Here is a 56431-nt window from a genome sequence, read left to right as displayed (position 1 = left end):
GGCGACGCGCGGATCGAGCCGTACCACCCGGGGCCGATCGGGCCGCCGCACAAGGCGGTGGTCACCGAGATCGAGGAGCGCGGTGACGACCTGCTGCTGCTCACGCTGTTCGACGCGGCGCGGTACCCCGCAGCCGACGTCCGCAGGCTCCGTGACACCGTCCTCGCGCGGATCATCGCGTACGCCGAGGGCGGCGACCCGGAGCTGCGCCTGGCCTCCTGACCGCTCAGGCCCGGACCTGTGCCTGCCGAAAACCACATCCATGCAGCTCAAGCGGAATGTGAGTACTCGCGCAGGACTCCACCGAGCCGACCTCGCCGGCGTCGCAGCTGCCGAAGATTCATTCGTCCAGGTCAGGGCGCATGCTGGTGCTCCCAGGGGGCGCTACCGGGTCGACTATGCCGGCGAACGTCGAGCCGGGTGATCCGGGGGCTCGGTCGGCGCACTGGCCGGGCAGCGATCGAAGCGGAGCAGTCTGGCGGAGGGCTCGGTGCGGCCGATGATGACCGGTGTAGGACATCCCGAACTCGCGCAGGGCATACAGCAGGTGGCGCTGGTTCCAGATCAACGTGCGGTCCAGCAGTTCGCGCCTACAGGTCTGGATCCAGCGCTCCGTGATCGCGTTCATTCGGGTTATCCGGATACCAGTCGTGACGACCCTGATCCCGGCATCGGCCAGCACTTCGAAGGCCGCGACGAACTTCGCGTCGCGGCCGCGGATGAGGAATCCGACGGTGCTGCCCGCCTTCTGCAGGTCCGTGACGAGGTTCCGGCCGAACCGGACAACCCACTGCCCCGCGGGATGCGCGGTGACCTCGAGGATCTCACCCGCCGGGTGGCATGCTGGATGATGGCCGAGACGTACAGCCGTGCCCCGGTCAAGGTGCGGACCTCGAAGAAGTCGCACGCCAGCAGGGCGTCCGCCTGGCTGCGCAGAAAGCCGGCCCGGGCGGTGTGCTGGCGTTCAGGCGACGGATCGATGCCGTGAACCTTGACCTCCCACACGGTGGAGGCGGCGACCACGGTACCGGGCGCGGCCAGCTCGCTGTGGATACGCCGGTACCCCCAGGAGGGATTCTCCCGAGCCAGGCGCAGCACCAGCAAGCAGATGGAGGAGATGGTGCGCGGATGCCCTCGCCGCCGGGGCGTGCAGGTCACGGCGTGGCGGCGTCTGAGCAGGTCGCGATGCCAACGCAGGATGGTCTCCGGGCGCACCAGCAGTGTGAGGTGCCGGAACCTGTCTCTCGACAGGCGGCAGAACAACCCGGCGAGCAGAAGCGGTCGCTTGGAGTGAAGGCCGGCTTGGCCACCTGGCGCCGCAGGATCGTCAGCTGGCGCCACAGCACCAGGACCTCGATCTCCTTGTCGCGATCACTCTTCGGCAGCAGCCGCAGGAACGCGAAGATGACCGTCGCGGTGAGGTAGACCAAGCGCAGCAGCACGACGAATCATCATGCCGCAGCGGCGTAGGCTCCGTGACTCCAAGGCACGGAGCACGTGATCATCAATCAACGCCTTGACCTGCACGGATGAATTTTCGGCACCCGCAGCGGTACACCACCACCCGCGAGCTTCTCCCTCTGCCTCAGGGAGGGTGCATCATCGACACTCCCGGTATTCGCGGTGTCGGTCTGGGGGGTGCCGATACCGGCATCCCCCATGTCTTTTCGGAGATCGAAAAATTGGCCGAGGAGTGTCGCTTCCACGACTGCGCACTCGATTCCGAACCGGGCTGTGCCGTTCTGTCCGCCGTCGAAAACGGCACACTGGAAGAACGCGACCGGCCGGCTACCGCAAACTGCAGCGGGAAAACCAGCACATCCTCGCCCGCACCGACGCCCGGCTGCGAGCCGAGCTTCGCCGTACCTGGAACGAGCGGGGCGCGGTTGCCAGGATGCGGATGGCGGCCAAGCGTGGTCCCGGGGACGAGGGAGTGCACTGACCGGCCTATGGCTTTGGTGGTGGCGGGCCGGTGAACCAGGTCGGTCACCATCGTCCGCACGCCGTTTCCAGGTGGAATCATCTCCGTGCTCCGCGATCCGGCAAGGCCGTTCAATACGGTGTCGGAAGATGGAACTGCTGGAGCAGCGTGTGGGGCACCTCGCAGTCGAGCACCCGCGCCAGGGAAACCCCGGACCGCAGTGCCCGCGCGCAGGCTTCCATCGTAATCGCCGTGCCGCCGCTCGGCCTGGAGGGCGACACGATCCGGCTCTCCGGCGTGAGCCATCCTGCGTCATATGCGGTGCCCTCAGCCGGGTCGGTCAGTAGAATCAGCGCCTCTGCCTGTAATCCGGCCGCTATAAGGGAGGCAGTGGTATCCCCGTCGACGAGGTGGGCGAGACCGTCCATGCCGCGTACACAATTCGAGATCACGGGGATCCGGCCGTCATTAAGCAGTGTGCGGAAGAGCCGGTCCTCTATCTCCCCGACCGTCCCGGTGGATGCGAGCACGATGTGCCCGTCTTCGCCTCTCACACCGACAGCTAGAGGACCGTAGGTGTTCAGCAACTGAACGAGGTCACGCTGTGCCAGTCCCGCGGCGGCCGTCCGGACCACGTCCGCGGGACAGCGGACGGAGGACCGCATCGCGTGGAGCTGTATACCGACGTGCGGTCCGCTGCCGTGCACAACGACTGGTTTGAGTCCGGCGTGCCGAAGGAAAACGACATCCTGGGTGAACGCCCTCTTCAGTCCTTCGTCAGCCAGAGTCGGGTCGGCCACCTTGATGACCACGATCCTGCCGTGGAACCGTTTCAGCCATGGTAACGCCTCGACGAGAACCTGTGCTTTGGCGAGTGCGTCTCGCACCGCGGTCACGGCCTCACCAGTTCTTCCTGCCGGTCGGCGGCCTCCCCGGTCAGTCGTGGACACGCTGGTAGAGCACACCCTCGCCCCAGATCCGATCCACTTCGCCCCATGCCATCGCGGACTCCACGTTCGGAAAGAAACCGCGGCCGTTGAGGTTGGCGCTGGTGTTGCACAGCGCCGGCACCCCGCTGAGCCAGTGGTACTCCGCCAGGACCGCGGCGAGAAACGGATCGTCGCCCTGACATACTGTCTGGAGTCTGGCGATTCCGTCAAGGCGGGTGACCGCGGGGATGCGGCTAACCCATTCAGCCCGGACATCGTGGTCAAAGAGCATGTACGGATCCGGGGTCCCCGGCGCGAAGATCGCCGGAGCCTCATCGACGAGACAGATAGGGGCAAATGGACGGTGCGGCTCACGGCCCTTGATCTGGTTGAGCCTGTCCTTCATGCCGACTGAGGTCGGAGCAGCCAGAATGCTGCGTCCACCGAGAGCCCTCGGCCCGAGCTCAGCCCGACCGTGGAAGACGATCACGGGCTCTCCGGATTCGTGCAGGAGGCGAGCGAGTTGGGCTGGAGTGCATTCGACCGCCGACCAGCCGTCCTTCATCCGTGTGGTGGACGGCAGGGCTGGCCCGAGGCGGGCATGCCACTCGATCGGCTGGAACCCTGCATGCTGAATCATGGCCAGAGCCGCCCCACCGATCGCCGACCCGAAGTCATTGGGAAACGGCGGCACCCACACATCACGGAATATCGGGAGAGAGCGCAATGCGCTGTTCCACAGCCGTTCATCGGCTCATAACGCGGTCACCGCGGGCGATGCCGCTGTCGGTCTTACGGAGCCGGCCCAGCCATTAGCGGGACACGTGATCGGTGGCGTGGCTTTCCTTGCGGTCGCCGCTGTCGTCGATCACCAGCACCCCGCCCGGGTGCGGCGCAACCACCGGATCGGCACGCAGCAACGTCAGTCGTCGTTCGTTGACGGCCTCGGGGTCCCACACCGATTCCGACAGGAAGTACTGCATCCGCTGCACCGCCGGGTCGTTGATCCCTGTCGTGGGTTCGGCCCCGGCCAGGCAGGTCAGCGTCTTGTTGCGCTCGCGCGGCAGCAGCAGCCCGGCCAGATACTCGCGCAACCCGCACCGCTGCCCCACATGCGAGAACAGATCATCAAAACGCGCCGCGTAGTCCTCTGATGGACCAGGAGCCGCCGGAGCCTGCACACGAGTGGTCATCACATCCCCCGAAACACTCGAACGAGCGTTAATCAGGTGATACCCGGCAGCTGCTTTATCCAACAGACCACCAGTACGTTTCACGGCGAGACCAAAAGAATCAAGATCTACGGATGTAGTACCCGTCGCTGCCGTCCATAGCGAAACGGGAGTGCAGAGCAAGCAAGCCCGGTAGCCGGCGGCGCCTGCAGCCATCACATGCTTTTCGACCCCGTCGGTAATCGAAACTGCGGACGCTCGACGCACCAGCGGAAACGACTTTCGAGGCGGCTTGGCCCTCTAATCGATCGATAAGATGATGAGCGAGGGCTTGATCAGGATCAAGCTCTGTGATAAGAAAGTAAGGATGTGGGGCGCCTTGATCTCCCTGTTGTCATGCAACTATTTTTCGCTACCTCTTTCAGTTGGCTCTCTAGGTGTCGATATCAGCTTGCGGAACCGGATGATAATCATGCGGCAGAAAAATCATCTTTCGTGCTCACCATGCTGTCGGCCTCCTGGCGCGGCGGCAGAAAATTTCCAGATGGGGAGCACGCAGCAGTCGGCGACCCACTTAAATATGAGACGGTCAACTTCAGCCTGATCGAAAATTGAAGCCCGGTGCACCCGCTATACGACCGTCCAGGGAAATCCGGTCTGGGTGCTCTGATGACCGAAGGCGAACGGTTACCTTCGGAGGAACGCCACAGAAGCGAGTCATTCCTGGCCTGGGCCCCAGTGTCCGGCCCCCGCTACTGGATGAAAGGTACGTGGATGACGTTGTCCACGTACCTGAGTTGGAGGCCCTTCGAAGCTGCCACCGGATGGTCGCCGTAGGCTTCCTATTCGAAGGATCAACGGGCACGGCGGTCGCCGGGGCGATATCCTGGCTAGCCGATCAGGACCCCGATGACCGGCTTGTCGATATGGCCATATCTCCAGATCTCGGCGAGCGACATCTGGAATCGGTATTCCATGAAAAGTGGGTGAACGAAAATTTCGGTGCTTGCCGATCCGAATGACATTTCCCTTGGCCTGGGCCTCCGGTGACCCCATAACCACTTCCTTTGAAGGGTCCTGGAACATGATTTAGAAGGGATTAAGTTGATAAACATCGTCCCCACTTCTCCCTTGCCCGATCCGGTCGGCTCAGAACGTGACTTGTTCAGCATTAGAGATCTCGAGCCGGCCGGGTCTGGCATTTGGTCGATCGTGTGCCCTGTTTAAGGATGATTCGGCAAATGTGCGCCCGTTGGTCGGAAAGTGTTCGGAACACTTTTCACCAAGACATCCACCCGTACCCGCACCGCTTTCTCCATGGCAGTGATGAAGCTGGGCGGCGATCTCATCGGATTCGGCCCGAACGACCTACAGACGAACACCGGAGAGCCCTGGGAGGATACGGCGCGGGTGCTTGGATGCATGCTGGACGGCCTGTTCGCCCGCACTGCGGGGCCGCTGGCGGACCTTTGCGTTTTCGCGCGCCTCTTCAGCCCTGTCGTCAACGCGATGTTGGAGGAAGAATATCCTACGCAAGGAATCTGCGACCTGGCTCCCATCCCTGCCGGCTGAAGGCGCCCCGGCCGGGAATTCTTTCGCTCTGGCCACTGGCGCAGGAAGGGGAACATCACCCTGGACGCACTCGGGCGTGGCCTTGGTGGGCGCGGGAGCTTTCCCCGAACTGGCCGGCTCCCTGGTCGGGATTAATGTTCTAAGCTGATCATGTCAACCTCCGCCGACCTTGGCAATATAACAGTAAGGAAAGCCTGCAATGAGGATTTGGAACCGGTATATAAACTCTCCGTGCATTTCGCCTCGGAGGGAATGCTTCGCCGACGGGATATTTTCGAGTTTGCCGACTCGATTGCAGACTTCTGGGTCGCCACCGATGGGCAGGATTTGATCGCCTGCGTTGGGCGGCACATAGAGGAATCGGATGCCGGCCCTTACGCAGTCTGTTACAATTTCTGCGTCCGTAGCTCCCATCAAGGCAGAGGGATCGGCGGTTTCCTTCTCGAAGCAGTACTGGACGACGCGCGTCGGCATGGCGCGCGGTCCGTTTACGCGGCTTCGACGCGCACGGGTGACTGGTTCATTAGGCGTGGTTTCGCACTGACGAAAACAGGACAGGCGCCAGCGGAATGGATATCGCAACTCGATCCTACTCGCGGGGCGGCGATCTACATGCGGTCACTGCGCTGAACGCTACTGATCTTGAAATGCTGAGGTCACGTCGAAGACGGGCCGATCGCCGACTGCGCTTTCCTGGGTTTGTACACCGGAGGTATGAGGTATCCGGACAGAGGGGGACTGTCGTCCCAGGCGCGGGTGCAGCATGAGCAGGTGCGCTTTCGGGCGGCGGAGATGTTCGCCGGGGGAATGACCGCACCGCAGGTGGCCCGATGGCTGGGGGTGACCCCAGAGGCACGATGGAGCGTCGTTCATGCTCGCCTAAATCGCCGACGCCGAGGCTGCCGCCAAAGAACTCATACGCTACCAAGACGACTTATGCGAGGTTGGCTATCGCGTCGAGCCCGACGTAGGCGGTGATCAGGGGCTGCGGGTGTGAGGTGCCGTCTGCCCCGTTGGTCCACTGGGCGACGTGACTGTCAGCGAGGACAGGCGAGCAGTGGAGGCGGCCTTGAACAGGTATTCGGCCTGTGACGGACCGTAACGCGTGCAAGGCCGCCAGCGGCTGCCCAGGTGCTGGAGGCGCCGTGAGCCTTTCGATCATCGGCGGAGCCTCTGTCCTGCGGGTACAAAGCGGGGCCACGAACCGGCGTTGGCCGTGCCGGTGCCTGCCACGCCGGACGAGCGGGGGGCTGGTGCGGTCGCGGGTGGCGGGGTGCGTTGGGTTTCGGTCGCTTCTGGTCGCCGGTGGGCCGAGGTGTCTGGAGTGTGGGCGGAAACACTGGCCCCGAGTGCCGGTCCCTGGGCACGGTCAAAATCAGTCACGGGAGAAAACGGCGACGTCCGGGACTCGGATGCATGAGTCCCGGACGTCGCCGTTTTCAGTCGCCGTTATCGGCCGCTCGGGTAGCCGAGTTTCCTCAAGTCGGGCTCCTGCCAGCCGGTCTGGGGAATGTCTCCCCTATATGGCGGCGTGATAATCGGCGGGACGAACGTCTCCTTGATCGTGCGGGCGTTCACCCAGCGGATCAGGTTGAAGATCGAACCGGCCTTGTCGTTGGTGCCCGAGGCGCGGGCGCCGCCGAAGGGCTGCTGGCCGACGACGGCCCCGGTGGGCTTGTCGTTGATGTAGAAGTTGCCCGCCGCGAAGCGCAGCCGCTCCGACGCCGAGGCGATCGCGTAGCGGTCCTGGGCGATGATCGAGCCGGTCAGCGCGTACGGCGAGACGCTCTCCATCTGGTCGAGCACCGCGTCGAAGTCCGCGTCGTCGTAGACGTGCACGCCGAGGATCGGCCCGAAGTACTCCTTGGTGAAGATCTCGTCGGTCGGGTCGGCCGACTCCAGGATGGTCGGCTTGACGAAGTAGCCGGTGGAGTCGTCGTAGGAGCCGGTCAGCACGTTGATCGAGTCGAGCCCGCGGGCCCGGTCGATCGCGGCCTTGTGCTTGGCGAACGCCCGCTCGTCGATGACCGCGCCCATGAAGGTCGACAGGTCGGCGGCCACGTCGCCGATGGTCAGCGACTCGGCGGTGCCGACGAGGTCGTCACGGATGAGCGACCAGACCGAGCGCGGCACGTAGGCGCGGGACGCCGCCGAGCACTTCTGCCCCTGGTACTCGAACGCGCCGCGGACCAGCGCGGTGGTCAGCGCCGCCGGGTCGGCCGAGGGGTGGGCCAGTACGAAGTCCTTGCCGCCGGTCTCGCCGACCAGGCGCGGGTAGCCCCGGTAGGAGCCGATGTTGGCGCCCACCGTGGACCACAGGTGCTGGAAGGTCGGGGTGGAGCCGGTGAAGTGGATGCCGGCCAGCTCCGGATGGGTCGTCGCGACCTCGGAGACGGCGGCGCCGTTGCCGGTCACCATGTTGATGACGCCCGGCGGGAGCCCGGCCTCCTCCAGCAGGCGCATCGTGAAGTGCGCGGCGAACTGCTGGGTGGGGGAGGGCTTCCAGACGACGACGTTGCCCATCAGGGCCGCCGACGAGGGCAGGTTGCCGGCGATGGCGGTGAAGTTGAACGGCGTGATCGCCAGGACGAAGCCCTCTAGCGGGCGGTACTCCATCCGGTTCCACACGCCCGGCGACGACACCGGCTGGTCGCTGTAGAGCTGGCGCGCGTAGGCCACGTTGAAGCGCAGGAAGTCGATCAGCTCGCAGGCCGAGTCGATCTCCGCCTGCTGCGCCGACTTCGACTGGCCCAGGATCGTGGCGCCGTTCAGCGTCTGCCGGTACGGCCCGGCGAGCAGGTCGGCGGCCTTGAGGAAGATCGCGGCCCGCTCCTCGAAGGACAGCGCCCGCCACGCCGGAGCGGCCTTCAGCGCGGAGTCGATCGCGGCCCGCACGTCGTCGGCGGTGGCGTCAGCCGTACGGCCGAGCACGGAGGCGTGGTTGTGCGGCTGGACCACGTCGATGGAGGCGCCGCCGCCCATCCGCTGCTCGCCGCCGATCGTCATGGTGAGGTCGAGCTGGGCTCCGGCCAGTTCCTTGACGCGGTTCTCGAGCGTGGCGCGCTCGGCGCTGCCGGGGGCGTAGCCGAGGGTCGGCTCGTTGGCCGGGGCCGGGACGTTGAAGATGGCATCCATCACTTGCCTCCAAGGGCACGAAGAAAGAAGGCGATGTTCGCCGGACGCTCGGCGAGGCGGCGCATGAAGTAGCCGTACCAGTCGTCGCCGTAGGGGATGTAGACACGCATGGTGTGACCGGCGCCGACCAGCGCCTGCTGCTTGTCGGTACGGATCCCGTAGAGCATCTGGTACTCGTACTCGCCCAGGGAGCGGCCGAAGCGGTCGGCGAGCGTCTCGGTGATCGAGATCAGCCGGTCGTCGTGCGTCCCCACCATGGGGTAGCCCCGTCCCGCCATGAGGATCCGCAGGCAACGGACGTAGGCCTTGTCGACCTCGCTCTTGCTCTGGTGGGCCACCGAGGCGGGCTCGGCGTAGGCGCCCTTGACCAGACGGACCCGCGAACCCTCGTGTGACAGGTCGCGGCAGTCGTCCTCGGTGCGGAACAGGTAGGCCTGGAGGGCGACGCCGGCGGAGGGGAAGTCCTCGCGCACCGCCCGCAGGACGCCCAGGGTGGAGTCGACCGTGGTGTGGTCCTCCATGTCGAAGGTCACGTTCGCTCCGGCCGCCCGGGCGGCCTCGGCGATGTGCCGGGCGTTCTCCAGGGCGATCTTGTCCCCGTCGGCGCCGAGCGCCTGCCCGACCGCGGAGAGCTTCACCGACACCTCGGCGCGGTCGCCGAGCTCCAGCTCGCGCAGCGCGCCGAGCAGGACGATGTAGGCGTCGGCGGTCTGGGCGGCGGCCTCGGCGTCCCGGGTCTCCTCGCCCAGATGGTCGATGGTGACGGCCAGACCGGCGTCGGTCAGCCGGTGGACGCTCGCGACCGCGTCCTGGGTGGTCTCGCCCGCGACGAAGCGGTCGACGACCTTGCGTGTCAGCGGAACGCCGGACACCGCGCGTCGGACGAGCGGCACCCGCGATCCGGCGAGAAGAAGGGAACCGAGCATGTATTCAGACTAAAACCCCAGCTCAAATATGCCTCATGTGCATCTGCCACGACCGGCGGAACCTCTGTTCATACAGATGTACAACAATGGGAGGGTGCTTCAGGAGACAGTCGACGAGATCGCCGCCAGGCTGGGTGCTTCCGCGACCCTGGAGGACCGCTCGTTCCAGCTCCTGGCCTACGCCGCGCAGAGCGGCGACATCGACGAGGTGCGGCAGGAGTCGATCCTGCGCCGCCGCGCGACGGAGGAGGTGCGAGCCTACTTCGAGGGGTACGGCATCGCGACCGCGCCCGGCCCGGTCCGCATCCCCGAGGACGCCGAGCTGGGCGTCCTGGCCCGGGTGTGCGTGCCGCTGCGGCACCACGGGGTGACCTACGGCTACCTGTGGCTGCTGGACGACGGCACGCTCGGCGGTGACGCGCTCGCCTCGGTGTCGGACCTGGTCGCCCGGGTCGCCGCCGTGCTCGCCCAGGAGACCCGCCGCCGCCAGGATCTGGGCAGGAACCTGCGGGAGCTGTTCTCCTCCGACGCCGACGAGCGCTCCTGGGCGCTGGCCCGGCTGAACGTGCCCGGCCCGGTGACGGCGATCGCCGTCCGGAGCTCGCTGGACCGGGTGGCCGCGCTCTGGACGCTGCCGCGCGGCGTGCTCGCCGACCCCGGGCTCCTCGTGCAGGGGGAGTCGCTGGTCGCCCTGCTCGCCCCGGCGGGCCAGGCCTGGGAGCTGGCCCGCCGGGTCCAGGGCATGTACGGCACGGCCGCCGGGGTCGGCGACGCCCGGGCCGATCCCGCGCAGGCCTGGCGGAGCTGGCGGGAGGCCGTGCAGGCGCTCAACGTGGCCGGCAAGGTGCCCGCGCTCGCCCCCGTCGCGGCCTGGTCCGACCTCGGCGTCTACCGGACGCTCGCCCGCCTGTCACCGGCCGAGCTGCGCGAGCTGGCAGAGGAGACCGCCGGGCTGGCCGACGACCGGGAGCTGGCGAGGACCGTGGAGGGCTACCTCGACCGCGCCGGTCACGTCCAGGCGGCCGCCGCGGCGCTCGGTGTGCACCGCCAGACGCTCTACTACCGGCTGGGCAAGGCCGAGCGGCTCACCGGCCGCGACCTGGCCGACGGCGAGGACCGGCTGCTGGTCCATCTCAGCCTCAAGGCGGCCCGCCTGCTCTGGGGAGTGCCCACGTCTCAGGAGTAGCCCACGTCTCAGGCGCCGCCCGTGCTCGGCCGGGTCCACCGGCTCGCCGCCAGGCTCCAGCCGGGCGAGCTGGGTGCGGAGGATCTCCGCCTTCCCCTTGAAAGCGGACAAAAAACTGGGGCCCCCGGCACGGGGACCCCAGAATGCGTCGTGGTCAGTGCTGCGTCGCGAGCGCGTTCTCGTAGACCTGGACGAGCTCCTGGCTGATCCGCTCCCAGGAGTAGCGGGAGCGGGCGCGGTCGGCGCCGGCGAAACCGAGCGCCGTACGCCGGGTCGGGTCGGCGAGCAGTTCCCGGATGAGGCGGGAGGTCTGCGCGGGACGGTCCGCCGGCACCAGCAGGCCGGTCACCCCGTCCACGACGGAGTCGAGGTGGGCGCCCACCGCCGAGGCGATGACGGGCACGCCGCACGCCATGGCCTCCAGCGCGACGATGCCGGTGGCGGTCTCCTGCGGCAGCGAGATGACCAGGTCGGCGCTGCGCATCAGCTTGGGCACCGAGGTGTGCGGGACCTGGCCGAGCATGGTGACCCGGTCCTCCACGCCGACCTCCTTGGCCAGCAGCATGACGCGGTGCGCGTCGGCGTCGTGCGTCAGCCCCGCCGCGTCCGGGCCGCCGGCGATGAGCAGCTCGGCGTCGGGGATGCCCTCCAGGGCGCGGATGGCGGTGAAGACGCCCTTGTCCTGGGCCAGCGGCCCGACGTGGAGCAGGCGGGGCCGGGTGCCCCGGGCCGCGGCCGGGCCCTGACGCCGGAAGCGCTCGACGTCGACGCCGCAGGGGATCACGGAGATGTTGCGGCGCGGCACGCCCAGCCGGATCAGCGTGGACTCCTCGTCCCCGCATCCGGCGATCACCGCGCTGGCCCGGCGGCCGATCGCGCGCTGCACCCGGACCTTCTTGGCGTCGCGGCTGTGCTCGCTGCTGAAGCTCTGGGTGAACGGCACGCCCAGGCCGTCGGCCCCGGCGATGGCGGCCAGGCCACCGGTCCAGGAGTGCGCGTGGATGACGTCCGGGCGGTCCTGCCCCCAGCGGCGCATGAGCTGGTCGCCGAGGTCGGGCAGGTAGGGGAGGACCCTGTCCTCGGGAAGGTCCTCCGCGGGACCGGCGGCCAGGTTCTCCAGCGTGACGCCCTGGAAAACGCGGACCCGGGGCTTGTCGGCGTCGGAGTGCCTGCGGGTGTAGATCGTGACCTTGTGCTCCCGGCCCAGCTCGCGGGCGATGGCCAGAAGATGGGCGCGCTGTGCGGCGAGGTCGGACTGGCTCTGGGAGGCGGAGAGAGCGTCGGAGGAGACGAATGCAATGTTCACGGCACACCTCTGGGAGGAGATAGGCATGGAAAGCCTGTAATTCCTTCAGGGGTGCCTGCGTCTTAGGCACACGTCTGTATGAGAGAAACCATACCCGGATTCACGCCGACGGCAAACCTTAGTATTTCCTGCTCTGCCGCAACTCCTCGGCGCGTGCGCTGGGCACGTGGAGCTGGACCGTGCATCCGTCCAGGTCATCATGGATGTCCAGCCGGTCGCACAGCTGCCGGGCGACCCACAGCCCGTCACCCGGCCGGTCCGTGGGGCCCGGCGGGAGGAACCCGGCGACCGGGTTGGCGATGCGGCCGCCCGGACGGTGGAGATGACAGGTGATCGCGCCGAACCGCTCCCACAACCGGACGGTGACGGGCAGCTCCAGCTGGTCGGCGACCTTGCCCGCCGCGACGGCGAGCAGGCTCGCCCGGTCCGGGCTCAGCCCCAGCAGGGACGCCTGGCCGGTGACGAACTCGCGCAGCGCGTGGAACGTCGCCGCGGTGACGGCGGCCGCGTCCCGCGGGGGCTCCAGGACCGGGGCGGAGTCGCACTCGCGGATGAAGTCCACCGGATCGGTGTACTCCGAGCAGGCCAGCGGTGTGCGGCCGTCCGCCGACGTCGTCGGATGGGTGCGCCGGGCGGCCGTCACCACCTCCGGGTCCAGGACGCGCGCGTCGTAGGGGCAGATCATCCACACGTTGGTGCCGCTCAGCAGCAGGTTGAGAGCCGACTCCATGCGCTGCCAGGCCCGGACCTCGCGAGCCGCCCGGCCGGTCCACACCGGCTCGGCGATGACCCGGACGTGCCCGTCACCCCGGGCCTCGACGCCGCGCCGCCGCCAGTAGCGGTGGAAGGCCGTGACGCGCTCCACCGTCCGGCGGCCCAGAAAGCCGCTCTCCGCGTAGTCGACCAGGCGGCCGTCCTGACCCAGGGCGTCCCCGAGCAGCTCCAGGTTGGCCGAGGTCGTCACGGCCATCACGGGGTCGCCCTTGGCCAGCCCGTCCCGGACGAACGGCAGCGCCATCGCCAGGAAGCGCTGATCGGAGTCGTAGACCGCGGCCTGGTGGATGGGGGTCACCGGAGAGCGCCCCCGTTCCGGCGCACGCCGCGGGAACGCCGATACAGGGCTGGTGTCATTCGACGTCCCCACTTCGCTGGACACGTGCACAGGCCTCCGCCGGGCACGGGCACATCTCGCGTGACGGACCGCCGGGCCGTTCACATGGCGAGACGGCCAAGCTATACGACGCGCAGGGCGAGTATCACGATCTCGTCCCATACTCGTCCGCCGGAGAACGCGTGCCGGTCCTCCTCCACGGTTTTGACCACCGTGGCGGGAGACTGCGCCACGCAGCGCGCCAGCACGTCGGCCAGGCGGTTCTCGCCGTACGGCTCGCCCTGCTCGTTCTGCGAGGCGACCAGCCCGTCGGAGTAGAAGACCAGGCTCTGGCCCGGGGTCAGTGTGAGCTCCTCGCTGAACATCTCGGCCTCGGAGGCGATGCCCAGCGGCACGCCGCCGCCCGCGGTGAACCGGACCCCGCCGTCGGGCTGCAGGAGCGCGGCCGGGTGGTGGCCCGCGCTGGCCAGCCTGATCTTGCGGGCCCGGACGAACCCCGCCACCGCCATCACGAACAGACCGCTGTTCTGCGCGGTCAGCGCGTGGTTCAGCTTGCGCAGCGCCTCACCCGGATCGGACTCCCAGACGCTGAGCACGCGCAGCCCGTTACGGACCATGGCACTGACCGACGCGGCCTCCTCGCCCTTGCCGGCGGCGCCGCCGAGGGCGAACCCCCACCCGTCCCGCACGGGGAAGACGTCGTAGAACTCGGCCCCGACCGGGCTGGAGCCCGCGTGGTAGATCGCCGCCGCCTCGAACCCGGGGATGTCCGGCAGGCTCCGGGGCACCACGCTGGTACGCAGCGCGTCGGCGGCCTGGGAGCGTGTCTGGAAGCTGCGCCTGGCCCGCAGGGCGAGCCCGAGATGGACGCCGATCTCCTCCATCAGCCCCAGGTCGGCCAGGGAGAACGGCTCCCGGTCGCGCAGCCGTACGAGAGTGAGGGCGCCCAGCGCGCCGGCCTCGCCCTGGATCGGCACGATCAGCAGCGAGGCGGCGCCCATGACCCGCAGCAGCGGAGGGCCGCCGGGGACCTCGCCGAGCAGCGTCTCCTCCTCCAGCATCTCGTGGACCACGCCCGAGCCGCCGGTCAGCACGTGGGCGACGGCCGGCGCGGCCAGCGGGCTCATCCCCTCGATCAGGCGGACCAGCTCGGTCACCGGCTTGTTGCTCGGGCCCAGCACGCAGGCACGCCGGGGCGCGCCGTCACGGACCACGTCGGCGATCACCCAGTCGGCGCTCTCGGCCGCCAGCAGCCGTGCGGCACGGGTGACGGTCACCGGCTGGCGCAGGCTCTCCTCGTCGAGGAGCAGGCGGGTCATCGTGGACAGCAGCTCCTGACGGCGCGCGGCGGCCATCACCAGGGAGGCGTCCGAGCGGTCGACCGGTCCCCGGGGCGCCCCGGCCACCTGAGCCTCCAGCGGGAGGATCACGATGGCGGTCATCTCCTGCGGCTCGCCCGGCATCGTCAGCCGGGTGACGGCGAGCTGCACCGTGTGCGCGCGGCCCTGGTGGGCCAGCCGCGTCTGGAACGTCGCGGTCTGACCGCCCTGCTGCACCGCGGTCAGATGCGAGCGGAACGCCGCCCGCCGGGAGACGTCGACGAGCAGCGGGAACGAGCGCCCGATCAGATACCCGGCCGGGCTGCCCAGCATCTGGGAGGTCTCCGCGCTGATGCGCCGGACCACCCCTGAGGCGTCCAGCACCACCACGGGGACGGGGAAGGTGCGGAACACCTGCCGCAGCAGTTTGAGCTCCCGCTGCGACCCGCTCTCCCGCTCGCCGGACCGCTTGGGCGCCTTGCGCAGCTCGCGCAGGGACGCCTCCAGCAGCTCGCGGGCGGTGTCGAGCTCCGCGAGCGCGGCGTCAAGTGTGGACCGGGGGTCGGCGGGGTAGGCGGACCTGGCCTCGCGCAGGGAGGAGACCCTGGTGGTGAGCGCGTTGAGCGCCTGCTCCAGGGCCTGAAGGCCAATGGCGTCGGTCAATGTTCGTCCTCGTCGGCGGCCGGGATGGGGCTGGCCCCGTCGTAGACGGTACGCCACCCGGTGGATCGGATCGATGCACGGTCAGATAGTGATTAAGTTAGCGAAGCCAGGAAGGGGTTACGTGACATGGAGATGGTCACTCCCGTTCTCGCCCGGGATCTCGCGGCTCTCGGCAGGGTGAGCGAGGAGACCTCGAGCGAGAGCGTACTGCGCGGGCTCACCGCCACACTCGCGGGCGACGTGCCCGGCTGCGCGGGCGGTTCGGCCGAGCTGTGGCGAGAGGAGCGGATGGTCGTCTCCGCCTCGCACAGCGAGCTCATCGTGCTCGTCGACAGCGAGGGCGACCTGGGGGAGGGGCCCTCCTCGGAGGCCCGCGCCACCGGCCGCCACGTGATCGTCCAGGACGTGCTGCGCGAATCCCGCTGGCCGGGGTACGTCGGCATGGCGGTCCGCTGCGGGGTCCGCTCGGTCCTGGCCATGCCGATCACCGTCGAGCGCGCCGTCCTGGTCCTCGGTCTGTACGGCGTGCGTCCCGGGGTCTTCGCGGCCCGCAGCGTCCCCCCGCTGGCCGACATGCTGGCCGAGCAGGTGACCGTGGCGCTGGCCAACATGTGGGACTACGACGAGGTCAGGACCGATGCCGCCCAGATGCAGGAGGCACTGGCCGGCCGGGCGATCATCGACCAGGCCAAGGGCATCATCATGAAGTCCAGCGGCTGCTCGGCCGAGGCCGCGTTCGACGAGCTGCGCAGGGTCTCCCAGCATCACCAGGTGAAGGTCGCCGACCTGGCCCGGCTGCTGGTCGACGAGCACCAGCGCAACCAGGAGGGGAAAGCCGGCTGAGAGGCCGTAGCCCGCTAGCCGAAGGCGGCGATCGCTTCCTCGATCGTGTCGTAGAGCGGCAGCCGCTGGGCCAGGCCGGTGATCCACATCACCTTGGTCTTGGCGTACTCCACGCCGATGAGGGCGAATTTCCCGCCGGCGTTGGTGCTGAGCTGCCAGTGGTGGACGATGAGCCCGAGCGCGCGGGAGTCCATGAACGTCACCCCGCCCAGGTCCAGTGCCATGTCAGGGCCGTGCTCCTCCGCCTCGGACGCCAGGTAGTCGGCGAACTGGTCCCTGGTCGTCGCGTCCAGCAAACCCGTTACCCGGATCACAGTGATCCCACCGACCAGCGCCGACGTCAGAGTCAGGGCCGCTGCTCTCTCGCCGTTCTCCGACACCGTCACTCAGGTCCTCCTCGACATTTGATTAGCAACCTTACTGTTACCTGGAGGGGAGCAATACTCCCGGAATCGGGGTAATACTAGAACCGAGGTCCAGCAGAGGGCCTCGCCTCGAAAAGTGGTCGAGGCGATGCCGTCTGCCCGGATGCTGTTCCGTGCTGCCGGCGCCGCCCGACAGTAATATCAGGGAGCAGCAATGTCTGTTCAGGCCCTCGAACTCACCGACATGACCGCCGAGGAACTCCTCGCCGAGATGGTTCTGCCCGAGATCTCCGAATACCGCGCCGAGCGCCTGCGCGAGCGGATCGTCGAGATGCACCGGCCGCTCGCCATGGAGATCGCCCGCCGCTACCGCTACCGGGGCGAGCCGCTGGAGGACCTCCTTCAGGCCGCCTACGTCGGGCTGATGAAGGCCATCAACGGCTTCGACCCCACTCTCGGTCACGCCTTCCGCGGCTACGCCGTGGTCACCATGACCGGCGAGGTCAAGCGCCACTTCCGCGACCGCACCTGGGCCATCCGGGTACCCCGCGTCTACCAGGAGCGCAGGGCCGAGCTGAACCGGCTGGTCGCCGACCTCAGCCAGGATCTCGGCCGCGCGCCGACGGTCGCCGAGCTCGCCGTGAAGATGAGGATCTCCGAGGAGGACGTCCTGCTCACCCTCGACGCCTCGGCCGCCTACAGCGCCCTCTCGCTCGACGCGCCGCTCGGCGCCGACGACGACGCGGCCGCGCTGGGCGACATCATCCCCGACGAGGACGACGCGCTGGGCGTGCTCGTGGACCGCGAGGCGGTCAAGCCGCTGATCGACAAGTTGCCGGCGCGTGAGAAGAACATCCTGCTGCTGCGCTTCTTCGGCAACATGACCCAGGCCGAGATCGCCGCCGAATTCGGGATCTCCCAGATGCACGTCTCCCGTATCCTGCGGAAGGTGCTGGACCAGCTCCGCGAGGAACTCGTCGCCGAATGCTGAATACACCGCCCCTCACCGGGCACCCCAGTCGGCGACGGCAGGAGTGGCATAAGGTGCGTTTGAATGATCCCCAGGCGCCGAGGACGATGGTGCGATGGGACAGGGGAGGCGGATCTCGCGTGAACGAGAACGGTGCTCGTCCTGCTCGCTTCCTGGCGAGCGGCGACCGTTCCCGGCCCGTCCCCGCCGGAGCCGCCGTGGCGGAGCTCGCCTTCTGCCTGCCCGACCTGCCCGACGTGCGAGACTTCGCCACCGTCCAAGCCATGCGGGGCGGGATGTCACAGGAGGGCCTGGCCGACTTCCTGGTGGCGGTGAACGAGGTCGCCACCAACGCCGTCACGCACGGCCATGCCACCGCCAAGGCCGTGCTGCGGATGTGGACCGTCGGCCGCACCCTCGTCGTGGAGATCCACGACGAGGGGCGGTGGGCCCCCCGGGAGACTCCCGGCGAGACGCCGCCCGCGCCCTACGCCACCAGCGGCATGGGGCTGTGGGTGGCCCGGATGATCAGCTCCGACATCACGTTCGAGACCGGGGCCGCGGGGACCTTCATCACGATGTCTTTCAAAGTCTGAACCAGCTTTTTCCGACATAAGGCCACTAAAGGTCCGAATCGGCTTTTTCGGGTACAAGCCGGTTTATGACTGCACCTGTCCGCATATTGATCGTCGGTGGCGGCTATGTCGGCATGTATGTCGCCCTGCGACTCCAGCGCAAACTCCGGCGCGGCGAGGCCCGCATCACCGTCGTGAACATCGACTCGTACATGACCTACCAGCCGTTCCTCCCCGAGGCCGCGGCGGGGAGCGTCGAGGCCAGGCACGTCGTCGTGTCCCTGCGCCACGTCCTGCACAAGTGCGCGATCCTCAACGGCTGGGTGGCCGGCATCGATCCCGTCGCCCGCACCGCCGACCTCTGCCTGCACGAGGGCCCCGGCCGTACCCTGGAGTACGACATCCTGGTTTTCGCGCCCGGCTCCATCTCCCGGACCCTGCCCATCCCGGGTCTGGCCGAGAGCGGCATCGGTTTCAAGAGCGTCGAGGAGGCCATTCACCTCCGCGACCATGTGCTCGGCCAGCTCGACCTGGCCGAGTCCACCACCGACCGGGCCGTCCGCGCCAAGGCGCTGAGCTTCGTGTTCGTCGGCGCCGGCTACGCCGGTGTCGAGGCGCTCGCCGAACTGGAGGACATGGCTCACGACGTCTGCCGCTACTACCCGACGGTCGACCCCGGTGACATGCGCTGGCTCCTGGTGGAGGCCAGCGACCGCATCCTTCCCGAGGTCGGCCCCGAAATGGGCCGGTGGACGCTGGAACAGCTCCGCAGGCGGGGAATCGACGTACGGCTCGGCACCCGGCTGAACTCCGCCGTGGCCGGCCACATCGTGCTCGACGACGGCACCGAGTTCGACGCGGACACCCTCGTGTGGACCGCAGGGGTCAAGCCGAACCCGCTCGTACACGCCAGCGGCCTCCCGCTGGACGAAAAGAGCCGGGTGAAGGCGAGCGCCGACCTGATCGTCGAGGGCTTTCCCAACGTCTTCACGGCAGGCGACTGCGCCGCCGTACCCGACCTCACCAAGCCGGGGGAGATGTGCGCGCCCAACGCCCAGAACGCCGTACGGCAGGCCCGCACGCTGGCCGACAACGTGGTGGCCACGCTCCGCGGCAGGGCGCGCAGACCCTACCGGCACGCCTACGCCGGCTCGGTGGCCACCCTGGGACTGCACAAGGGGGTCGCGCAGATCTACGGCCGTAAGTTCCGCGGTCTGCCGGCCTGGTTCATGCACCGGACCTACCACCTGTCGCGGATGCCGACGGTGAACAAGAAGGTGCGGGTGCTGACCGACTGGACCCTCGGGCTGTTCTTCAAGAGGGAGATCGTCTCGCTCGGCGCGATAAGCGACCCCCGTCAGGAGTTCGAGCTCGCCATCCGGACCGAATCCCGTGTCCCGTCCTCCCGCTGAGCGGCCGGAAGGGGGCGCCGTCCCCATGGACGGCGCCCCCTTCCGCGCGTTCGACCCGTCGAGAGCGCTCAGCGCCTGCGGCGCCAGTTCCCCCCGCCACCCCCGCTCCGCACGCCCGCCGTACCGACTCCGGCCTGGTGCAGCGCCAGGAGGAGCAGGCCGAGAAGCAGGAAGGTCGTGCCGCTGATGCCGCCGATCCTGGTGTTGATCAGGTCAAGCAGAAGGCCGAGGCCGAAAACGACTGCGGCAGCGATTGCAAGCATGGGTCACCTCGTCCCGTCGGCCAGGTCCAGCAGCTGCTCCAGCATCGCCCGGTAGTCGCGCAGGGCCGTACGGAGCTGTTCGGTGTCGCTCTGGTCGCCGTTCTTCCAGCGGCCCTGAAGTTCGGCGGTCCGGGTCTCCAGCGCGGTCCGCAGAGCGGTCGTGATCTCCCCGACCAGGGAGTCGGCGCGCTCCACCGAGTCGCGCGGGTCGTCCACGAAACTGGCCTGAACCTCCTGCCAGCGCCGCCGCACCTGCTCGGCGTCCTGGTCGAACAGGGGGCCGTGCGCGAGGCCGGGCCGGTCGGAGCGGGTCCCCGTCCGGTCGCGGTCCAGCACGTCGCCGGGCCTGTCCGCGATCACCGTCGGCGTATCGTCGTCCAGCAGGTCGTCGCGGGCACTGTCGTGGGCGCCGTCATGGACGCCGTCGTGAACGTTGTGCCGGCCGGTGACGTCCACCGGGGTGTCCTGGCCGAGCGCACCGGACCGGTCGTCGCGCCAGTCGTCGGGTCGCCCCTCACCCGGCTCGCGGAGCCGGTCGCCGTCCAGGTCGTTTCCCAGGTCGCCGGCCGGGCCGTCGTGCCGGTCCGGGAACGTTCCGGCGGGACGGGGCTCCTGGAATCCAGGGGTTACCCCGTCGGCGCGCTGGGGCGGGACGTTCAGCTCGTCGTCATCGTTCTTGTGGACCAGACGATCTTCATGTCGGTCGTTCATGTCGGGTCACCGTCCTCGGGGGTCGTGGCGGCCGGTCCGCTCGTCGTCGTTGGCCGTCTCCTCCAGGCGCGGACCGGTGTGCCGGGGAGAGTGGTCGCCGTTCATCGCGCCTTCGGGAGCCGAGAGCAGCTCCTCGAACAGGACGCGGTAGTGCACCATGGCCTGCCGGAGCTCCTCGGTGGAGGCCTCCTTGTGGGCGGCACGGCTGCTGATCTCGTGGGCCTGGCGATAGTGGTCGAGGGTGCGGCCGTGCACGACCGACAGATCGGAGAGGCGCTGCTCGAAGTTCTCGGTCGGGTAGCCCCGTTCCGCCATCACGGAGGTCACCAGGTGGTCGGCCTCGGTCACCGCGAAGCCCGGCGCGTCCACGAACCGCTCCTGGACCTCCATCCACTTCTTGGCGTAGGTGTCACGAGTCCCGGAGTCGAGCGGGCGGATGTCGAGGGAGTTGACACGCTGCTCACGGGCGATGAGCTCCTGCTCGGCCTCCTGCCGCGTGTCGCGCTCCTGCAGAGTGCGTTCGTACTCGGGGCCGAATCGGTCGCGAAGTCGGTGCCGGCGTTGCTGCTGCAGTACGACATAGCCGACTGCGATGATCGCCACCACCGCAACCACGACGACGGCCACCCAGATCACGGTGGACATGTCTGCCTCCGGTTGTGTAAGCGGTTGTTCCCGTGCGCTGCCCCAGGGACAAGCCTCGAAACCGGCTGCCTATATCGGTGATCCGCTGCCAAGAAATGCTGAACAGGCGTTTTATCAAGCTTTGTCAGGCGCGAAATGTCATGCCATATCGCCACCCGGTCCGGTCCGCGCGTCATGGTGGTGCGGTCGCCCGACGGCGGAGCCGCTCGGTGGCGGTACCGTTTGAAGGTGCCGTTTCAAGGTGCCGACGGACCCGTCCCCGCGAGCCCTCAAGCCTTCGTCAGCAGGCTCTGACCCGCCTCCGCGCTGACCGTTGGCGCTCGCCCGGTCAGATGAGCCGCCGTTCCATCGCGACCACCACGGCGGCCGCCCGGTTGTCCACGCCCAGCTTGGCGAAGACGTGCTTGAGGTGGGTCTTGACGGTGGTCTCGCTGATGAGCAAGGCCCGCGCGACCTCCTTGTTGGCCGCGCCCCGCGCGATGAGCCTGAGCACCTCCAGCTCGCGCGGGCTCGGCGAGGCCCGGCGCTGCCGGCCGAAGCCGTCGAGGAGCTGCGAGGTGATCGCCTGGGCCAGGATCCGGCCGCCGGCCGCCGCCGTGCGTACGGCGGCCTGCAACTCCTCGCGCGGCGCGTCCTTCAGCAGGTAGCCCGCCACGCCCGCGGCCAGCGCCCGCGACACGTCCGCGTCGGTGTCGTACGTGGTCAGCACGATGACGCGGACCTCCGGATGCTCCGAGCGCAGCCGCTCGATGGCGCCGACCCCGTCGAGCCCCGGCATGCGCAGGTCCATCAGCACCACGTCGGGACGCGTCGCCCGAGTCTGGGTGAGTGCCTGGTGTCCGTCGGCGGCCTCGGCGACCACCTCGATGTCGGGCACGCCGTGGAAGATGCCGCGCAGCCCGTCGCGCACCACCGGATGGTCGTCGACGATCATCAGGCGTACGGGATGCTCACGCACAACGTGGTCCCTCCCCCCGGCGCCGACTCCACGGTCACCGTACCTCCCGATCGCGAGGCGCGTTCGCGCATGGCGATCAGCCCGTAGCCGCCCCCGGCGGCGGCCGGGTCGAAGCCCGTCCCGTCGTCGAGCACGTCCAGCGTGACCTCCTCGTCCATGTACGACAGGGTCAGCGCCGCGCGCCCGGCCCGCGCGTGCCTGGCCACGTTCGCCAGCGCTTCCTGCGCCGCCCGCAGCACCGTCGTCTCCACCTCCACCGGCAGCCGCCGCAGCTCGCCGTCCACCGAGACAGCCACGAGCACACCGGTGGCGGCGGACCAGCGCTCGGCGACCGCGGCCAGCGCCTCGTGGAGCTCGGCCCGCTCCAGCGGCTCGGGGCGCAGGGCGTCTACGGAGCGCCGGGCCTCGTTGAGGCTGTCGCGGGCCAGCTGCTTGGCCAGCGAGATCCGCTTGCGTACGGTGTCCGGGTCATCGATCCCCTGCTCGGCCGCCTCGAGCTGGGCGATGATCCCGCTGAACCCCTGGGCGAGCGTGTCGTGGATCTCCCTGGCCAGCCTGGCCCGCTCCTCCAGCGTGCCCACCACCCGGTTCTGCTCGCTGTGTCTGATGAGATCCCGGGCGAACAGCCCCATGACGGTCGCCAGCATGATGTTGCCCACGAGGCGTCCCAGGACGGACGGATCGTGGGGGATCGTCTCGATCAGCCCGCCGGCGGCGGACGACGAGAAGACGAGCATCACCGTGCCGGCGTAGCCCCATCGCCCGGGCAGCAGGAGGTACGGCAGTGCGAACATGCCGAACAGCGTCGTCTCGTACGCCGGATCCATCCTGATCAGCGCGGACTGCAGCGCGATCAGCACCAGCAGGTGCCAGGCCATGGGATTGAGCCGTTCGAGGAGGGCGGGCCTGCGCGCGACGAAGAACGCGTACCAGCCGGCCATCAGTGCCGTGAGCGCGAGCGTGGCGGGATCGGGACCTCCCTCCAGGAGCCCGATCGTCGCGGCGACCGTGAGGCAGGTGTAGAACAGCAGGTGGAAGACCCGGACCCAGCCCGCCTCATCCATCGCCCGATCACTCCCAGCGGAACAGCGCAGCCGCCACGGCGGTGCCGAGGACGACTATCCCCGAAAGTATCAGCAGGGGCGGCAGCGTCGGGACGTCGGACCAGCTCTCCCGCAGGGCGGTCACGGCGTGGGTGAGCGGCAGGTAGTCGCCGATCCTGTGCATCGTCTCCGGCACGCCTTCGCGGGGGATGGCCGCGCCGGCCAGGAAGATCATCGGAAACATGACCAGCAGCCCGATCAGCTCGGCGGTCCGTGCGCGTGGCACGACGGCGGCGATCACGAACCCGATGGCGTAGCACATCAGCGCGCTCAGCACGAAGGCCGGCGCCAGCCAGGCCGGATGCGCGGGCGGGTCCACCCCGAACCCGATCACGCCGACCCCCGTCACGATGGCCGCCCCGGCGAGCGCCATCGAGAGCTGGGCCACGATCTGCGCGGTGAGCAGCACGAACGGCGAGACCGGGGTGGTCGCGAGGCGGCGCAGCACCTTCCGCTCCCGGTAGGTCGCCAGGGTCGCGGGCAGCGCGGTGATCCCGCCGATGGCCAGGATCATGGCCAGGTAGCCGGGGAGGTGGATCTCAAGCCGGTCGCTGCCGCCGTTCAGCATGAGAAGCATGGACGGGAAGGCGACCATGAAGAACAGGCTGCCCGGATCCCTGGCCAGCAGCCTGAGTTCCGTCGCCGACAGGTGGGCGAACGCCTTCATCGCCCCTCCCCCGACAGCGCGAAGTACGCCTCCTCCAGGGAGCCGGTCCCGGTCCGGCCGATCAGCTCGCGGGGGCTGCCGAGCGCGATGATCCGGCCGTTGCCGAAGACGGCGACCCGGTCGCACAGTTCCTCGGCCTCGTCCATGAAATGGCTCACCAGCACCGCCGTGGTACCGGCGGCCTTGAGGTCGCCGATGAGCGTCCATGTCTCGCGGCGGGCGACGGGGTCGAGGCCTGTGGTGAGCTCGTCGAGCACCACCAGTTCGGGGCCGCCTACCAGGGCCGTCGCGAGCTTGAGCCGCTGCTGCTGGCCACCTGACAGATCGCCGAACGCCTTGTTCGCGATCGGGCCGAGCCCCCAGCGCTCCAGTACCGCCCGCCAGTCGTCCGGGCGATCGTAGAACGCCGCGAACAGGCGCATGGCCTCGGCCACCCTGAGCCGGTCGGGCAGCTCACCCTGTTGGAGCTGCACACCTGTGCGCTGGGCGAGGGCGCGGCGGCGTCTCGCGGGGTTCTCACCGAGCACGCGTATGGTCCCCGAGTCCGGCTTGCGTAGCCCGACCAGGCATTCCACCGTGGTGGTCTTGCCCGCGCCGTTGTGGCCCAGGACTCCGAACGTCTCTCCCCGCGCCACCGTGAACGACACCCCGTCGACCGCCCGGGTGTTTCCATAGTTCTTGCGGAGGTCCTCGACCTCGATCACCGTCATGCTCCGAGCCTGGCCGGGCACGAGGTCGCACGGCATCACCCGATCGTGCGGACGCCATCCTCCTTCCGGAGGATGGCGTCACCTCGGCGTATCACTCGAAGACGGCCTCGACCAGGGCATCCCCGGTCCCGGCCGCAGCGGCCGAATCCTTCGCCGGCAGGCTCTCAGTCCTGTGCGGGCTCCAGCGCCCTGCGAGCCTCGGCCAGGAGCCCCTCGACGAGCGAGCGCCCGGCGGCGGCCGGAACCTCCTGGAACCCCCGCTCCGGCTCGTAGGCGATGTCCAGCCCGCCGGCGATCAGCCGGTCGGCCCAGCGCAGCGCGGTGTTGAGCTTCTCGGCGGGGATCGCCCGTCCCTGCGCGACGGACGACAGGTTGCGCAAATTCGTCGCCGGGCCGGACTGGCTGTGTGAGCGGTCCAGCTTCCACGGGATCGCCCGGGAGTGGTCGAGCATCGGCTTGGAGAGTCCCGCAGCCCTCTTGGCCTGCAGGATTCCGGACTCACTCACCCCGAACCGCGTGGCCAGCTCCGCGTTCGACAGCCCCTCCCCGATCAGCCGCCGCAGCTCATCATGGTCGATCAGCGCTTTGCGCCCCACGTGCACCTCGTCCCTCGGGTGATCACATCCGGTCGCCGGACGCCTTGGCGTACACACACCCGTCCGATCTGCGCTAAGGTTATGACGTCCCGCTCGAGAGGGCGAAGGACAACCGGGACGTAGCGCAGCTTGGTAGCGCACTTGACTGGGGGTCAAGGGGTCGCAGGTTCAAATCCTGTCGTCCCGACCAGGTTTTCACTGGTCGGCAAGGGTGTCACCCGAAAGGGCGACACCCTTTTCGCATTCTGAGTGACTGTCGCTCCTGCCACGTGAAGATCCGGTCCATCGCCTCCGCGCCGCCGAGCAGGACAGGGCGGATCTGCTTTCGGCAGACCGCCTCCGTGACCGCCGTCCCGCTGTGGCCGACGAGACGCGCGATGTCCTCCAGGGGTACGCCGGAGTCGGAGAGCAGCGAGACGGAGCTGTGCCGCATCTCCCGAGGCATCCGGTCCTTCGTGGGCAGCTCGGCCGGCGAGTGATCTTAGTTGTCTTGCAGAGACTGATGAAGTCGTGTCACAGCCGTCTGGGCGGCGGACTTGGTGAGCGAGGGGGCAAACTCACCGACATTGCCGTCATGCTCCAACGCGATCATGGTGTTCCCCACCCGAATGATCACAACGTCGATCGCGACCATCATTCCCGCTGGCAGCTCGGCGTCCCGCTCCAGATTGCTGTCAGGGAATCGGCTCGCTGTCGATGCACGACACGCAACGATTCCAAATCGAGCACTTCCGCCAAGGGAAGTCGACGCCCTACATCGGATGAGGCAAGCCGCCTTGAGAGTCGCTGCCATGTTCCTGCTTGATCGTGATCACTCGCTGTTGATCACGGCACCCAGGAGTCGCATGTCGAGCATGTCCTTGGAGAAGGGAAAGCCGGTGATCTTTCTTGCCAGAGCGAAGGAACGTGGGAATTCCGTGCCAAGATCTGGGTCTTCCAGGTCCAGGTCCAGGTCCAGGTCCAGGTTGGGATCCAGATCGGGGTTCAGCCCGACTTCGCGCATCATGTCGACAAATCGGTCCGGATCGCTGCCCGTGCGCGCATAGGGCCCCAGCAGGTCGAACCATATGATCAGTTCGCCGTCAGCCGCGTAGATGAAGAAGTCAGTGGCATGGATGTTGCGGTTGATCGACACGACCTCGGTCGCTTGAGAAAGCCGTCTCAGCAGGGGGCGGGCAACTGTGATCGATCCGGCCCAGAGCTGGATGAGCACTGTCCAGCCGTCCGTCTCCAGTGCGCCTACGTAACTGGTGCGCATCCTGTCGTCCGAGTCGATGCACTTCATCGTCCGTTCCTGCAGTTCTTCGAAGGTCGCTTCTTTGATCCCACCGATCTCCGCTCCGAGACGAGTCAGCGCCTCAGCAGGGGAGAGGGATCGAACGAAGGACACACAGGAGACGTCGTAGAACGGCCCGAACTCCGAAAGCCAGCTGAACTCCTCGTGCAGGTCTGTCACTGTGGCTCCCCTGATCAGTTACGCGGCATGATGCCAGTCGTCACCGACAAGGATGGTGCCGTTCATAAGGGTGCTGACAGCGCCTCAGAAGATGTGGTCCTGGGTGACTAACTGAGTGACAACGACCACGGACGGGCCCGGACGTCGGTGGATCACCGTGGACCGTATGCGCGGGAGGGGGCGGGTGTCAGGCATGCTCCCGCCCCCTCCCGGTTTGCCCGGGGGCAAGGGGGCGCAGGCTCGAATCCTGTCGTCCCGGCCCGGTCAGGCCACGGGGTGCGGTGCGGTGCGGGACTGAGCGGCCATCAGGTGGTCGATGAGCGCCAGCAGCACATCGCGGCCCGCCGCCCGGTCACGGGCGTCACAGAGCACCAGCGGCACCTGCGGATCGAGATCGAGTGCCCTGCGGATCTCCTCCGGCGTCCGGTCCCTGACACCATGGAAGCAGTTGACGCCGACGACGAAGGGGATACCGCGGCTCTCGAAGAAGTCGATCGACGCGAAGCTCACATCCAGCCGGCGGGTGTCGACCAGGACGACCGCGCCCATCGCTCCGTTGACAAGGTCGTTCCACATGAACCAGAAGCGTTCCTGTCCGGGCGTGCCGAACAGGTAGAGCACGAGTTCGCTGCTGATGGTGATGCGCCCGAAGTCCAGTGCGACGGTAGTGGTGGACTTGCCGCTCACCCCTTTCAGATCGTCCACGCCGACGCTGGCATGGGTCAGGTACTCCTCGGTACGTAGTGGGGCGACTTCGCTCACCGCGCCGACCAGGGTCGTCTTCCCGACGCCGAAACCACCGGCGATAAGGATCTTCACCGCCAGGGGAGCAGCGTCCCCGTGGTCAGAGATTGCGTAATCCATCCCTCACCGCCTCAAGAATTGTCATGCCGGGAAAGCCGCCTGCCTGTGCGAAAGCCAGCGGTGGCCGGGCCCGCACCTGGTCGGACTCGATCAGATCGCCGATGAGGATCTTGGTCACTGACACCGGGAGGTTCAGCGCGGAGGCGACTTCGGCCACCGCCAGGGGCCGCTTGCACAGAGCGAGGATGGTGCGGTGCTCCGGCTGCATTCTCCGCAGGCCGTGTCCGGTCTCCGAAGAGACCGGGGAAATCGCCGTCACCAGGGTGATCAGTGTCAGGTCGTCCCGCTCGGGGGCGGTCCGTCCGCCGGTGATCGTATAGGGACGGACAAGGGGCTCGTCGGCGTCATCGTCGTCGAAGCCCTCGGTCCAGTGCCTCATCCGTGTCTCCCCGCGTCATCGGCCTGCGGGGTGCGCGCGTCGGTTCCCAGCTTCTGGCCGACCTGCTGGACCAGGGTATGCATCGCGACGCTCATCAGTTCGGCGTCGACCTCCTGGGAGGCGACCACGGCCAGATGGGTGCCGCGGCCCGCAGTGGTGAGGAACAGCCACAGGTCGGCCATCTCGATGATGACCTGGTGGACCGGTCCGCCGCCGAAGAGCTGCCCGACACCGCGAGCCAGGCTCTGCTGGCCGGTGGCGATCGCGGCGAGGCGTTCGGCGTCCGCGCGTTCGATGGTCTGGGACCGGCTGATCACCAGTCCGTCGTCGGACAGCACGATGGCGTGCCGGGTGCCCGCGACCTGATCGACCAGGCCGTCCAGGAGCCAGTCCAGGTCTGTGTCGGTGGCGGTGGTTCGCTGCGTCATCTTCGATCTTCCGTCGTAGGGGAACCGGGCTCGGGGGATCCGTCCGGCCGGGGCTGGAAGGTGTCGTCACCGGTCCGGCGCCTGCGGGACTGCCTCTGGAACGCGCCGATCGTGGCACTGGATCGGCTGGGCTGCTCGCGTACGGCCCAGGTCTCCTGGTCGGTCTGTTCATCCCTGTCCGCCGGGACTTTCAGCTCGGTGACCAGGCTGGCCTGGCGCACCCGCTGGGGCAGCGGCTCCTGGCCGGACGACGGGGGCGCGTCCCGGTGATCCGGTGATTCGGCGGTGGGCGCTGTCACGTATGCCATCGCGCGTCCCCTGGAGCGAGCAGGCAACTGCGCGTCCTCGTGGGGCGGGCGGGGACCGGCCGTACCTTCCTGCGGGTGGGGCTGCGGACCGGTGGGGTCCCGGGGGACCTCCTCGGGGAGCGCGGCCGGCCCGGGTACCGCTCGGGGGCGGTCCACCACCAGCGGTTCCGGGAGCAGCACGATGACACGGGTGCCGCCGAAGGCCGACGGTCGCAGTTCCACCTGGAGGCCCAGACCCGCGGAGAGCCGAGCGACCACGTACAGGCCGAGACGCACATCGTCGGCGTGGGTCATCACATCGAGCTGCGGCGGCGACTGCATCAGGGCGTTGGCGGCGGCGTACTGCTCGGGTTCCATGCCCAGGCCGCGGTCTTCGATCTCCACGGCGAGGCCCCGGCTGACCAGTGCGGCCCGCACCTCGACGGGGGTCAGTGGCTTGGAGAAGGCGGTGGCGTTCTCCATCAGTTCCGCCAGGACGTGGATCAACGGTCCCACCGCGCGCTCGGCCACCCAGGGGTCGCCCTCGACATCGATCGAGATCCGTCGGTAGTCCTGGACCTCGCCTTGCGCGGCGCGCAGTACATCGAGCAGGCGTACCGGCTTGCGCCAGCGGCGCTGCGGCTGACCGCCGCCGAGGATCACCAGGTTCTCCTCGTAGCGGCGCAGCCGGGCGGTGAGGTGGTCCAGGTCGAACAGGCCCTCCAGCACCTCGGGGTCCTCGTGCTTGCGTTCCAGTTCGTCCAGCTTCTTCAGCTGAAGACCGATGAGGATCTGGGTACGGCGGGCGATGCGCTGGAGCATGCGCTGGAAGCCGCGGTGTTGTTCGGCCTGCCGTACGGCGGTGAGGACAGCGCTGCGGCTGGCCAGATTGAGGGCTTGCCCGAGTTCGCCGAGCTCGTCGGGGGTGGGTTCGACCATGTGCACTTCCGCGTCCACGTCGACGTCCTCGCCGCGCTCCAGCCGGGCGACCACGTCGGGCAGCCGCTCCTGGAGCTCCTGGGCGTCCTCGCGCAGGTGGAGGATGCGCCGGCGAAGGATGGCGGTGAGGCGCCAGATGGTGACGATGACCAGGCCCAGGGCGAGCAGGCCGACGGCGGTGACACTGATGAAGGTCGCGAAGAGCCGATCGGCGTGGCCGTATCCGATCTTGCTGACGTTTTCGAGCCGGAGGTTGAGAAGTTGCAGCAGTTGCGGGGTGACCGTGTCCACCGAGGAGCGCCACACCGGGCCGACCTCGCGGAGTGTCACCTGGGTGCTCTCGGAGCTGGTCTCGGAGGCGAGCAGCCGCCCCTCCAGAGCAGTCATGGTCTCCCACGCCTTACTGGCTGTCAGCGCTCCGTACTGGCTCTCGTTGCCCATGAGACTGGGGGCCACCCGGGACTGCAGGAGGTGTTTCCTGGTGCCGATGGCGTCGGCGACAAGGCCGTACTCGTCCCTCGTCAGGTGCCCCGTCTCCCAGCCGCGGGCCAGAATGGCGTCTTCGCGGCCGATCATGTCGACGGCCCAGAAGAGGTCGACCAGCGTCTGCGCCTTGCTGCTCACCTCGGCGTGGTCGGTGCGGCTGAGGGCGGTCAACACGTTGAGGTCTGACTCAAGGACGCCGTTGTAGTAGTCGAACGCCTTCTGCTCGCTGGACCAACCGGCGTCCACTGCCCGCCGCTGCTGGTCGAGGAGGTCGAGGCCGCGTTGGGTCCGGGCGATGGCGTCGGCGAGCCCCTCCTGTCCGCCGGTGGTGTCCAGGGCTGCCAGCGGACGGAAGGCGCTCACGGCCTGATCGGTCACCGCGCGCTGCTTGGCGAGCTTGTCGCGGTAGGTGCTACGGGGACTGGCCTGCGTCTCCGCAGTGAGCAGTCGCTCCTGCTCAAGGCTGAAGAACAGGTCGGCCGCGGGTCTGCCGACGGTATCGGTGGCCAGATCCATCTGGATCTTCTCCGCCTGCCACTGAGTGGCCAGCTGGTATATGCCCGAGCCCAACAGCGGGGTGAAAGTCATGCTCGGTACGAGCACGACAATGATCAGCACGGTACGCAAGGGCAGTCGGCGGGCACCGGCCAGTCGCCGCGGCCGGCCGCTGGTTGACCCCGATACCCCGTTCCCGTCGCCCACGGTCCCCGCTCTTCGTCGCCCGATCCTGCCCAAACCAGCCACGTGCAGGACACTCTCCTCACCGATCGGTGCGTCTATGACGAAAATCGCCAAAGTAGGCGATTGGTGGCCTGATATTAGCCATATGGCGGTTGAGGGATAAAGCCCTCACCTCACCCGGTGCTTCCGCGCGTCGTGGCCGGGCGGCCCTGGCGGAGTTCTTCGACCGGCCCGTGCGCTGAGGGGCAGAGCGGCGCCGGCGGGGCGGGCCCCGGGCCGGAAGCGGGGCCGGGACTGATCGTCGCCATCCAAGGTGTTGCCGTTGCGGCCGTCGTCTGTAGCCGACACCTGCGACAGCCGACTGCCGGCGGGCAGGTGACGGCAGCGTTCTGGCAGCTCAGCGGTGATGCCCCTGATTTCGCCGCAGGTCGTGGGCAGGCCGGATCAGAACCCGGTCCACAGGCCGACTACTGCATGCTCGTCTCTGGACCGGCCCGGCAAGCGGCGTCGAAGGAGACGCGTGCGTCACCGGCTCATGACCTGGAACCCCCGCACCGCCTCAGCTCGACGAGCTGAGGCGGTGCGGCGGCACGCTCGAAGACTGGCGCGTCGAATCCGCATCCTCCGTCGGAGGATCACTGGACCGCCTTGATGTCGTGTCTCTGATCCGCCGCGCACTGTTCGGCCGGCCCGGTAGCCGGTATGAAGTGAGGATCCTGGCTGATCCGCGACGGCCGTCCGCGGGTCACCGAGGCCGGTGGCCCTTCCTTTTACGGCTGGCCGGCACGGCCCTCTTACGGCCAGCGGGCACGGCCCGGCGACCGGAGCCATTCTGTGCGGGTTTTTGTGCCTGCCGCTGTGCCGGTTTCTCCGCAGGGGAGGCGGGGGTACGGCCCCGCGAGCTGTTGACCGTCCGGCCGCGGACGATGCCGATGAAATCTTCCACCAGGTCAGTGGTCGCGTCCGTGGGCCAGGTCAGCGCGACCTGAGACTGCGGTGCGTCCGTCACCGGCCGGTAAGTGAGATCCCTGCGGTGGTGGAGGCGTGCCAGCGACAGCGGAACCAGAAGAATCCCAGTGCCGGCCGCTACCAGCTCGACCGCGTCCGCCGTCGTGGCCGGGCGGGTGAACGCGGGCAGCCCGGGCCGGACCGCCCACTCGATGGTGTCGTCCAGAGGATGGAACACCTCGTCGTCGACGAGGTCGGCGATGGTCACCTCGTCGGCGGCGGCCACCGCGTGGTCCTTGGGCACCATGGCCACCGTGGTCTCCACGTAGAGAGGAATCACGCTGAGCCCGTCCCGGTCGACCGGCAGCCTGACGAATCCGGCGTCGGCGCCGCCGTTCCGCAGGAGCCCCACCACCTCGGCGGCGGGAACCGCGACCAGGGTAACCGGCACGCCGGGCATTCTCTCGGTCCAGACGCTGACCCATTTCGCGGGTGTCACCCCGGGCACGTACGCCAGTCGAAACATCCTGCCGGTCTCTCCATCAGTCACTTCCTCAGGGTACCGATGTCAAGGGAACCTGTTCCGGCTGACTACTCTTGACGTCATGACCTCGCCCAAACCGAAGACCATCCAGACAATGAAGCCCGCGACCGCGGCCAAGAAGCTGGGTGTCCCCCTCTCGGCCACTCCCGCCGAGTTCCAGGCGAGTGTCGTCTCCAGGGACGAGCTGAACGAGTTGCAGTCGACGCCGCCCACCTGGCTCGCTGACCTGCGCCGCAACGGCCCGCACACCAAGCAGGTCATCGCCGCGAAGCTCAGGGTCTCCATCGCCGGCCTGGCCAGAGGTGGGATCACCGGACCGCTCACCACCGCTGAGATCGATGCGCTGAAAGCGGAGAACCCGGCGTGGCTGGAGCGCGAGCGGTCCCTCTACGCCGAGACCCGCAAAGAAGCACTCCGCCCCAAGCAACGCTAGACAGCTGAGATCCCGCACGTCTCCGACCCCGGACACGTCTCCGGGCTGCCGCCACCGTCTCGCTGAGTGACTGTCTGAGTGACAACGGCCCCGGACGTGTGCGGACGGCCGAGCATCCGGGCGGAACGTTCGCCAAGGTGAGATCCTGGATCGCCCGGGATCCGCGCCCCCTGACGTGCCTTGCAAGCGAGCGGTCAGGGGTCTGAAGGCGCGAGCGGCAACAGCGAGCTTCTGCCTTCCGAGGTGTGGAGAGGGGTGGTGGCGAATGCCCCGTGGAATGATCGCGACATGATCGATGCTCGGACCGGTTGGTACTTCATGCACGCTTCGGTCAAGGGCGTGGTGCTGGTGGACGGCCAAGTGTTGCTCTGCCGGAATCCGCGGAAAAAGTGGGAGCTTCCGGGAGGATGGCCCTCGAAGGACGACGCCACTCTGGCGGACGTCGTGCGGCGGGAGGTTCTGGAGGAGAGCGGTCTTGACGTGGTGGCGGGGCCGGTCGTCGGTGCGGAGATCTTCGATATCGAGGGCGCGGGGAAGGTGCTCATCGTGGCCTTGTGCGCCACGGTGAACGGTCCGGTCTCCCTGCGCCTCAGTGACGAGCACAGTGATCTTCGATTCTTTCCGCTTGACCGGCTTCCCGAAGATCTTGAGTCCGGATATGCCCCGCTCATCGATATGGCGAGCCGTACCGCATAGCCCTGGTCGGGTGACGGCGACCGCGGACGGGGCCGGACGACGGCGGATCGCCGTGGACTGTTTGCGCAGGTAGGCGCAGGTATCGGCCATGGTCCCGTCCCCTCCCGTTTTTCCTGGAGGTCAAGGGGGCGCGGGTTCAGATCCTGTCGTCCCGGCAGATCGAAAAGGTCTGTCGGTCTGGTTGGAAGCCCTGACCGACAGACCTTTTTACTTGATTACCCCATTCCCTGCGGTGAGATTCCCTGCGGTGAGATCTGTGCAGGAGGGAGAAGACGTCTCTTTTCGTGAATGCGGCGGCATGGCGCTCGAAGACGATCTCAACACCGGCAGGGATCAGTCGATCCGCCGGCAGATCGCCACCGGCAGCCGAGGGGACCATGTCCTGGTGGCGTCGTCGTAGGCACGGGCGTAGCCGTTCTTCCCCCCGGCGCAGGGAGCGGCGATCGTCGTCTCCACGTAGACGGTCCCGCCGGGAGTGATGGAGTGCGTCCGGGCGGTCTCCCACTTGGAGAACGCCGTCTGGCCGGTGTTGTACTTGACGACCAGGTAGACACGGCGGCCGACGGTGAAGTTGCCGCCGGCGACCTTGAGATGGCCGTTGAAGGTGTAATCGAACAGGAAGCTGGCGGGGGCCGTGCCGGTGACGCCCGCGGCGGAGGTGGTCGACGCGTTCGCGGTGGTGGTGAGGGCCGGGACGCCCAGGACGACGATGCCGGCGGTAGCGGTGACTCCGAGGATGGTGCGGATGGTGCGGTTCATCGGGATCTCCTATGTGATCGTGTGAACCCTGGGGTTCGGGGGTGCTCTGCCGACCGGGGTCTTACGTCACCATTGATAGGCCGGGCCGCCTGCAAGGTGCTTACAACAGCCCTGACGTCCGCATACTGGGCGGACGAGCGGGCCGGCCACGTCGGACTCGGGGTCTGGGTGGCCACGCCGGAGCTGCGGCACCAGGTCGACGCGAAGTACGGCAGGGGTCTGGTGGTCCTCGAAGGCTTTCTCGCCCCTTCGGTACTGCTCCTGGCCGTGTTCGTGCCTCTGGCCACGCGGCTCTACAAGAAGGTCGTCAGCCGCTGACCGCCACCTGGGCCCGTCCAGCAGGACGATCTATGCTGTCGTGCCAGCAGGCCATGCCTCATCATCGTCGACGCAGCCAGCAGACAGGCTCTGGAGAGTTATGCCAAGGGACATGCCGAAACACCTGGTACGAGTCTCCGATGGAGATCGTGACAGGGTCGTTCAGCGAATTCAGCAGGCGTTCACCGAGGGGCGTCTCACCTCCGAGGAACTGGACGAGCGGCTCGAGCGGGCTCTCACCGCCACCTCCGATGGCGATCTGATACAGGCGGTCGCCGGCCTGCCCGACGATCGCATAGAGGATGTAGTCCAGCTGAAGTCCACGAGCGGGCGTATCAGGCGAGCGGGCGAATGGTCGGTCCCGCGCGTGCTGCGGATCGACTCGAAGTACGGAGGCGTGGTGCTCGACCTGTCCCAGACCGTCGTCGACTATCCGGAGATCGAGATCGACCTTCGGCTTCAGTACGGCTCCGCCACGATCGTCCTGCCATCCGGCGCGACCGCGAACGCGGACGGGGCGCGGACCGAATGGGGCAACGTGGTCTGCAAAGTGCCGGGGCGCGCACGTCCGGGAAGGCTGCACGTCCGGGTCACCGGAGAGCTGACCTACGGCCGTCTCCGGATCCGCTACGCAGGTAAATGGCGCAAATCTCGCTGATGAAAGTCGCCGGAGATGCCCCAGTCCAGGCCCTCCACTCGGATCGGCGTCACCGGGGGTGAGAGCGCGGGGAAATGCCGGGGTTCGGCGCGGATGGGCCACGATGTGTGTGGGAGCGGGGCGGGGCGCGCCTGGCTGGAGGTCCGGCGCCGGCCCGTCCCTTCGGCCTCCGTCACACGAAAGCAGGAGCAGAACATGAGTCGCTTCACCGGCAAGGTCGCCGTCGTCACCGGCGCCGCCCAGGGCATCGGCGCCGCGATCGCCGCCCGCCTCGCCGAGGAGGGCGCGGCCGTGGCGGTCGTCGACCTCACCGCCGAGAGGGCGCAGGCCACCGTCGACGCCATCACCGCCAAGGGCGGCCTCGCCCGCGCCTACGGCTGCGACGTCGCCGTGCAGGCGGCGGTCGAGGCCGTGTTCGAGCGGGTGGCGGCCGATCTGAACGGGCTGCACATCCTGGTGAACAACGCGGGCATCACCCGCGACAACCTCTTCTTCAAGATGTCGGCCGAGGACTGGAGCTCCGTCCTCACCGTCAACCTCACCAGCGCCTTCAACTGCAGCCAGGCCGCGCAGAAGGTCATGGTGGCCCAGAGATACGGGAAGATCGTCAGCCTGAGCAGCCGTTCGGCCCTCGGCAACCGGGGGCAGGCCAACTACGCCGCGGCCAAGGCCGGTATCCAAGGGCTCACCGCGACGCTGGCGATCGAGCTGGGGCCGTACAACATCAACGTCAACGCGGTGGCGCCGGGGTACATCGTCACCCCCATGACCGCGGCGACCGCCGAGCGCGTCGGCTCCTCCGCCGAGGAGCACCAGAAGGCGGCCGCCGAGCGGACGCCGCTGCGCCGGGTGGGAACGCCCGAGGAGGTGGCGTCGGTGGTCGCCTTCCTGGCCAGCGAGGACGCCTCCTACGTCAGCGGCCAGACCATCTACATCAACGGCGGCGCCCGCTGAGCGCCGGCGGCGCATGAGGGGCGGCGGACCCTCCTTTACACCGTCGGCGGCACGCCGCTGGAGAACGCGCTCCTGTACGACCGGGCCGGAGACCTGCCGCCTGACCGCTTCTCACACTCGCGGCCTCATCCCACGATCACCGGCTGAGGTGCGCCGCCGCCTGCCCGGCCGAGGTGCGGTTTTCGGGTCAGGTCGAGGTCCGTCGGCTGCCGGGTCCCGGTGAGCCGCCGGCCGGATCAAGGGTTCCGTGCAGGGCGCGTCTCGAGGCGGTCGCGGTGGGCGACAGTGCGCGGTGGGCGCCGGGGGTGTGGCCGAAGGCCCGGCGGAAGACGTCGATGAAGGCGCTGCTGGACGCCCAGCCGCATCGGTGGGCCACGGCTGTGACTGGGGTGTCCTCGGCCAGCAGGCGCAGGGCGTGGTGCAGGCGCAGCTGGGTGCGCCATTGAGGGAAGCTCATGCCGAGTTCGGCTCTGCAGAGCCGGGTCAGGGTGCGGTCGCTCACGCCGGCCACGGCACCGAGCCGCGCCAGGGTCCGGTTGTCGGCCGGGTTGTCGCGGAGGATGGCGCACACCGCGACCAGACGCGGGTCTCGGGCGGCGGGCACGTGGACGGGCTGCTGGGCGGAGTGGCGGAGCCGGTCGAGCAGGACGGCCCGCAGGCGGCGGCGTTCGGCGGTGCGGCCGGCGGGCTGCTCGGTGTAGGCGATGATCAGCTCGCGCAGCAGCGGGCCGACGCCGATGACCGCGGGCTGGTCCAGGCGTAGCGGGTTGTCCTTCACCGGCAGTCCCACCAGGTGGAGGTCGGTGTCGCCGTAGGCGCGATGCTCATGGACGGTTCCGGCCGGGATCCAGATCGCCCGGGTGGCAGGGGCGATCCAGCTGCCCGCGTCGGTGGTGACCGACAGCACGCCGCGGCCGGCGTAGACGATCTGGTTCTCGTCGTGCCAGTGAGCGTCGACTCCGGCACCGGCGGGCAGGGGGCGGAGACCTGTGCTCGCACGCGGATTATGGCGGATTTTCGACATTAATTGTCATTTTATCGGAAGCGGAACGGGCCCAGCGGCACCGATCATCGAGGAGTGAGGGCAGGCCAACCCCTGGGATCACGTGCCGGTCATCGGGGCGGGCCGGACCCCTGCCCGGGCGGCTGCCCGGAAGATCGGCGGGTTCCCGGGCCGGGGATCCCGTCAACGCACAGACGACGCGTCGAACGACGCCGTCTCCGGCCACCGCCGTCATATCCCTGCGAAGACCTTCAGGAGTCCCTCACCATGGGCAACCTCTCCATCCCCTCTCTCGCGGAGCTGAGGGAGCGCCGGAGCGCGAAATGGCGTACCTTCCCGGACGACGTCCTGCCCCTCCCGGTCGCGGAGATGGACTTCCCCCTGGCGGAGCCGGTCGCCAGGGCCCTTCACGAGGCGGTCGACCGGTCGGACACCGGCTACGCGGCACCGACCCGTGACCTCGCGGACGCGGTCGGCGCCTACGCCCGGCGCGCCTGGGACTGGAGGATCGACACCGACGACGTGCGCACCGTCGCCGACGTCGGAATCGGTATCGTCGAAACGCTGCGCCGCGTCGTCGGCGCCGGAGACCGGGTGGTGATCAGCCCGCCGGTGTACGAGCCGTTCTCCTGGTGGGTACGCGAGGTCGGGGCCCATGTCGTCGAGGCGCCGCTGGCCGGAGGACCGCTGGGATGGCGCCTCGACCTGGACGCCCTGGAACGCGCCTTCGCCGGCCATGCCACCGCGTACGTGCTGTGCAGCCCGCACAATCCCGTCGGCCTTGTGCACCGGCGCGAGGACCTGGTCGCGCTCGCCGAGCTGGCCGACAGGTATGGCGTCTACGTGCTGTCCGACGAGATCCACGCCCCGCTCGTCCTGCCGGGGGCCGAGTTCGTCCCCTTCCTGTCGGTATCGGATGAGGCAAGGCGCTGGGGGTTCTCGTTCCTGTCCGCCAGCAAGGGCTGGAACCTGGCCGGGCTCAAGGCGGCCGCCGTCATCACCGCCGACCCGGTGCCGAAACGGCACGTCGACCGACTGCCACCGCACTCGCTCTACCGCACCGGGCACCTCGGCGTGCTCGCCACGGTGGCCGCGTTCAACCACGGTGATCAATGGCTCGCCGATGTCCTGGACGTCCTCGACCACAACCGGAGACTGCTGGACGAGCTGCTGGCGAAACTGCTCCCCGGCGCCCGCTACGGACAACCGCAGGCGGGCTTTCTGGCCTGGATCGACTTCCGCGCCCTCGGTTGGGGCGGCGACCCCGCCGAACACATCCTCGCCGCCGCCAGGGTCGCTCTGAACGCCGGGCACCGCTACGGCGACGCGGGCATCGGATTCGCGAGGCTGAACTTCGGCTGCTCGCCGCAGACGCTCATCGAAGCCGTCACCCGTATCGCCGCCGCCTGCTGAGAGACCTCAAGATCTCGCACGGACGGCGGGCCGCGGCGACTCCGCAAAAGTCATGAAATATCACCTGATTGGTTATGCGGGGTCATTCTGCGTGAGGCGCTCGGGGCCGCGGTGATGACCGGCGGGGAGTTCGACCCCGGTGGGACGGGGCGCGGCCGGCCTCAGCGGGGACGGAGCAGCGACACGATCGACCTGAACTCCGGCTCCTTCGTCTCGGCGCCGGGCATGGGCGCGTAGGCCCAGATCAGATGGCGCACCTCGGGGAACCGGCCCTCCATGACCAGGCTCAGGGCCTGCAGGTCCAGCTCCTGGTCCATGGCCGTGCCCCGTTCGACGTGCTGGCGCAGGTGCTCGTGCGCCGTCTCGGCGGTGAACGTCTCCAGGTAGAGCGTCGGCTCCTCCATGTCCTGGAAGATGCTCCACATCGTCGCCCCGGTGCGCCGCCGGGCCCGGCCGATCTGCCGCATCACCTCCAGGAACGCCTCGGCGTTCTCCGGGCCGACCCGCCATTCGACCACGACCAGCAGCGGCCCCCGGCTGTGCCGCAGATCGCTGGGCGGTTCGGGGTAGTGGCTGACCTGGCTCATGTCGAGGTGCTCGGTCGGCAGCGGCACGCGCGACACGCCGATCGGCGTGCTCAGGATGAGCAGGGCGGCCGGGAGCAGGAAGGCCGCCCGCAGGGTCAGCGCATCGGCGACCGTTCCCCACACCAGCGATCCCACCGCCTGCCCGCCCATGAACACCAGCTGGTAGTAGGCCAGCGACCGTGCGCGGGCCCACTCCGGCAGCAGGAGCTGGGCCGAGGCGCTCAGCGTCGACAGCACGGTGATCCAGGCCAGACCCGCCACCACCAGGGCGGCGAGGACGATCGGCACGCTCTCGACCGTGCCGATGACGGTCATCGCCAGGGCGTAGCAGGTCGTCGAAGCGGCCACGAGCGTGTTCGGTCCCGCCCGTCCGCGGGCGACGGGGAGCACGAACGCGCCGATGACGGCGCCGGAGCCGACGCCGGCCAGCAGCAGGCCGTAGCCCCCGGCGCCCAGCCCGAGGGGACCGCGGGCGAGGGCGGGCAGCAGGGCCCACATCCCGCTGGCGCAGAGGGTGAAAACCACCGAGCAGTACAGGACCGAGGCGAACTGCGGGGCGCTGCGGACGTAGCGCGCGCCCGCGCGGATCGCGTCGCGGATGTGCTCCGCGCCCAGGGGGCGGTGGTCCGGCGGCCGCTTCCAGACGTACAGCACCAGCACGATGCCGAGGAGGGACAGCGCGTTGAGGGCGAACGTCGCCTCCGGCCCCGCGAGGGCGATGAGCACCCCGCCGAGCGCGGGCCCGATGGCCCGTGCCACGTTGCCGTTCGCGCCGTTGAGCAGCGCGGCCTGCGGGATCTCGTCCAGGCTGACGAGCTCCGGCTGGATGGCCTGGAAGGTGGGCACGGCGAAGGCCTGCCCGACGGCCATCGCGCCGGTCAGCACGAGCAGAAGCGCCGGTGTCGTGGCATCGGCGGCGGTGAGCGCCGCGAGGCCCGCGGCGCCGGTGAAAGTGATCACCTGGCTGGTCAGCAGCAGGCGGCGCCGGTCGAGGATGTCGCCCAGCGCGCCGGCGGGGACGACGAGCAGGAAGATCGGTAGCGTGGCGGCGGTCTGCACGAGGGCGATGGCCAGCGCGCCGCCGCCCAGGTCGCCCATGAGCCACTGCGCGCCGACGGTCTGCATCCACGTTCCCGTGTTGGACACGAGCTGGGCGATCCACAGCGCGCGGAACAGGCGGTGGCGCAAAGGCGCCCACATCGCCTTGGACGGTGGAACACCCTCTGGTCGCTCCAGTGGTGGCTGGCTCATCCCTGGTGCTTCCCGCTTCGTTCGGTCCGGGACCCCGTCCGCGCGGTCCCGGACCCGGTGGGCTCCGCTCCGGGCTCCCCGCGTGGCCGGGCTCCGGACGGGTGGGTGCGGCCTGCGCGGCCGGGCTCCGGACGGATGTCCGCGCGGCCTACGCGGCCGGACCCCAGACGGTGGTGCGCGGTGAGATGAGTTCGAGCTGGGACAGGAAGTGCTCCGCCGTCGCGGCGGCGCGGGCGCGCAGGGCCGGGGTGCGGGCGTTGATCCGCTCGGTGTGCGCGGGCCGTTCGTCCCATACCCGGTCGACCTCCGCCAGCAGCGGACCCGCGGCCTCCCTGACGACCCCGCTGAGGGCGGGCGCCCCCAGTTGCTGGGCGAAGTCGAAGACCTTGCCGGCGTAGGGCAGCGGCAGCAGCGGCACGCCCTGCAGCGCGGCGAAGATCAGGAAGTGCAGCCGCATGCCGACCACGAGGTCCAGGTGCCGTACCAGGCCGAGGATCTGCCGGGGCCGGTAGTTGCCGTGCAGCACGCGGCAGCGGTCGGCGGCGCTCATATGGGACAGCACCGCGTGCGAGTGCCGGATGTCGTCACGTTCCATGGGGACGAAGACGACGTAGGCGTCGAGCCGGCGGACCAGGAAGTCCCCGACGTGCGCGAGCAGTTCGTGGTAGCCCTGTGAGTCCAGGTGTTCGGCGGCGCGGCCGGGTTCGCGCACGCTCATGCCGACCAGCAGCTCCCCCTCCGGCACCCCCTCGGCGCGGAGCAGGTCATGGCCGAACTCCTCCTGTTCGAGCAGGAGCGCCGGATCGGCGGTGACCGTGATCGTGCTCATCACCCCGGTCTCCTCCAGCACCAGCCTGGACTCCTCGTCGCGGACGGTGATCGTGGTGGCGGCCGTGAGCGTCTCCCGCACCATCATGCAGTCCAGGCGGTCGGTGAGCGGCCCGGCGCCCAGCGCGTAGGTGAAGACCGGGACGTTCTGCTCCTGGGCGAGCCGGACCAGCCTCAGGTAGCGGCGGGCCTCGGTGTCATAGAGGATGCCGCCTCCGCCGAGGACCAGCATGTCCAGCCGGCCCACGATCTGTGAGGCCGGCTCGCGGCTGACCCCCTCCCATCCGACCACGTCGACGCCTTCGTGGTGGATGCGGGTGTGCTCGGGGGACCGGGAGAACACCACCGTCGTGGCATCCGGGCGTCCTTTCCGGATGCTGCTGAGGATGCTGGTGAGGATGGCCTCGTCCCCTACGTTGCGGCCGCCGTACGAGCCCAGGAGCCCGATGGTCGGCCCGCGAGGTTTGTTCATATTCACCCCTTTTTTCCTTTTTCGGATGTTCTGTACCCATGCGGTGTTTGGCGTATGCCCCCCGGGCCGGTTCTCGCGCTGCGGGCGGCCTCTTGTGCCGACAGGTCACGGCAGACGCGATGCCGGGCGGACGGCGGGCATCGGGTGGCGGGAACGGTAGTAACTTCGACCCATGCGACTGGGTGTTCTCGACATTGGTTCTAATACGGTGCATCTGCTGGTGATGGACGCCCACCGGGGGGCTCGGCCGCTGCCCGCCTACTCCCACAAAGAGGAGTTGAGGCTCTCCGAGCACATGGAGGAGGGGAACCGGCTCTCCGAGCAGGGGGCCACGCGGTTGCGGGAGTTCGTCGAGAAGGCCCTGCGGCTCGCCGAGGACAAGGGGGTCGAGGACCTCATGGCCTTCGCGACCTCCGCGGTCAGGGAGGCGGTCAACGGCGAGGAGGTGCTCGGCCGGATCAAGGCAGGCGCCGGGGCGGACATCGAGGTGCTGTCCGGCCAGGACGAGGCGAGGCTGACGTTCCTGGCCGTGCGGAGGTGGTTCGGGTGGTCGTCGGGACGGCTGCTGGTGCTGGACATCGGCGGCGGGTCGCTGGAGATCGCCTCGGGGATCGACGAGCAGCCGGACGTGGCGGTGTCGCTGCCGCTGGGGGCCGGGCGGCTCACCCGTGACTGGTTCACCGCCGATCCGCCCCCGGCCGACGAGGTGCGCGCCCTGCGCAGGCACGTGCGCGCGGAGATCGCCCGTACGGTGGGCGAGGTGGCACGGTACGGCCGGGCCACCCACGCGGTGGCCACGTCCAAGACGTTCAGGCAGCTGGCGAGGATCGCCGGGGCCGCGCCCTCGCACGAGGGCCCGAACATCCGCCGGGTGCTCAGGCACGCCGATCTGACCGAGTGGACGGAGCGGCTGGTCAAGATGGAGGCGGGGGAGCGGGCGGAGCTGCCCGGAGTGTCGGACGGGCGGGCGCCGCAGCTGCCGGCCGGGGCGATCGTCGCGGACGCCACGATGGACCTGTTCGGGGTGGGGGAGCTGGAGGTGTGCCCGTGGGCGCTACGCGAGGGGGTCATCCTGCGGCGGCTGGACGCCATGCCGGAAAGCTAGGTTTGCCTCCCCTTTACGTTTGCCTGCCCTTTGACAGGTAAGAGCGCGTGGTTATGAAAAGCGCTCAGGTGGAAGGCGCCGCGCGCAGAGCGGCGAACAGTCAGACGCTGGACAGGCTGGCCCGGCTCGGCCTGGCCTGCCGGGGCGTCCTCTACGGGCTCATCGGTTTCCTGGCCCTGCAGATCGCCTTCGGCGGCGGGAGCGGAGGCAAGGAGGCCGACAAGACCGGCGCGGTCGAGATGGTGGCCGAGCAGCCCTTCGGCACGGTGCTGCTCTGGCTGATGGTCGTCGGCTTCGTCGCCCTGACCCTCTGGCAGCTCTCGGAGGCGATCATCGGCCGCGGCGAGGCCAAGAAGCGGATCGAGGCGGCGGCGCACACGGTGGTCTACGGGCTGATCGTCGCGACGCTGCTCAGCCTGCTGCTGCGGGGCGACGCGGGCAGCTCGACCGACAAGAGCTCCAAGGACCTCACCGCCAAGGTGATGGACCTGCCCGGCGGGCAGGTCATCGTGGGCCTGATCGGGCTGGGCCTGATCGCCCTGGGCGCCTACTGGATCCACAAGGGGTGGAAGAAGAAGTTCCTGGAGGACCTGCGCACCGGTGAGATGCCGCCGAAGGCGCGCGAGCTCGCCGAGAAGCTCGGCATGGCCGGTTACCTCTCCCGTGGCGTGATCGCCGCGGTCGCCGGGGTCTTCGTCATCCAGGCCGCGATCACCTACGACCCCGACAAGGCCAAGGGCGTCGACTCGACGCTGCGCGCGCTGGCCGACACCCCCGCCGGCCCGTGGCTCCTCGGGGTCATCGCGATCGGCCTGCTGCTGTTCGCCGCCTACTGTTTCTTCCAGGCGCGCTGGCACCGGCTGTGACGGATGCGACCGCACGTGGCGGCAGGTGCGGGCACGCAGGCGGAGGCCCGTCTGGCAAGCCCCACCTGTCTATCCGGTAAGTGATCTCATTCGTACTTTTCCGAGACATCTACCTTCCTGAGCTCCGCGTCTTCCCATAGGCGCGAACAGCATCGGAGGGGCCGGATGGACTCGTCGGAGTATGAAGGCAGCGAATGGGTTCTCCGCCTGGCGGGCTCCCCCGACCAGGTGGTGCGGGCCCGCCGGCTGATCTCGATGACCCTGGGCCGCGACCATCCCCTCCACGACGACTGCGTACTGCTGACCAGCGAGATCGCCACCAACGCGGTGGTCCACTCCCGGTCGGGGGACGGCGGGGTGTTCACCGTCACGGTCGCCTACTCCTCGGAGGCCGTGCGGGTCTGCGTCCAGGACGCGGGATCGTCGAGCGCCCCCTGCGTGTGTCACGCCCCGGCGGACGCCACAGGGGGCCGCGGCCTGCCCCTGCTGGAGGCTCTGGCGCACCGCTGGGGCCTGGTCCGGGAGGCGGGTGCCAACAAGGTCTGGTTCGAGCTCGTGCTGGAACTGGCCGGGGCGCCGAAGAGCAGGCTGGCCGGCGTCAGGTGAGAAGTCGGCACAGGCCCTCGGCGAGGGCCTTGGTGGTGAGCCGGGTCCGGCTCTCGCAGCCGAGCTTGGCGAAGATGTGCTCCAGGTGGGTGGTGACCGTGCGGACGCTCAGCACCAGGGCCGCGGCGATCTGCGGGTTGGAGTCGCCGAGGGCGACCCGGGTGATCACCTCGACCTCCCGGCCGGTCAGCTCGTACGGCAGGGCACACGGGCGCTCGGCGATCACCGCGCCCTGGATGGCGCCGTGCGGCCCGACACCGGCGCGCAGCAGCCGGACCTCCCGCCACTGCCCCGTCCCGTCGAGCCAGAGCCCGCGCCGGTTGAGCTCGCGGGAGTCGATGAACTCCCGTGCCAGCTCGGCCATCGCCGGCTCGGCCGCGACGGCCGCCGAGGCCGGGGTGTCGGTGACGTCCCTGCGGGTGCCGCCCCGGTCGAAGGCCGCCGCGTGGAAGCCCGGCGGCAGCCCGACGGGATCGATCACGCAGCGGCTCAGGTCGGTGACGTGCGCCAGGGTGGGGGAGACGGCGCTGATCAGCGTGCTGGTCTCGGCGGAGAAGGCTCCGGGGTCGCGGGCGTTCAGATGGAGCAGGCCGGTGTAGCGGCCCTCGGACAGGAACAGGGGAGTGGTCAGCCCGGCACGCCAGCCGTACGGCTCCAGATGGCGCCGGAAGTAGCGCTCGGTGCCCGGGGCGCCCATGACCAGCGGAATCCGGGAATCCATGGCCTGGCGGTAGGAGTCGAGCCGGACGTACTCCTCGGCGGCGTCGCCGTCCACCCGCGCGTAGCCGTCGGAGACCAGGCTGCGGTGCCGCCCCGTCGCCGGGTCGTAGGCGACGAACTCGTAGGCCTCCAGTGCGATGACCTCGCGCAGGGCGCGCATCGCGCCGGATGCGCCACTGCGCCCGGCGACCTGGAAACCCACCTCGGTGAACGCATGGAGGTGGCGCGGGCTCAGGGTGATCTGGTCCATGGGTCTCCTCCGTGCACAGAGTGCCCCAAGTTACCGTGGGGAAGGAATACGTAAATTATCCGATGTCTCGCCTTGTAAGCGTCTTTACCCTCTCCCGGAATACCCCCTGGGAGGAACAGTGACGGTCTGGACGAGGACACGAGGCTCTGCCGTCCTCCTGGCGACGATGCTCGCCGTGAACGCGTGCGGTGGATCCCCGGCGCCGAGTGCCGGCGGGCAGCAGGGCGCGAAGGAGTTCTCCGTAGGGCTGACGGAGCCGGACCACCTGACTCCCGGCAACACCTCCAGCAGCTATTCGATCACCGTGCTGCAGGCGCTGTTCGACCTGCCGGTGTTCATCGACTCCAAGGGGCAGCCGCAGATGCGGGCCGCCGAGTCGGTGACCAGCGATGATCAGAAGGTCTGGACGATCAAGCTCAAGGCCGGGCAGAAGTTCCACAACGGTGAGCCGGTGACCGCCGAGAGCTTCGCCGACGCGTGGAACGCCGCGGCCTACGGTCCCAACGCGTGGACCAACAACTACTACTTCGAGAACGTCGAGGGCTACGACAAGCTGAACCCCGAGGCCCCCGAGGGCTCGGAGGAGGCGCCCAAGCCCACCACCGACAAACTGAGCGGGCTGAAGGTCGTGGACGCCACCACCCTTGAGGTGACGCTGACCGCGCCGTTCAGCCAGTTCCCGATCACGCTGGCCTACACCGGGTTCGCCCCGATGCCGAAGGCCGCCTTCGCCGACCTCAAGGCCTACGACGTCAAGCCGATCGGCAACGGCCCCTTCGCCCTGGACGGCGAGTGGGCGCGCAACCGGCAGATCAAGGTGAAGAAGTTCGACGGCTACGCCGGGCCCCGGCCCGCCAAGTCCGCCTCGGTCAACTTCAAGATCTACGAGAGCCGCGACACCGCCTACGTGGACCTGCGAGCCGGCAAGGTGGACCTGATCCAGACGATCCCCCCGGCGAGCACCTCGGAGGCCAAGCGGCTGCTCGGCGACCGGTTCGTGACCACGCCGAGCGGGACCATGGACTACCTCGGCCTCCCGGTCTACGACAAGCGCTTCCAGAGCGCCGACCTGCGCAAGGCCATCTCGATGGCCATCGACCGGCAGGCGATCGTGGACGCCGTCTTCAACGGCGCCTTCAAGCCGATGGGCTCGCTGGTGGCGCCGCTGGTGCCGGGCTACCGGGAGAACGCCTGCGGTGAGGCGTGCGTCTTCGACAAGGCGAAGGCCAAGGCGCTGTTCGACAAGGCCGGCGGGTTCAGCGGCACGATGAACCTCTACTTCTCCAACGCCGACCCCAGCTACGAGCAGTGGATGACCGCGGTGGCCAACCAGCTCAAGGACAACCTCGGGATCGCCGACATCCAGTTCCGCAAGATCCCGGCGGCCGACTACCTGTCCACGCTCCGCGCGCACAAGCAGGACGGGCCGTACCGCAACAACTGGGTGATGGACTACCCGAGCCCGCAGAACTACCTGCAGCCGATGTGGGGCGCGGGCAACCGGATGGGCTGGGAGAGCAAGGAGTTCGACGACCTGCTCAGCCAGGCCAACTCGGCCGCCAGCATGGAGGCCAGCATCCCGCTCTACCAGAAGGCCGAGGACCTCGCGCTCAGCGAGATGCCGATGATCCCGCTGTGGAACTGGCAGGACCAGTCCGGATACTCCGACAAGATCAGCGGAGTCCAGCTCGACGCCTACAGCACGAACCTCGACACGATCACGGTGAAGTAGTTGATCCACGAGGCACCCACGACCCCGGAGCCCGCGGCTCCGGGGTCTCCCCGTAAGACGTCTCCCCGTAGGGCGGGGACGTGAGGTACGCGCTCCACCGGCTGCTCCAGGCGGTCCCGGTCTTCTTCGTCACGACCTTCCTGATCTACGCGATGGTCTTCGCCCTGCCGGGTGACCCGATCGTGGCCCTGGCCGGGGACAAGCCCCTGCCGGACGAGGTCCTGCACACGCTCCGGGAGCGTTACCACCTCAACGACCCGCTGATCGTCCAGTACGGCCTCTACATGCTCAACGCCTTCCAGGGCGACCTGGGGGAGACCTTCACCGGGCAGCCGGTCAGCGAGCTGCTCCAGGGGCGCTGGGCGGTCACCGCCCAGCTCGCCGTCACCGCCTGGATCTTCGAGCTCGTGGTCGGCATCGGCCTCGGCGTGATCGCGGGGCTGCGCCGGGGCGGGATCGCCGACACGGCGGTGCTGGCCGGGACCACCTTCGTCATCGCGGTCCCGGTCTTCGTCGTCGGCTACACCGCGCAGATCACGCTGGGCCTGAACCTCTCGCTGTTCCCGACCGCGGGCGTGGACGAGGGATGGCCGGTCAGCTACCTGCTGCCCGGCATGGTGCTGGGCTCCTTCGGCCTCGCCTACGTGGCGCGGCTGACCCGCACCAGCCTGATCGAGAACATGCGGGCCGACTACATCCGCACGGCGCGCGCCAAGGGGCTGCGCCGCAGGCGGGTGATCGGCAGGCACGCGCTGCGCAACTCGCTGATCCCGGTGATCACCTTCCTCGGCGTGGACTTCGGCAACCTGATGGCCGGCGCGGTCGTCACCGAGGGCATCTTCAACCTGCCGGGCATCGGCCAGCAGGTCTTCCAGTCCATCCAGCTCCAGGAGGGGCCCGTCGTCGTGGGCATCGTCACCATGCTCGTGATGATCTTCATCCTGGTCAACCTGCTCGTCGACCTCCTGTACGGCGTGCTCGATCCGAGGATCCGCCGTGGTTGAGACCCAGGTCATGGATGCCGAGACGGTCCGGAGCCGGCCCGGGTCCCTGTGGTACGACGCCTGGCTGGAGCTGCGCCACCGGGTGATCTTCTGGTTCTCGGCCGCGATCCTCGTGGTCGCCACCGCGATGGCCCTGCTGCCCGGCCTGTTCGCCTCGTTCGGCCCGAACGAGGGCTGCAACCTGCGGATGTCGAAGAAGGGCCCGATCGGCGACGCGGTCTTCGGCTACGACACCCAGGGCTGCGAATACTGGTCGCAGATCGTGCACGGCACCCGCGCCTCCGTGCTGATCGGCATCGCGGTGACGGCCTTCGCCCTGCTCATCTCGGTCGTGCTGGGCATGCTCGCCGGCTACTACGGCGGCTGGATGGACGCGTTCATCTCCCGCCTCACCGACGTGTTCTTCGGCATCCCGTTCGTCCTGGGCGCGACCGTGATCCTCATCGCCTTCCCCGACCACGGCGTCTGGGCGATGACCCTGGTGCTGGTCGTGCTGGGCTGGACCACGATGACCCGTCTCATGCGCGCCCAGGTGATCGCGGTCCGCGACATGGACTTCGTGGCCGCCGCCCGGATGCTCGGCGCGAGTGACCGGCGGATCATGTTCAAGCACATCCTGCCCAACGCGATCGCGCCGGTCTTCGTGGTGGCCATGCTCAACGTGGGCAACGTCATCGCCGGCGAGGCCACCCTCGACTACCTGGGCGTCGGCCTGCAGTATCCCGAGGTCTCCTGGGGCCTGCAGCTCAACGTCGCCCAGGCCTACTTCGCCGAATACCCCCACCTGCTCGTCTTCCCGGCGCTGTTCCTCACCGCGACGGTGCTCAGCTTCCTGCTCCTGGGCGACGTCGTCCGCGACGCCCTGGACCCCAAGCTGCGCTAGGCATCGGTGACCGGCGTCCGTTTGTGAGAGCGATTCCCGGTATCGGCCGAGTGCAGCGACCGGTCCGCGTCATCTTCCGCACCGGTGTCTTTGGGAGGAATTTTGGAGTCGCGCGGATCCGTGTCCCGAAACGGACCCGGCGGGCCGTCCGCGGGCCCGAAGGGCCAGGGGGCGGGGCGGGCGATCCTGTCCGTCGACGACGGATGGCGGAACGTTGTTTATCGCCGCTGAGCCGGGTAGAGCGGACAGTCCGACCATCGCCGAACAGAGGGAGGCCGGCACATGACGAGCCGGAACGTGTGGACCCGCCCCGCCGGTGCGCCCGCGGGAACCGTTGGGCCGGACCTGCGGGGAGCGGACGGCTGGGAGTAGACCCGGACGGCGTCCGGGCCCGCTCCCCGCGCTGACCGATCCGCGGGCCGCCTCTGGGAGGCGGCCCTGCCCCTGTCAAGGCGGCCCGTGGCTCCGTGTCACAGGAGGCCCGTGTCCTGTCACGTCACCACGGGAGGCCCTGGCTCTGTCAGGAGGTGAGGAGCCGGTCCAGGACGCGCACGCCGAACTCCAGCCCCTCGACGGGGACCCGCTCGTCCACGCCGTGGAACATGCCGTAGTAGTCCAGCTCCGGGCTGAGCATCAGGGGCGCGAAGCCGTAGCCCTTGATGCCGATGTCGGCGAAGGACTTCGCGTCCGTGCCGCCCGACATCACGTACGGCACCGGCCGCGCGGCCGGGTCCTCGGCGACGAGCGCGTCGCAGAGCCGGCCGAAGAACGGCGAGTCCAGCGGCGCCGAGGGGGCGTCCTCGATGTTGACGAACTCGCGGGTGACCTTGGGGCCGAGCAGGCGGTCGATCGTCTCAAGGAACTCCTCCCGGTAACCGGGCAGGAAGCGGCCGTCCACGTGCGCGGTGGCGGTGCCGGGGACCACGTTGACCTTGTAGCCGGCCTCCAGCATCGTCGGGTTGGCCGAGTTGCGGATCTGCGCCTTGAACAAGGCGCCCGCCTGGCCGAGCCGCTCGGCCTCCTCCTCCAGGCGGTCGTAGTCGATCTTCTCGCCGAGGATGTCCGCCAGGCCGGCGATCAGCGCCGCCACCCCGGGCGTCAGCCGTACCGGCCACTGGTAGGAGGCGATCCTCGACAGGGCGTGGCAGAGCTCGGCCACCGCGTTGTCCTTCGGCGGCCGGGAGCCGTGGCCCGCGACGCCGTGGGCGGTGAGCTTCATCCAGGCGGTGCCGCGCTCGCCCACCGCGACCGGGTAGATGCGCGCGTCCGGGGCCTGGACGCTGTAGCCGCCGGACTCGCTGATCGCCTCGGTGCAGCCGTCGAACAGCTCCCGGCGCCGCGTCGCCGCGTACCGTGAGCCGTACTCGCCGGTGGCCTCCTCGTCGGCGAGGAAGGCCAGCACGATGTCGCGCTTGGGCCGCACGCCGCGCCGGGCCCAGTCGCGGACCAGGGCGAGCGTCATCGACAGCGTGCCCTTCATGTCCACCGCGCCCCGGCCCCAGACGCAGCCGTCGACGACCTCGCCGGAGAACGGGTGCACCTGCCAGTCGGCGGGCTCGGCCGGGACCACGTCCAGGTGGCCGTGGATCAGCAGTGCCTCGGGCGAGTCGCCCGGGATCCTGGCGACCACGCTGGTGCGGTTCCTGGCCGATTCGAAGACCGTCGGCTCGATTCCCACGTCGGACAGCAGCCCGGCGACGTGTTCGGCCGCCGGGCGTTCGCCGGAGCCGGGGTTGGTGGTGTCGAACCTGATCAGGTCCGAGCAGATCTGCGCGACCTCGTTCATCGAAAAAGCTCCCCCGAAAACAAGTGGATCATTGGTGCATACCCCGCAGGGGCAGGGGCGGCACCTCGGGCGTCGGAAAACCGAAGATCAGGCCGTAGAAGGCCAGTTCGGCCTCCAGCGCGGCGACGATGGTCTCCTCCCGGCGCCAGCCGTGCTGCTCGCCGGGGAAGGGCAGGTAGGCCCACGGCGTGCCCTCGCGCTCCAGCGCGGCGACGAACCGCTCCGCCTGGACCGGGTCGACGATCGCGTCCTCCAGGCCGTGCATGAGCAGCGCGGGACCTGACGCGTTCGCGGCGTGCAGGGTGGGGGAACGGTCCAGGTAGCGCTGCCGGGTCTCGGGGAGCGGGCCGATCAGCCCGTCGAGGTAGCGCGACTCGAAGTCGTGGGTCTCGGCCGCCCAGCCCTCCGGGTCGGTGATCGCGTAGTGGGCCACCGCGCCGCGGAACACCTTGCTGTGCACCAGCGCGGCCACCGACGTCCAGCCGCCCGCGCTGCCGCCCCGGATCGCGACCTTCGACGGGTGCGCCCGCCCGGCGGCGATCAGGCCGTGCGCCACCGTCTCGCAGTCGCGCACGTCCACCACGCCCCACTGGTGGCGCAGCCGCTCCCGGTAGGCGCGGCCGTACCCGGTGGAACCGCCGTAGTTCACGTCGGCCACGCCGATGCCCCGGCTGGTGAAGTAGGCGATCTCCACGTCCAGGACCATCGTGCCGGCGCTGGTCGGGCCGCCGTGCACGAAGATCACATAGGGTGCGGGGCCGGTGACGCCGCGCGGCGGGTACAGGTGCGCGTGCACGCCGTCGAAGGTCACCGCCTCGGGGTCGGGCAGCGCGTCGCGGTCGGGCAGTTCCTTCTCCGGGGACAGTACGGCGTGCGCGCCGGTGCGCAGGTCCACCGTGACGACCTCGAACGGCGTGTACGGCGAGGCCGCCACACCCGCCACCAGGTCCCCGCCGGTGGAGACCGTCGGGTTCCAGTAGGTGGGCGGGACGTCGAGATCGGTCAGCTCGCCGGTGGCCGGGTCCAGCACGCCGAGGCGGCGGCGGTCCGGGGTGCCGTGCACGAGGACGATCCTGTCGCCGGCGAGCGCGAACCAGGTGTTGCCGAGCCGCCAGACTGCGTCGCCGCAGTCCTCCTGGAGCGGCGCCAGGTTGCGGGCGGGAGAGCCGTCGAGGGAGACCAGATGCAGGTTCCACCAGCCGTCCGGGTCGGTGAGGGCGTAGAGCGCGCCGTCGTCGCGCCACTCGGCCTGGATCACCGACTCCTCCGGGCCGCCGGCCACGACCCGGTACGGCCCGGCCGAGCCGAGCGCGTCCAGGGGCGCCACGCACAGCTCGGTGCCGTCCCAGGGCATGGCGGGGTGGTCCCAGCCGATCCAGGCGATGTGCGTGCCGTCGGGGGAGACGCGGGGGTTGGTCAGGAAGTGCTGCGCGCGGACGATGAGCCGCACCGGCCCGCCGTCCAGCGGCACCGCCACCAGCTCCCGGCACGGGAGGGGCCGGGGAGCGGACTCGGCGCCGGTCCCGGGTGCGGCGGTCTCCGGGGCGGCGGGATGGGTCTCGCGGACGGCCCAGATCTCCCGCCGCCCCGGCGGCAGGTACAGATCGCCGTAGCGGGCCCCGTCGTCGGGGGTGAGGGGGATCGGCTGCCCGCCGTCGCCGGCGGGGGACGGTCCGCCGGCCGCCTCGCCGGGGCCGGGGGACGGCTGTCCGCCGTACAGGTAGACGCGCTGGTCGGCCCAGTTGGTGAACACGACCCCGCCGTCGGGCAGGGGCCGCCAGGAGCGCCCGCCGTACTCGATGAGGCGGTTTCGGGAGTTCCAGCCCTGCGGGATCGCGTCACGGGGCACGCCGTCCGGCCCGCGCCGGACCACGCACCTGCGCCCGCCCTCATGCGGACGAGGCTCGTCCCACCACACCTCCTCCCCGAGGATCTCCACCCAGAGCGGACGGTCGTCCACCCTGGCCACGTCGACGGGGCGGATGGGAGAGTCGTTCAGCATTGATCACCAGTTGCCGTCGGAAGCGGGCAGGGGAAGGCCGGGCGGGTGGACGACGTGCACGATCCCCCCGCTGCCGGAACTGCGGAGCCAGACGTTCTCGAACGCGGCCCTCGGATAGATCCGTCGCACCGTGTCGTCGCCCGGCGCGGCGGGGTCGTTGGCGATGACGTCACCGCTCGGGGTGAAGCCGACGACGACCATGATGTGGCCGCCGGTGGAGTACCCCGAGCCGGGCAGCTCGTGGTCCCGGAACGACTGCGAGGTGATCACCGGGATGCCGGCGTGGACCAGGCGCTCCAGCTCGGTGAGCGAGCGCAGCCGGGTGACGAACCCCTCCAGGCCGTACCGGCCGGCGTAGGCGACGCCGAACGGCCAGTTCCCGGTGCCCTGGTAGCTGTGGTCGTACATGTCGCGGGCGGCGTGGTCCACGGCCGGGCAGGGGTCGTCCGCCGAGACCCAGGACAGGTCGTCCCGGCGGGGGCCGCGCTCCCAGTAGGCGAGCACCATGCTCATCGAGGCGGGGCTGCACCAGTTCGCCCCGCCGCCGTCCCATTGGGGGAAGTGCCCCGCGTGGACCTTCTGCGACCGGCGCGGCACGTCCAGCTCGACGCCTCCGGCCTCCCCGGGCGGGCTCACCGGCACCGTCGCCCGCGCGGGCACCGCCGAGGCCATCACCCCGGCCCCGTGGACCCGCGCGCCCGAGCCGTACAGCGTGAACCTCAGCCGGTAGCCGACGACCGGCCTGGTGGCCACGTAGGTGTCCACCGCGACGTCGCCGTCCTCGTCGCCCTGGCCGGGCAGGGAGGTCCGGTGGATGTCGCCGTCACCCTCGGCCCAGCGGCCCATCACGTACCACTTGGTGAGGTCGCCGGCGACGGTTCGGGCCTGCAGCCCGACCTCCAGCCAGGTCCCCGGCGGGGTGCTCGCCGTCCATGACGGCACCAGCTCGGTCGCGGGGAAGCCGATGGCTCTCTCCTCGCCGGTCCAGCGGGTGTACTCCCAGGTCCTGGCGGCGTCGCCGAACGGGTCGCGGTAGTCGGCCAGCCCGCTCTCGTGCGGGGCCACACCCGACCACCGGTGGAGGACGACGCGGCTCAGATCGGCAGGCAGCAGGGTGACCACCTGGATGATTGTGGTTTCACCCCGGGGGCGGCGCATCGGAAGGTTTACGTATCCGAAACAGGTGACCCGCCGGGGCCGTGGGACAAGCGGAGCCGCGCAGCCGCCCTTCACCCCGTACGGCGCGCTCGCGTACCTCCTCCGCGGACCTTCACCCCGTGCGTATCTCCTCCGCGGACCTTCACCCCGTACGGCGCGCTCCGGGCGGGGGCTCAGGGGGCGCGGCCCGGCGATCCGGCCGCGGGGCGTGCGGACCGGCGGTCTCCGGGCGGGCGGAGCCCGTCGAACACGAGGGCGAGGGTGCGGTGCTGGAGATCACGGTCCCAGCGGGCGTGCAGCGCGCCCTGGCAGAAGCCCGTGAGCAGGGCGAGCACCTCGTCGGCGCGGGCGTCCTCGCGGACGGCGCCGGCCTGCTGGGAACGGGCGAGAAGTCCTTCGAGCCCGTCGCGCAGGAGCCGCAGCGAGTCGGCGACCTGGACGACGACACTTGTGTCGGCCAGGAGGCCGACGACGGTCTTCTTCTGGGCCGCCTGCTCGACCGTGCGGGTCATGAAGCCGAACAGGGACGTGGCGGGGTCGCCGTCGGCGGTGAGCGCCTCCACCTCCCGCGTGAGGTCGGACAGGAGGTCTTTCATCAGGACCTGCTGCAGGGCCTGCTTGGTCGGGAAGTGCTTGAAGACCGTGCCGATCGCCAGATCCGCCCTGGCCGCGACCTCGTCGGTCGACGCCGACGGCCCCTTCTCGGCGAAGACCGCCTCGGCCGCGGCCAGGATGCGCGCGCGGTTGCGCTGGGCGTCGGCGCGCGGCCTTCTGGCGCCCGAGGGGTTCGATCTCGCGGTGCCGGGGACGCCCGGCCCGCCGGGAGACGGATTCGGAAGGGTCATCGGATCGGCGTTCCTTCGGGCGTTGGCGGAGTGAGTCCTGGCTCACCGTCGCGGGAAGGTGGGACCGCGCGGGCCGGAGGGGCCTTCACGGTCCCGCCGGTGGAGCCGCAGGAAAGCCCCGTGACGCTGGTCGGGCCACGCGCGCCGTCGGCTCCGTGGACGGCAGTGGAGGATCGCAGCCCTGCTACACCGAGAATTCCAGACCTCACGACGGACCGTCTTCTTCCAAAAGGGGTTTCCCCGGGGAGGATTTCCCGGGGCGGCCGGCGGCCGTGGCCGGACGCCTTCCGGCCGCCGTGACAGCGGGTGCCCCCGATCCCGGATCCGACGACCTGCTGCTTCGCGCGTCCTGCCCCGCACGAGGAGTCGAATTACCCCGCCTCGATCTCCTCTTTCAGTTCCACCGCGGCGCTGTCGATCTGGAAGAATTGATCCTGATCCAGGTCGCCTCGGATGACGACCGAGGCGACGACCTCTTTGGTGAAATTGTCGAAGATGCCTTTGCTGACTTCGCCTATCGCGTTCATTTCGATTTTCATCGAGGTGGACTCGCCGGGCTTCAGGACTGTGGCGGGCATGGGGTGCCAGCCGTCTCCGGTGGTGGGGGTCGCGTTCTCCGTGCCCCGGACTTTGATCCTCGGCCGATTGAAGACGATGACGGGTAGCCCGTCGCCGGCGGGCGCGGTGTTCGACCCGGTCACCTCGAGCGCGAACTTCTCGCCCACGTTGATCTCGGCGCCCACCTTTTCTACGACTTTTGAAGTAATTTTCAAATATCCGCTGAGGTCTTTCCACAGGGCAATGTTCGCCATTTCAGCACACCCCTCTCCCGGTAAGTTTAATTCGGCCCCAAGAATGGGGCCAATCCTCTCGTCCCCCCTCGCTGATGCCTTTAATCTGCGGCCGCCGGTATTTGGCAGTTCATTGACATCGCCTTGAAGGGGAAGAAGGACGCGACGGCGGATCCGGTCGTCGTCATGATGGAGCCGCCATGTGGCGGGGTGTGGGCGGAGGGTGACCGGGTCCGCCTGAGGCCGTCCGGAGTGCCTCGGACGGCAGGATCGCTCTCCCGGATCTACGGGCCGGCGCCGTCCACGGCATTCGAGCGGCTCAACCCCAAGGCGCCGGCTGCGGTCTGAGTGCCTACCAGGTCGCCGCCCGTCCCAGTAAGGCCGTGGTCTTCGAGTTGCTCGCCCGTCCGTAGGGCGGAGTGGCGTTTCTCTCAGGTGTGATTCCGCTCACACTCACAGGCCTCCGCCGGGCCGGCGACCCACGCGAAAACTCCGTTCACGCCCCACATGCCGCCATCGGGCGCGCTCCGGGCCGAGCCGTGCGCCTGGCCGCCGTGACCCGAATGTCACATCGAGCTTCTTGAAGCTCAGACGCACCTTATGCAAGGTTGCACCTCAGACGTTTAAGGTCCAACCTTTCGGAGGTGCTCCCCATGCAGCCCCCCAACCCCCGCTACCAGGGATACCGGTCGTTCGACTATCTGGAGCCGCACGCCGACTTCAAGGTCTTCGACCTCGCCCCCGAAATCGACCGTGTTCCGGCGTACGACCTGGGCCTGTCGTCTGAGCAGTCCGCGCGGGTCAGCCGCCTTCTGACCGAGCACATGGCCATCTCGCTGCACGAGCACCCCAAGGTCCTGACCGCGGATGTCACGCTGCTGCGCGACTACAACCGGACCGGACGCAACGTGCTCGGGTACGAGGGCCTGGCGCGTTCGGGCATGACCGCGCTCTTCGACAACTTCATGAACGGCACCAACTGCGTCACCAGCGAGCACGGCTGGAAGTGGGACGACGTCATCTACGACCTCGGCCTGCGCTTCGCCGACATCGCCAAGCAGGACTTCGTCGTCCTGGCCCGCACGGTCGAGGAGATCGAGAAGGCCAAGGCGGGCGGGCAGCTCGCGCTGGTGGCCGGGCTGGAAGCGGCGACGATGATCGAGAATGAGCTCGATCGTCTGGACATCCTGTATGGCTTCGGGGTCCGGCAGATCGGTGTCGCGTATTCGCAGGCCAATCAG

56 protein-coding genes, 1 tRNA gene and 1 pseudogene (1 of these 58 cut by a window edge) are annotated in these 56431 nt (G+C 69.1%); 24 read left to right on the top strand and 34 right to left on the bottom strand.

The genetic code is table 11. The features are described 5' to 3' along the window. On the top strand, positions 1-222 hold the final stretch of the coding sequence (locus tag BM085_RS11070) for an AMP-binding protein (protein ID WP_093886926.1). 2790 nt of this gene lie to the left of the window's left edge; only the last 222 of its 3012 coding nucleotides appear in the window; the start codon falls outside the window, past its left edge; the stop codon is at positions 220-222. Between the two features lie 268 nt (positions 223-490). After that, positions 491-988, top strand: a complete 498-nt coding sequence (locus BM085_RS45220; protein WP_218158684.1) for a hypothetical protein — start codon at positions 491-493, stop codon at positions 986-988. A 166-nt stretch (positions 989-1154) separates the two neighbouring features. Here BM085_RS45220 and BM085_RS45215 read toward each other — a convergent pair whose 3' ends face one another. From BM085_RS45215 to BM085_RS11050, 4 genes and pseudogenes are all read right to left on the bottom strand, one after another. Continuing rightward, positions 1155-1442, bottom strand: coding sequence for a hypothetical protein (locus BM085_RS45215; RefSeq protein WP_218158683.1), 288 nt, complete (start codon positions 1440-1442; stop codon positions 1155-1157). A gap of 610 nt (positions 1443-2052) precedes the next feature. Then, entirely contained in the window at positions 2053-2817 is a 765-nt protein-coding gene (gene argB / locus BM085_RS11060) for an acetylglutamate kinase (protein ID WP_093886925.1), read from the bottom strand. 40 nt (positions 2818-2857) lie between these two features. After that, a complete protein-coding gene (locus BM085_RS11055; RefSeq protein WP_093886924.1) occupies positions 2858-3592 on the bottom strand; it encodes a carbamoyltransferase C-terminal domain-containing protein in 735 nt (244 codons plus the stop codon). A gap of 73 nt (positions 3593-3665) precedes the next feature. Next, positions 3666-4043 (bottom strand): annotated as a pseudogene (locus BM085_RS11050) (transposase); the annotation flags it as partial. 348 nt (positions 4044-4391) lie between these two features. Between BM085_RS11050 and BM085_RS42845 the strand changes: the two are divergent. From BM085_RS42845 to BM085_RS47390, 3 genes are all read left to right on the top strand, one after another. Then, entirely contained in the window at positions 4392-4637 is a 246-nt protein-coding gene (locus tag BM085_RS42845) for a hypothetical protein (protein ID WP_143120876.1), read from the top strand. 648 nt (positions 4638-5285) lie between these two features. Further along, positions 5286-5594: a hypothetical protein gene (locus BM085_RS11045; protein WP_218158681.1), complete on the top strand. Its 309-nt coding sequence runs from the start codon at positions 5286-5288 to the stop codon at positions 5592-5594. A 150-nt stretch (positions 5595-5744) separates the two neighbouring features. Then, the gene (locus BM085_RS47390) at positions 5745-6224 is read left to right on the top strand and encodes a GNAT family N-acetyltransferase (RefSeq protein ID WP_093886922.1); all 480 of its coding nucleotides are present in this window, start codon (positions 5745-5747) and stop codon (positions 6222-6224) included. Between the two features lie 819 nt (positions 6225-7043). Here BM085_RS47390 and pruA read toward each other — a convergent pair. Continuing rightward, positions 7044-8729, bottom strand: a complete 1686-nt coding sequence (gene pruA / locus BM085_RS11035) for an L-glutamate gamma-semialdehyde dehydrogenase (protein WP_093886921.1) — start codon at positions 8727-8729, stop codon at positions 7044-7046. Beyond that, positions 8729-9655, bottom strand: coding sequence for a proline dehydrogenase family protein (locus BM085_RS11030; protein ID WP_093886920.1), 927 nt, complete (start codon positions 9653-9655; stop codon positions 8729-8731). Before BM085_RS11030 ends, pruA begins: the two co-directional genes overlap by 1 nt. 94 nt (positions 9656-9749) lie before the next feature. On the opposite strand from BM085_RS11030, the gene BM085_RS11025 reads away from it, so the two are divergent. Further along, complete coding sequence (locus BM085_RS11025) at positions 9750-10841, top strand: PucR family transcriptional regulator (RefSeq protein WP_245789250.1); 1092 nt, start codon at positions 9750-9752, stop codon at positions 10839-10841. 154 nt (positions 10842-10995) lie between these two features. On the opposite strand, the gene BM085_RS11020 is transcribed toward BM085_RS11025, so the two are convergent. From BM085_RS11020 to BM085_RS11010, 3 genes are all read right to left on the bottom strand, one after another. Further along, positions 10996-12147, bottom strand: coding sequence for a glycosyltransferase (locus tag BM085_RS11020; protein ID WP_245789249.1), 1152 nt, complete (start codon positions 12145-12147; stop codon positions 10996-10998). Between the two features lie 118 nt (positions 12148-12265). Then, entirely contained in the window at positions 12266-13219 is a 954-nt protein-coding gene (locus tag BM085_RS11015) for an MEDS domain-containing protein (RefSeq protein WP_177245046.1), read from the bottom strand. A gap of 161 nt (positions 13220-13380) precedes the next feature. Continuing rightward, positions 13381-15240, bottom strand: a complete 1860-nt coding sequence (locus BM085_RS11010; RefSeq protein ID WP_093886916.1) for a SpoIIE family protein phosphatase — start codon at positions 15238-15240, stop codon at positions 13381-13383. 126 nt (positions 15241-15366) lie between these two features. On the opposite strand from BM085_RS11010, the gene BM085_RS11005 reads away from it, so the two are divergent. Then, entirely contained in the window at positions 15367-16083 is a 717-nt protein-coding gene (locus tag BM085_RS11005; protein ID WP_093886915.1) for an ANTAR domain-containing response regulator, read from the top strand. 14 nt (positions 16084-16097) lie between these two features. On the opposite strand, the gene BM085_RS11000 is transcribed toward BM085_RS11005, so the two are convergent. After that, positions 16098-16469 (bottom strand): STAS domain-containing protein, encoded by a 372-nt coding sequence (locus tag BM085_RS11000; RefSeq protein ID WP_093886914.1) that lies wholly within the window; start codon positions 16467-16469, stop codon positions 16098-16100. 193 nt (positions 16470-16662) lie between these two features. Here BM085_RS11000 and BM085_RS10995 point away from each other — a divergent pair, with 193 nt between their 5' ends. From BM085_RS10995 to BM085_RS10985, 3 genes are all read left to right on the top strand, one after another. Next, positions 16663-17439, top strand: coding sequence for a SigB/SigF/SigG family RNA polymerase sigma factor (locus BM085_RS10995; RefSeq protein ID WP_093886913.1), 777 nt, complete (start codon positions 16663-16665; stop codon positions 17437-17439). Between the two features lie 119 nt (positions 17440-17558). Next, positions 17559-18014 (top strand): ATP-binding protein, encoded by a 456-nt coding sequence (locus BM085_RS10990; protein WP_093886912.1) that lies wholly within the window; start codon positions 17559-17561, stop codon positions 18012-18014. 65 nt (positions 18015-18079) lie between these two features. Continuing rightward, positions 18080-19405 carry an NAD(P)/FAD-dependent oxidoreductase gene (locus BM085_RS10985; protein WP_093886911.1) on the top strand — a complete coding sequence of 442 codons (1326 nt, stop codon included), beginning with the start codon at positions 18080-18082 and terminating at the stop codon, positions 19403-19405. Positions 19406-19473: 68 nt separating this feature from the next. On the opposite strand, the gene BM085_RS10980 is transcribed toward BM085_RS10985, so the two are convergent. The 8 genes from BM085_RS10980 to BM085_RS10945 all read right to left on the bottom strand — a co-directional run bounded on the left by BM085_RS10980 (position 19474) and on the right by BM085_RS10945 (position 25058). Next, the gene (locus BM085_RS10980) at positions 19474-19668 is read right to left on the bottom strand and encodes a hypothetical protein (RefSeq protein WP_086575684.1); all 195 of its coding nucleotides are present in this window, start codon (positions 19666-19668) and stop codon (positions 19474-19476) included. A 3-nt stretch (positions 19669-19671) separates the two neighbouring features. Continuing rightward, positions 19672-20379, bottom strand: a complete 708-nt coding sequence (locus BM085_RS10975) for a hypothetical protein (RefSeq protein WP_093886910.1) — start codon at positions 20377-20379, stop codon at positions 19672-19674. Between the two features lie 6 nt (positions 20380-20385). Beyond that, entirely contained in the window at positions 20386-21024 is a 639-nt protein-coding gene (locus BM085_RS10970) for a hypothetical protein (RefSeq protein WP_093886909.1), read from the bottom strand. A 328-nt stretch (positions 21025-21352) separates the two neighbouring features. Beyond that, on the bottom strand, positions 21353-21982 hold the full coding sequence (locus BM085_RS10965) for a response regulator (RefSeq protein ID WP_093886908.1): 630 nt from the start codon (positions 21980-21982) through the stop codon (positions 21353-21355). Continuing rightward, positions 21958-23046, bottom strand: a complete 1089-nt coding sequence (locus BM085_RS10960) for a sensor histidine kinase (protein WP_093886907.1) — start codon at positions 23044-23046, stop codon at positions 21958-21960. Before BM085_RS10960 ends, BM085_RS10965 begins: the two co-directional genes overlap by 25 nt. 7 nt (positions 23047-23053) lie before the next feature. Then, on the bottom strand, positions 23054-23752 hold the full coding sequence (locus tag BM085_RS10955; protein WP_093886906.1) for an ABC transporter permease: 699 nt from the start codon (positions 23750-23752) through the stop codon (positions 23054-23056). Beyond that, the gene (locus tag BM085_RS10950) at positions 23749-24462 is read right to left on the bottom strand and encodes an ABC transporter ATP-binding protein (RefSeq protein WP_093887125.1); all 714 of its coding nucleotides are present in this window, start codon (positions 24460-24462) and stop codon (positions 23749-23751) included. Before BM085_RS10950 ends, BM085_RS10955 begins: the two co-directional genes overlap by 4 nt. Positions 24463-24626: 164 nt before the next feature. Beyond that, on the bottom strand, positions 24627-25058 hold the full coding sequence (locus BM085_RS10945) for a hypothetical protein (protein WP_093886905.1): 432 nt from the start codon (positions 25056-25058) through the stop codon (positions 24627-24629). Positions 25059-25171: 113 nt separating this feature from the next. On the opposite strand from BM085_RS10945, the gene BM085_RS10940 reads away from it, so the two are divergent. Next, a tRNA-Pro gene (locus tag BM085_RS10940) sits at positions 25172-25248 on the top strand. 621 nt (positions 25249-25869) lie between these two features. Here the strand turns inward: BM085_RS10940 and BM085_RS10930 are convergent. The 6 genes from BM085_RS10930 to BM085_RS10905 form a co-directional block, all read right to left on the bottom strand. Continuing rightward, positions 25870-26514 carry a DUF6461 domain-containing protein gene (locus tag BM085_RS10930; protein ID WP_093886903.1) on the bottom strand — a complete coding sequence of 215 codons (645 nt, stop codon included), beginning with the start codon at positions 26512-26514 and terminating at the stop codon, positions 25870-25872. Positions 26515-26778: 264 nt separating this feature from the next. After that, positions 26779-27378: a GTP-binding protein gene (locus tag BM085_RS10925; protein WP_093886902.1), complete on the bottom strand. Its 600-nt coding sequence runs from the start codon at positions 27376-27378 to the stop codon at positions 26779-26781. After that, positions 27359-27757 (bottom strand): DUF742 domain-containing protein, encoded by a 399-nt coding sequence (locus BM085_RS10920; protein WP_093886901.1) that lies wholly within the window; start codon positions 27755-27757, stop codon positions 27359-27361. The genes BM085_RS10925 and BM085_RS10920 overlap by 20 nt, the downstream gene beginning before the upstream one ends. After that, positions 27754-28185: a roadblock/LC7 domain-containing protein gene (locus BM085_RS10915; protein ID WP_093886900.1), complete on the bottom strand. Its 432-nt coding sequence runs from the start codon at positions 28183-28185 to the stop codon at positions 27754-27756. Before BM085_RS10915 ends, BM085_RS10920 begins: the two co-directional genes overlap by 4 nt. Beyond that, on the bottom strand, positions 28182-30515 hold the full coding sequence (locus BM085_RS10910) for a sensor histidine kinase (protein ID WP_245789248.1): 2334 nt from the start codon (positions 30513-30515) through the stop codon (positions 28182-28184). Before BM085_RS10910 ends, BM085_RS10915 begins: the two co-directional genes overlap by 4 nt. Before the next feature lie 808 nt (positions 30516-31323). After that, positions 31324-32052: a LysR family substrate-binding domain-containing protein gene (locus BM085_RS10905; protein WP_093886898.1), complete on the bottom strand. Its 729-nt coding sequence runs from the start codon at positions 32050-32052 to the stop codon at positions 31324-31326. Between the two features lie 112 nt (positions 32053-32164). Between BM085_RS10905 and BM085_RS10900 the strand changes: the two genes are divergently transcribed. Both BM085_RS10900 and BM085_RS10895 read left to right on the top strand, forming a co-directional pair. Beyond that, positions 32165-32503 (top strand): DUF5997 family protein, encoded by a 339-nt coding sequence (locus tag BM085_RS10900; RefSeq protein ID WP_245789247.1) that lies wholly within the window; start codon positions 32165-32167, stop codon positions 32501-32503. A gap of 288 nt (positions 32504-32791) precedes the next feature. Continuing rightward, positions 32792-33199 carry an NUDIX domain-containing protein gene (locus BM085_RS10895; RefSeq protein WP_093886896.1) on the top strand — a complete coding sequence of 136 codons (408 nt, stop codon included), beginning with the start codon at positions 32792-32794 and terminating at the stop codon, positions 33197-33199. Between the two features lie 333 nt (positions 33200-33532). Here BM085_RS10895 and BM085_RS10890 read toward each other — a convergent pair whose 3' ends face one another. Continuing rightward, positions 33533-33958: a hypothetical protein gene (locus BM085_RS10890; RefSeq protein WP_093886895.1), complete on the bottom strand. Its 426-nt coding sequence runs from the start codon at positions 33956-33958 to the stop codon at positions 33533-33535. 96 nt (positions 33959-34054) lie between these two features. Here BM085_RS10890 and BM085_RS10885 point away from each other — a divergent pair, with 96 nt between their 5' ends. The 3 genes from BM085_RS10885 (at position 34055) to fabG (ending at position 35888) form a co-directional block, all read left to right on the top strand. Continuing rightward, a complete protein-coding gene (locus BM085_RS10885) occupies positions 34055-34276 on the top strand; it encodes a hypothetical protein (protein ID WP_093886894.1) in 222 nt (73 codons plus the stop codon). Between the two features lie 112 nt (positions 34277-34388). Next, positions 34389-34934 (top strand): DUF1707 SHOCT-like domain-containing protein, encoded by a 546-nt coding sequence (locus tag BM085_RS10880; RefSeq protein ID WP_245789246.1) that lies wholly within the window; start codon positions 34389-34391, stop codon positions 34932-34934. Between the two features lie 195 nt (positions 34935-35129). Next, positions 35130-35888 (top strand): 3-oxoacyl-ACP reductase FabG, encoded by a 759-nt coding sequence (gene fabG / locus BM085_RS10875; RefSeq protein ID WP_093886892.1) that lies wholly within the window; start codon positions 35130-35132, stop codon positions 35886-35888. A gap of 187 nt (positions 35889-36075) precedes the next feature. Here the strand turns inward: fabG and BM085_RS10870 are convergent, their stop codons facing one another. Further along, positions 36076-36912, bottom strand: coding sequence for an AraC family transcriptional regulator (locus tag BM085_RS10870; protein ID WP_093886891.1), 837 nt, complete (start codon positions 36910-36912; stop codon positions 36076-36078). A gap of 246 nt (positions 36913-37158) precedes the next feature. Here BM085_RS10870 and BM085_RS10865 point away from each other — a divergent pair, with 246 nt between their 5' ends. Continuing rightward, positions 37159-38304 carry a MalY/PatB family protein gene (locus BM085_RS10865; protein WP_093886890.1) on the top strand — a complete coding sequence of 382 codons (1146 nt, stop codon included), beginning with the start codon at positions 37159-37161 and terminating at the stop codon, positions 38302-38304. A gap of 161 nt (positions 38305-38465) precedes the next feature. Here BM085_RS10865 and BM085_RS10860 read toward each other — a convergent pair whose 3' ends face one another. Together BM085_RS10860 and BM085_RS10855 are read right to left on the bottom strand one after the other, a co-directional pair. Beyond that, positions 38466-40142, bottom strand: a complete 1677-nt coding sequence (locus BM085_RS10860; RefSeq protein ID WP_342742874.1) for an MFS transporter — start codon at positions 40140-40142, stop codon at positions 38466-38468. A 148-nt stretch (positions 40143-40290) separates the two neighbouring features. Next, the gene (locus tag BM085_RS10855) at positions 40291-41442 is read right to left on the bottom strand and encodes a polysaccharide pyruvyl transferase family protein (protein ID WP_093886888.1); all 1152 of its coding nucleotides are present in this window, start codon (positions 41440-41442) and stop codon (positions 40291-40293) included. Between the two features lie 208 nt (positions 41443-41650). Between BM085_RS10855 and BM085_RS10850 the strand changes: the two genes are divergently transcribed. The 3 genes from BM085_RS10850 (at position 41651) to BM085_RS10840 (ending at position 44019) form a co-directional block, all read left to right on the top strand. Next, positions 41651-42547, top strand: a complete 897-nt coding sequence (locus BM085_RS10850) for a Ppx/GppA family phosphatase (RefSeq protein ID WP_245789245.1) — start codon at positions 41651-41653, stop codon at positions 42545-42547. Positions 42548-42600: 53 nt separating this feature from the next. Continuing rightward, positions 42601-43413 (top strand): DUF1206 domain-containing protein, encoded by an 813-nt coding sequence (locus BM085_RS10845; protein ID WP_093886886.1) that lies wholly within the window; start codon positions 42601-42603, stop codon positions 43411-43413. A 165-nt stretch (positions 43414-43578) separates the two neighbouring features. Beyond that, the gene (locus tag BM085_RS10840) at positions 43579-44019 is read left to right on the top strand and encodes an ATP-binding protein (protein ID WP_093886885.1); all 441 of its coding nucleotides are present in this window, start codon (positions 43579-43581) and stop codon (positions 44017-44019) included. Here the strand turns inward: BM085_RS10840 and BM085_RS10835 are convergent. Beyond that, the gene (locus tag BM085_RS10835) at positions 44012-44989 is read right to left on the bottom strand and encodes a LuxR C-terminal-related transcriptional regulator (protein WP_093887124.1); all 978 of its coding nucleotides are present in this window, start codon (positions 44987-44989) and stop codon (positions 44012-44014) included. The two genes, BM085_RS10840 and BM085_RS10835, sit on opposite strands and share 8 nt — an antisense overlap. 118 nt (positions 44990-45107) lie before the next feature. On the opposite strand from BM085_RS10835, the gene BM085_RS10830 reads away from it, so the two are divergent. The 3 genes from BM085_RS10830 (at position 45108) to BM085_RS10820 (ending at position 48608) form a co-directional block, all read left to right on the top strand. Beyond that, positions 45108-46721 (top strand): peptide ABC transporter substrate-binding protein, encoded by a 1614-nt coding sequence (locus tag BM085_RS10830; protein ID WP_177245045.1) that lies wholly within the window; start codon positions 45108-45110, stop codon positions 46719-46721. An 80-nt stretch (positions 46722-46801) separates the two neighbouring features. Beyond that, positions 46802-47725, top strand: a complete 924-nt coding sequence (locus tag BM085_RS10825; protein ID WP_031161156.1) for an ABC transporter permease — start codon at positions 46802-46804, stop codon at positions 47723-47725. Beyond that, positions 47718-48608 carry an ABC transporter permease gene (locus BM085_RS10820; RefSeq protein ID WP_093886883.1) on the top strand — a complete coding sequence of 297 codons (891 nt, stop codon included), beginning with the start codon at positions 47718-47720 and terminating at the stop codon, positions 48606-48608. Before BM085_RS10825 ends, BM085_RS10820 begins: the two co-directional genes overlap by 8 nt. A gap of 520 nt (positions 48609-49128) precedes the next feature. Here the strand turns inward: BM085_RS10820 and BM085_RS10815 are convergent. The 5 genes from BM085_RS10815 to BM085_RS10795 all read right to left on the bottom strand — a co-directional run bounded on the left by BM085_RS10815 (position 49129) and on the right by BM085_RS10795 (position 55211). After that, positions 49129-50394, bottom strand: coding sequence for a M20/M25/M40 family metallo-hydrolase (locus BM085_RS10815; RefSeq protein ID WP_093886882.1), 1266 nt, complete (start codon positions 50392-50394; stop codon positions 49129-49131). 28 nt (positions 50395-50422) lie between these two features. Continuing rightward, positions 50423-52396, bottom strand: coding sequence for a dipeptidyl-peptidase 5 (locus BM085_RS10810; protein ID WP_093886881.1), 1974 nt, complete (start codon positions 52394-52396; stop codon positions 50423-50425). Positions 52397-52399: 3 nt separating this feature from the next. Beyond that, on the bottom strand, positions 52400-53518 hold the full coding sequence (locus BM085_RS10805; protein ID WP_245789244.1) for a C39 family peptidase: 1119 nt from the start codon (positions 53516-53518) through the stop codon (positions 52400-52402). A gap of 209 nt (positions 53519-53727) precedes the next feature. Beyond that, positions 53728-54399, bottom strand: a complete 672-nt coding sequence (locus BM085_RS10800; protein ID WP_093886879.1) for a TetR/AcrR family transcriptional regulator — start codon at positions 54397-54399, stop codon at positions 53728-53730. A gap of 371 nt (positions 54400-54770) precedes the next feature. Next, positions 54771-55211, bottom strand: a complete 441-nt coding sequence (locus BM085_RS10795; RefSeq protein ID WP_143120875.1) for a hypothetical protein — start codon at positions 55209-55211, stop codon at positions 54771-54773. A 632-nt stretch (positions 55212-55843) separates the two neighbouring features. Here BM085_RS10795 and BM085_RS10790 point away from each other — a divergent pair. Then, positions 55844-56431 (top strand): membrane dipeptidase (locus BM085_RS10790; protein ID WP_177245044.1); only part of this gene is annotated, 588 nt, incomplete at its 3' end.

Source organism: Streptosporangium canum (assembly GCF_900113865.1).
GTDB classification, from domain to species: Bacteria; Actinomycetota; Actinomycetes; order Streptosporangiales; family Streptosporangiaceae; genus Streptosporangium; species Streptosporangium canum.
This window is presented reverse-complemented; position numbering and strand designations above follow the sequence as displayed.

What these genes read in the sequence shown, in the direction of transcription:
- BM085_RS47390 (WP_093886922.1), top strand. Translation starts at nt 5,745, where the DNA reads ATGTCAACCTCCGCCGACCTTGGCAATATAACAGTAAGGAAAGCCTGC.
- pruA (WP_093886921.1), bottom strand. Translation starts at nt 8,729, where the DNA reads ATGGATGCCATCTTCAACGTCCCGGCCCCGGCCAACGAGCCGACCCTC.
- BM085_RS11030 (WP_093886920.1), bottom strand. Translation starts at nt 9,655, where the DNA reads ATGCTCGGTTCCCTTCTTCTCGCCGGATCGCGGGTGCCGCTCGTCCGA.
- BM085_RS11005 (WP_093886915.1), top strand. Translation starts at nt 15,367, where the DNA reads ATGGAGATGGTCACTCCCGTTCTCGCCCGGGATCTCGCGGCTCTCGGC.
- BM085_RS10995 (WP_093886913.1), top strand. Translation starts at nt 16,663, where the DNA reads ATGTCTGTTCAGGCCCTCGAACTCACCGACATGACCGCCGAGGAACTC.
- BM085_RS10985 (WP_093886911.1), top strand. Translation starts at nt 18,080, where the DNA reads ATGACTGCACCTGTCCGCATATTGATCGTCGGTGGCGGCTATGTCGGC.
- BM085_RS10980 (WP_086575684.1), bottom strand. Translation starts at nt 19,668, where the DNA reads ATGCTTGCAATCGCTGCCGCAGTCGTTTTCGGCCTCGGCCTTCTGCTT.
- BM085_RS10975 (WP_093886910.1), bottom strand. Translation starts at nt 20,379, where the DNA reads ATGAACGACCGACATGAAGATCGTCTGGTCCACAAGAACGATGACGAC.
- BM085_RS10970 (WP_093886909.1), bottom strand. Translation starts at nt 21,024, where the DNA reads ATGTCCACCGTGATCTGGGTGGCCGTCGTCGTGGTTGCGGTGGTGGCG.
- BM085_RS10960 (WP_093886907.1), bottom strand. Translation starts at nt 23,046, where the DNA reads ATGGATGAGGCGGGCTGGGTCCGGGTCTTCCACCTGCTGTTCTACACC.
- BM085_RS10955 (WP_093886906.1), bottom strand. Translation starts at nt 23,752, where the DNA reads ATGAAGGCGTTCGCCCACCTGTCGGCGACGGAACTCAGGCTGCTGGCC.
- BM085_RS10950 (WP_093887125.1), bottom strand. Translation starts at nt 24,462, where the DNA reads ATGACGGTGATCGAGGTCGAGGACCTCCGCAAGAACTATGGAAACACC.
- BM085_RS10925 (WP_093886902.1), bottom strand. Translation starts at nt 27,378, where the DNA reads ATGGATTACGCAATCTCTGACCACGGGGACGCTGCTCCCCTGGCGGTG.
- BM085_RS10920 (WP_093886901.1), bottom strand. Translation starts at nt 27,757, where the DNA reads ATGAGGCACTGGACCGAGGGCTTCGACGACGATGACGCCGACGAGCCC.
- BM085_RS10915 (WP_093886900.1), bottom strand. Translation starts at nt 28,185, where the DNA reads ATGACGCAGCGAACCACCGCCACCGACACAGACCTGGACTGGCTCCTG.
- BM085_RS10905 (WP_093886898.1), bottom strand. Translation starts at nt 32,052, where the DNA reads ATGTTTCGACTGGCGTACGTGCCCGGGGTGACACCCGCGAAATGGGTC.
- BM085_RS10900 (WP_245789247.1), top strand. Translation starts at nt 32,165, where the DNA reads ATGAAGCCCGCGACCGCGGCCAAGAAGCTGGGTGTCCCCCTCTCGGCC.
- BM085_RS10895 (WP_093886896.1), top strand. Translation starts at nt 32,792, where the DNA reads ATGATCGATGCTCGGACCGGTTGGTACTTCATGCACGCTTCGGTCAAG.
- BM085_RS10890 (WP_093886895.1), bottom strand. Translation starts at nt 33,958, where the DNA reads ATGAACCGCACCATCCGCACCATCCTCGGAGTCACCGCTACCGCCGGC.
- BM085_RS10880 (WP_245789246.1), top strand. Translation starts at nt 34,389, where the DNA reads ATGCCGAAACACCTGGTACGAGTCTCCGATGGAGATCGTGACAGGGTC.
- fabG (WP_093886892.1), top strand. Translation starts at nt 35,130, where the DNA reads ATGAGTCGCTTCACCGGCAAGGTCGCCGTCGTCACCGGCGCCGCCCAG.
- BM085_RS10870 (WP_093886891.1), bottom strand. Translation starts at nt 36,912, where the DNA reads ATGTCGAAAATCCGCCATAATCCGCGTGCGAGCACAGGTCTCCGCCCC.
- BM085_RS10865 (WP_093886890.1), top strand. Translation starts at nt 37,159, where the DNA reads ATGGGCAACCTCTCCATCCCCTCTCTCGCGGAGCTGAGGGAGCGCCGG.
- BM085_RS10860 (WP_342742874.1), bottom strand. Translation starts at nt 40,142, where the DNA reads ATGAGCCAGCCACCACTGGAGCGACCAGAGGGTGTTCCACCGTCCAAG.
- BM085_RS10855 (WP_093886888.1), bottom strand. Translation starts at nt 41,442, where the DNA reads ATGAACAAACCTCGCGGGCCGACCATCGGGCTCCTGGGCTCGTACGGC.
- BM085_RS10845 (WP_093886886.1), top strand. Translation starts at nt 42,601, where the DNA reads ATGAAAAGCGCTCAGGTGGAAGGCGCCGCGCGCAGAGCGGCGAACAGT.
- BM085_RS10840 (WP_093886885.1), top strand. Translation starts at nt 43,579, where the DNA reads ATGGACTCGTCGGAGTATGAAGGCAGCGAATGGGTTCTCCGCCTGGCG.
- BM085_RS10835 (WP_093887124.1), bottom strand. Translation starts at nt 44,989, where the DNA reads ATGGACCAGATCACCCTGAGCCCGCGCCACCTCCATGCGTTCACCGAG.
- BM085_RS10815 (WP_093886882.1), bottom strand. Translation starts at nt 50,394, where the DNA reads ATGAACGAGGTCGCGCAGATCTGCTCGGACCTGATCAGGTTCGACACC.
- BM085_RS10810 (WP_093886881.1), bottom strand. Translation starts at nt 52,396, where the DNA reads ATGCTGAACGACTCTCCCATCCGCCCCGTCGACGTGGCCAGGGTGGAC.
- BM085_RS10800 (WP_093886879.1), bottom strand. Translation starts at nt 54,399, where the DNA reads ATGACCCTTCCGAATCCGTCTCCCGGCGGGCCGGGCGTCCCCGGCACC.
- BM085_RS10795 (WP_143120875.1), bottom strand. Translation starts at nt 55,211, where the DNA reads ATGGCGAACATTGCCCTGTGGAAAGACCTCAGCGGATATTTGAAAATT.